This window comes from Rhizobium centroccidentale (assembly GCF_030182565.1).
Classification (GTDB): Bacteria; Pseudomonadota; Alphaproteobacteria; order Rhizobiales; family Rhizobiaceae; genus Rhizobium.
Map to the genome: position 1 here is coordinate 1 of NZ_JAQJCG010000027.1, position 54,651 is coordinate 54,651.

Annotated in this window: 58 protein-coding genes (1 of these 58 only partly in view); 30 read left to right on the forward strand and 28 right to left on the reverse strand. The window is 60.6% G+C overall.

Annotation, left to right across the window (positions count from 1 at the left end; translation table 11 throughout):
* Nucleotides 1-233 precede the first annotated feature (233 nt).
* Nucleotides 234-1,448 (reverse strand): ubiquinone biosynthesis hydroxylase, encoded by a 1,215-nt coding sequence (locus PH562_RS26350; protein ID WP_483315385.1) that lies wholly within the window; start codon nucleotides 1,446-1,448, stop codon nucleotides 234-236.
* Nucleotides 1,449-1,531: 83 nt separating this feature from the next.
* Between PH562_RS26350 and tesB the strand changes: the two genes are divergently transcribed.
* The 6 genes from tesB to PH562_RS26380 all read left to right on the forward strand — a co-directional run bounded on the left by tesB (nucleotide 1,532) and on the right by PH562_RS26380 (nucleotide 9,121).
* On the forward strand, nucleotides 1,532-2,416 hold the full coding sequence (tesB, locus tag PH562_RS26355; RefSeq protein ID WP_285176664.1) for an acyl-CoA thioesterase II: 885 nt from the start codon (nucleotides 1,532-1,534) through the stop codon (nucleotides 2,414-2,416).
* Nucleotides 2,417-2,629: 213 nt separating this feature from the next.
* Complete coding sequence (locus tag PH562_RS26360) at nucleotides 2,630-2,980, forward strand: P-II family nitrogen regulator (RefSeq protein ID WP_015341499.1); 351 nt, start codon at nucleotides 2,630-2,632, stop codon at nucleotides 2,978-2,980.
* A 27-nt stretch (nucleotides 2,981-3,007) separates the two neighbouring features.
* The gene (locus PH562_RS26365) at nucleotides 3,008-4,375 is read left to right on the forward strand and encodes an ammonium transporter (RefSeq protein WP_095433034.1); all 1,368 of its coding nucleotides are present in this window, start codon (nucleotides 3,008-3,010) and stop codon (nucleotides 4,373-4,375) included.
* A gap of 274 nt (nucleotides 4,376-4,649) precedes the next feature.
* Nucleotides 4,650-7,319 (forward strand): FtsK/SpoIIIE family DNA translocase, encoded by a 2,670-nt coding sequence (locus PH562_RS26370; RefSeq protein WP_285176665.1) that lies wholly within the window; start codon nucleotides 4,650-4,652, stop codon nucleotides 7,317-7,319.
* Nucleotides 7,320-7,455: 136 nt separating this feature from the next.
* Nucleotides 7,456-8,124, forward strand: a complete 669-nt coding sequence (locus PH562_RS26375) for an outer-membrane lipoprotein carrier protein LolA (RefSeq protein WP_285176666.1) — start codon at nucleotides 7,456-7,458, stop codon at nucleotides 8,122-8,124.
* A gap of 193 nt (nucleotides 8,125-8,317) precedes the next feature.
* On the forward strand, nucleotides 8,318-9,121 hold the full coding sequence (locus PH562_RS26380; RefSeq protein ID WP_285176669.1) for an exodeoxyribonuclease III: 804 nt from the start codon (nucleotides 8,318-8,320) through the stop codon (nucleotides 9,119-9,121).
* A 107-nt stretch (nucleotides 9,122-9,228) separates the two neighbouring features.
* Here the strand turns inward: PH562_RS26380 and PH562_RS26385 are convergent, their stop codons facing one another.
* Together PH562_RS26385 and PH562_RS26390 are read right to left on the reverse strand one after the other, a co-directional pair.
* On the reverse strand, nucleotides 9,229-9,684 hold the full coding sequence (locus PH562_RS26385; protein WP_167078096.1) for a cyclic nucleotide-binding domain-containing protein: 456 nt from the start codon (nucleotides 9,682-9,684) through the stop codon (nucleotides 9,229-9,231).
* Between the two features lie 7 nt (nucleotides 9,685-9,691).
* A complete protein-coding gene (locus PH562_RS26390) occupies nucleotides 9,692-10,375 on the reverse strand; it encodes a response regulator transcription factor (protein ID WP_004125729.1) in 684 nt (227 codons plus the stop codon).
* Nucleotides 10,376-10,522: 147 nt separating this feature from the next.
* On the opposite strand from PH562_RS26390, the gene PH562_RS26395 reads away from it, so the two are divergent.
* The gene (locus tag PH562_RS26395) at nucleotides 10,523-11,071 is read left to right on the forward strand and encodes a L,D-transpeptidase family protein (RefSeq protein ID WP_285176670.1); all 549 of its coding nucleotides are present in this window, start codon (nucleotides 10,523-10,525) and stop codon (nucleotides 11,069-11,071) included.
* A gap of 145 nt (nucleotides 11,072-11,216) precedes the next feature.
* Entirely contained in the window at nucleotides 11,217-12,047 is an 831-nt protein-coding gene (locus tag PH562_RS26400) for an aldo/keto reductase (protein WP_113407868.1), read from the forward strand.
* Between the two features lie 62 nt (nucleotides 12,048-12,109).
* Here the strand turns inward: PH562_RS26400 and PH562_RS26405 are convergent, their stop codons facing one another.
* On the reverse strand, nucleotides 12,110-13,555 hold the full coding sequence (locus tag PH562_RS26405) for an MFS transporter (protein ID WP_285176672.1): 1,446 nt from the start codon (nucleotides 13,553-13,555) through the stop codon (nucleotides 12,110-12,112).
* A 138-nt stretch (nucleotides 13,556-13,693) separates the two neighbouring features.
* On the opposite strand from PH562_RS26405, the gene PH562_RS26410 reads away from it, so the two are divergent.
* On the forward strand, nucleotides 13,694-14,620 hold the full coding sequence (locus tag PH562_RS26410) for a LysR family transcriptional regulator (RefSeq protein ID WP_285176673.1): 927 nt from the start codon (nucleotides 13,694-13,696) through the stop codon (nucleotides 14,618-14,620).
* On the opposite strand, the gene PH562_RS26415 is transcribed toward PH562_RS26410, so the two are convergent.
* Nucleotides 14,597-15,085 (reverse strand): MarR family winged helix-turn-helix transcriptional regulator, encoded by a 489-nt coding sequence (locus PH562_RS26415; RefSeq protein WP_285176674.1) that lies wholly within the window; start codon nucleotides 15,083-15,085, stop codon nucleotides 14,597-14,599. The genes PH562_RS26410 and PH562_RS26415 overlap by 24 nt on opposite strands.
* Nucleotides 15,086-15,168: 83 nt before the next feature.
* Between PH562_RS26415 and PH562_RS26420 the strand changes: the two genes are divergently transcribed.
* Both PH562_RS26420 and PH562_RS26425 read left to right on the forward strand, forming a co-directional pair.
* A complete protein-coding gene (locus tag PH562_RS26420) occupies nucleotides 15,169-16,065 on the forward strand; it encodes an EamA family transporter (RefSeq protein ID WP_113231463.1) in 897 nt (298 codons plus the stop codon).
* Between the two features lie 169 nt (nucleotides 16,066-16,234).
* Complete coding sequence (locus tag PH562_RS26425) at nucleotides 16,235-16,867, forward strand: hypothetical protein (RefSeq protein ID WP_162738147.1); 633 nt, start codon at nucleotides 16,235-16,237, stop codon at nucleotides 16,865-16,867.
* Between the two features lie 137 nt (nucleotides 16,868-17,004).
* Here PH562_RS26425 and leuC read toward each other — a convergent pair whose 3' ends face one another.
* The 10 genes from leuC to ffh all read right to left on the reverse strand — a co-directional run bounded on the left by leuC (nucleotide 17,005) and on the right by ffh (nucleotide 25,244).
* Nucleotides 17,005-18,414, reverse strand: coding sequence for a 3-isopropylmalate dehydratase large subunit (gene leuC / locus PH562_RS26430; protein ID WP_113231465.1), 1,410 nt, complete (start codon nucleotides 18,412-18,414; stop codon nucleotides 17,005-17,007).
* Between the two features lie 69 nt (nucleotides 18,415-18,483).
* Complete coding sequence (locus PH562_RS26435) at nucleotides 18,484-18,606, reverse strand: hypothetical protein (RefSeq protein ID WP_280117190.1); 123 nt, start codon at nucleotides 18,604-18,606, stop codon at nucleotides 18,484-18,486.
* Nucleotides 18,607-18,681: 75 nt separating this feature from the next.
* Complete coding sequence (locus PH562_RS26440) at nucleotides 18,682-19,560, reverse strand: amino acid ABC transporter permease (protein WP_113231466.1); 879 nt, start codon at nucleotides 19,558-19,560, stop codon at nucleotides 18,682-18,684.
* A 34-nt stretch (nucleotides 19,561-19,594) separates the two neighbouring features.
* Nucleotides 19,595-20,392, reverse strand: coding sequence for a transporter substrate-binding domain-containing protein (locus PH562_RS26445; RefSeq protein ID WP_285176678.1), 798 nt, complete (start codon nucleotides 20,390-20,392; stop codon nucleotides 19,595-19,597).
* Nucleotides 20,393-20,601: 209 nt separating this feature from the next.
* Nucleotides 20,602-21,138, reverse strand: coding sequence for a 50S ribosomal protein L19 (gene rplS, locus PH562_RS26450; RefSeq protein ID WP_069614778.1), 537 nt, complete (start codon nucleotides 21,136-21,138; stop codon nucleotides 20,602-20,604).
* A gap of 270 nt (nucleotides 21,139-21,408) precedes the next feature.
* Complete coding sequence (gene trmD, locus PH562_RS26455; protein WP_113231467.1) at nucleotides 21,409-22,101, reverse strand: tRNA (guanosine(37)-N1)-methyltransferase TrmD; 693 nt, start codon at nucleotides 22,099-22,101, stop codon at nucleotides 21,409-21,411.
* Between the two features lie 40 nt (nucleotides 22,102-22,141).
* Entirely contained in the window at nucleotides 22,142-22,735 is a 594-nt protein-coding gene (gene rimM, locus PH562_RS26460; protein ID WP_113231661.1) for a ribosome maturation factor RimM, read from the reverse strand.
* A gap of 121 nt (nucleotides 22,736-22,856) precedes the next feature.
* Nucleotides 22,857-23,216, reverse strand: coding sequence for a 30S ribosomal protein S16 (rpsP, locus tag PH562_RS26465; protein ID WP_113231468.1), 360 nt, complete (start codon nucleotides 23,214-23,216; stop codon nucleotides 22,857-22,859).
* Between the two features lie 126 nt (nucleotides 23,217-23,342).
* Entirely contained in the window at nucleotides 23,343-23,645 is a 303-nt protein-coding gene (locus tag PH562_RS26470) for a chorismate mutase (RefSeq protein ID WP_092717298.1), read from the reverse strand.
* A gap of 18 nt (nucleotides 23,646-23,663) precedes the next feature.
* A complete protein-coding gene (gene ffh / locus PH562_RS26475; protein WP_285176681.1) occupies nucleotides 23,664-25,244 on the reverse strand; it encodes a signal recognition particle protein in 1,581 nt (526 codons plus the stop codon).
* Between the two features lie 374 nt (nucleotides 25,245-25,618).
* Between ffh and PH562_RS26480 the strand changes: the two genes are divergently transcribed.
* Both PH562_RS26480 and PH562_RS26485 read left to right on the forward strand, forming a co-directional pair.
* Nucleotides 25,619-26,608, forward strand: coding sequence for a hypothetical protein (locus PH562_RS26480; RefSeq protein ID WP_285176682.1), 990 nt, complete (start codon nucleotides 25,619-25,621; stop codon nucleotides 26,606-26,608).
* A complete protein-coding gene (locus PH562_RS26485) occupies nucleotides 26,605-27,621 on the forward strand; it encodes an MBL fold metallo-hydrolase (RefSeq protein WP_285176683.1) in 1,017 nt (338 codons plus the stop codon). Before PH562_RS26480 ends, PH562_RS26485 begins: the two co-directional genes overlap by 4 nt.
* 64 nt (nucleotides 27,622-27,685) lie before the next feature.
* On the opposite strand, the gene PH562_RS26490 is transcribed toward PH562_RS26485, so the two are convergent.
* Nucleotides 27,686-28,129 carry an SRPBCC family protein gene (locus tag PH562_RS26490; RefSeq protein ID WP_285176684.1) on the reverse strand — a complete coding sequence of 148 codons (444 nt, stop codon included), beginning with the start codon at nucleotides 28,127-28,129 and terminating at the stop codon, nucleotides 27,686-27,688.
* 449 nt (nucleotides 28,130-28,578) lie between these two features.
* Here PH562_RS26490 and dapF point away from each other — a divergent pair, with 449 nt between their 5' ends.
* Genes dapF through PH562_RS26515 form a run of 5 tightly spaced genes read left to right on the forward strand, consistent with a single transcriptional unit; the run spans nucleotide 28,579 to nucleotide 33,636 of the window.
* Entirely contained in the window at nucleotides 28,579-29,484 is a 906-nt protein-coding gene (dapF, locus tag PH562_RS26495) for a diaminopimelate epimerase (protein WP_285176685.1), read from the forward strand.
* Nucleotides 29,481-30,755, forward strand: a complete 1,275-nt coding sequence (gene mtaB, locus PH562_RS26500; RefSeq protein WP_285176686.1) for a tRNA (N(6)-L-threonylcarbamoyladenosine(37)-C(2))-methylthiotransferase MtaB — start codon at nucleotides 29,481-29,483, stop codon at nucleotides 30,753-30,755. The genes dapF and mtaB overlap by 4 nt, the downstream gene beginning before the upstream one ends.
* Before the next feature lie 18 nt (nucleotides 30,756-30,773).
* Nucleotides 30,774-32,321 (forward strand): signal recognition particle-docking protein FtsY, encoded by a 1,548-nt coding sequence (gene ftsY, locus PH562_RS26505; protein ID WP_285176687.1) that lies wholly within the window; start codon nucleotides 30,774-30,776, stop codon nucleotides 32,319-32,321.
* Entirely contained in the window at nucleotides 32,318-33,049 is a 732-nt protein-coding gene (locus PH562_RS26510) for a septation protein A (protein WP_285176688.1), read from the forward strand. The genes ftsY and PH562_RS26510 overlap by 4 nt, the downstream gene beginning before the upstream one ends.
* Nucleotides 33,046-33,636: a DUF2585 domain-containing protein gene (locus PH562_RS26515; protein WP_285176689.1), complete on the forward strand. Its 591-nt coding sequence runs from the start codon at nucleotides 33,046-33,048 to the stop codon at nucleotides 33,634-33,636. Before PH562_RS26510 ends, PH562_RS26515 begins: the two co-directional genes overlap by 4 nt.
* A 166-nt stretch (nucleotides 33,637-33,802) precedes the next feature.
* Here PH562_RS26515 and PH562_RS26520 read toward each other — a convergent pair whose 3' ends face one another.
* The 5 genes from PH562_RS26520 to ccmA all read right to left on the reverse strand — a co-directional run bounded on the left by PH562_RS26520 (nucleotide 33,803) and on the right by ccmA (nucleotide 37,165).
* The gene (locus tag PH562_RS26520; protein WP_285176690.1) at nucleotides 33,803-34,414 is read right to left on the reverse strand and encodes a DsbE family thiol:disulfide interchange protein; all 612 of its coding nucleotides are present in this window, start codon (nucleotides 34,412-34,414) and stop codon (nucleotides 33,803-33,805) included.
* Nucleotides 34,411-34,584: a heme exporter protein CcmD gene (gene ccmD, locus PH562_RS26525; protein ID WP_113231480.1), complete on the reverse strand. Its 174-nt coding sequence runs from the start codon at nucleotides 34,582-34,584 to the stop codon at nucleotides 34,411-34,413. Before ccmD ends, PH562_RS26520 begins: the two co-directional genes overlap by 4 nt.
* 3 nt (nucleotides 34,585-34,587) lie before the next feature.
* Complete coding sequence (locus PH562_RS26530; RefSeq protein ID WP_285176691.1) at nucleotides 34,588-35,346, reverse strand: heme ABC transporter permease; 759 nt, start codon at nucleotides 35,344-35,346, stop codon at nucleotides 34,588-34,590.
* 180 nt (nucleotides 35,347-35,526) lie between these two features.
* Nucleotides 35,527-36,186: a heme exporter protein CcmB gene (gene ccmB, locus PH562_RS26535; protein ID WP_285176692.1), complete on the reverse strand. Its 660-nt coding sequence runs from the start codon at nucleotides 36,184-36,186 to the stop codon at nucleotides 35,527-35,529.
* Nucleotides 36,187-36,517: 331 nt separating this feature from the next.
* Nucleotides 36,518-37,165, reverse strand: coding sequence for a heme ABC exporter ATP-binding protein CcmA (gene ccmA / locus PH562_RS26540; protein ID WP_285176752.1), 648 nt, complete (start codon nucleotides 37,163-37,165; stop codon nucleotides 36,518-36,520).
* Between the two features lie 263 nt (nucleotides 37,166-37,428).
* Between ccmA and acnA the strand changes: the two genes are divergently transcribed.
* From acnA to PH562_RS26555, 3 genes are all read left to right on the forward strand, one after another.
* The gene (gene acnA, locus PH562_RS26545; RefSeq protein WP_285176693.1) at nucleotides 37,429-40,119 is read left to right on the forward strand and encodes an aconitate hydratase AcnA; all 2,691 of its coding nucleotides are present in this window, start codon (nucleotides 37,429-37,431) and stop codon (nucleotides 40,117-40,119) included.
* 255 nt (nucleotides 40,120-40,374) lie between these two features.
* Complete coding sequence (locus PH562_RS26550; RefSeq protein ID WP_113231485.1) at nucleotides 40,375-41,118, forward strand: DUF1223 domain-containing protein; 744 nt, start codon at nucleotides 40,375-40,377, stop codon at nucleotides 41,116-41,118.
* A gap of 374 nt (nucleotides 41,119-41,492) precedes the next feature.
* Complete coding sequence (locus PH562_RS26555; RefSeq protein WP_113231486.1) at nucleotides 41,493-41,894, forward strand: DUF2794 domain-containing protein; 402 nt, start codon at nucleotides 41,493-41,495, stop codon at nucleotides 41,892-41,894.
* A gap of 387 nt (nucleotides 41,895-42,281) precedes the next feature.
* On the opposite strand, the gene PH562_RS26560 is transcribed toward PH562_RS26555, so the two are convergent.
* The 4 genes from PH562_RS26560 to PH562_RS26575 form a co-directional block, all read right to left on the reverse strand.
* The gene (locus PH562_RS26560) at nucleotides 42,282-42,839 is read right to left on the reverse strand and encodes a GNAT family N-acetyltransferase (protein WP_285176694.1); all 558 of its coding nucleotides are present in this window, start codon (nucleotides 42,837-42,839) and stop codon (nucleotides 42,282-42,284) included.
* Nucleotides 42,840-42,957: 118 nt separating this feature from the next.
* Nucleotides 42,958-43,698, reverse strand: coding sequence for a Bax inhibitor-1/YccA family protein (locus PH562_RS26565; RefSeq protein WP_075853634.1), 741 nt, complete (start codon nucleotides 43,696-43,698; stop codon nucleotides 42,958-42,960).
* Nucleotides 43,699-43,891: 193 nt separating this feature from the next.
* The gene (locus PH562_RS26570) at nucleotides 43,892-46,441 is read right to left on the reverse strand and encodes an ABC transporter permease (RefSeq protein WP_285176695.1); all 2,550 of its coding nucleotides are present in this window, start codon (nucleotides 46,439-46,441) and stop codon (nucleotides 43,892-43,894) included.
* Nucleotides 46,438-47,148: an ABC transporter ATP-binding protein gene (locus tag PH562_RS26575; protein ID WP_113231489.1), complete on the reverse strand. Its 711-nt coding sequence runs from the start codon at nucleotides 47,146-47,148 to the stop codon at nucleotides 46,438-46,440. The genes PH562_RS26570 and PH562_RS26575 overlap by 4 nt, the downstream gene beginning before the upstream one ends.
* Nucleotides 47,149-47,230: 82 nt before the next feature.
* Between PH562_RS26575 and PH562_RS26580 the strand changes: the two genes are divergently transcribed.
* Both PH562_RS26580 and thpR read left to right on the forward strand, forming a co-directional pair.
* Nucleotides 47,231-47,881, forward strand: a complete 651-nt coding sequence (locus PH562_RS26580) for an arylesterase (protein ID WP_285176696.1) — start codon at nucleotides 47,231-47,233, stop codon at nucleotides 47,879-47,881.
* Nucleotides 47,882-47,949: 68 nt separating this feature from the next.
* The gene (gene thpR, locus PH562_RS26585; RefSeq protein ID WP_113231491.1) at nucleotides 47,950-48,546 is read left to right on the forward strand and encodes an RNA 2',3'-cyclic phosphodiesterase; all 597 of its coding nucleotides are present in this window, start codon (nucleotides 47,950-47,952) and stop codon (nucleotides 48,544-48,546) included.
* Here the strand turns inward: thpR and PH562_RS26590 are convergent.
* The gene (locus PH562_RS26590) at nucleotides 48,477-48,959 is read right to left on the reverse strand and encodes a low molecular weight protein-tyrosine-phosphatase (protein ID WP_285176697.1); all 483 of its coding nucleotides are present in this window, start codon (nucleotides 48,957-48,959) and stop codon (nucleotides 48,477-48,479) included. The genes thpR and PH562_RS26590 overlap by 70 nt on opposite strands.
* 90 nt (nucleotides 48,960-49,049) lie before the next feature.
* On the opposite strand from PH562_RS26590, the gene PH562_RS26595 reads away from it, so the two are divergent.
* From PH562_RS26595 to PH562_RS26615, 5 genes are all read left to right on the forward strand, one after another.
* Nucleotides 49,050-49,355 (forward strand): 4a-hydroxytetrahydrobiopterin dehydratase, encoded by a 306-nt coding sequence (locus tag PH562_RS26595; RefSeq protein ID WP_285176698.1) that lies wholly within the window; start codon nucleotides 49,050-49,052, stop codon nucleotides 49,353-49,355.
* Between the two features lie 66 nt (nucleotides 49,356-49,421).
* Nucleotides 49,422-49,811 (forward strand): YkvA family protein, encoded by a 390-nt coding sequence (locus PH562_RS26600; RefSeq protein ID WP_113231494.1) that lies wholly within the window; start codon nucleotides 49,422-49,424, stop codon nucleotides 49,809-49,811.
* 332 nt (nucleotides 49,812-50,143) lie between these two features.
* The gene (locus PH562_RS26605; RefSeq protein ID WP_095432995.1) at nucleotides 50,144-50,692 is read left to right on the forward strand and encodes an invasion associated locus B family protein; all 549 of its coding nucleotides are present in this window, start codon (nucleotides 50,144-50,146) and stop codon (nucleotides 50,690-50,692) included.
* A 285-nt stretch (nucleotides 50,693-50,977) separates the two neighbouring features.
* Nucleotides 50,978-52,213 carry a dual-specificity RNA methyltransferase RlmN gene (rlmN, locus tag PH562_RS26610; protein ID WP_285176699.1) on the forward strand — a complete coding sequence of 412 codons (1,236 nt, stop codon included), beginning with the start codon at nucleotides 50,978-50,980 and terminating at the stop codon, nucleotides 52,211-52,213.
* 5 nt (nucleotides 52,214-52,218) lie between these two features.
* Entirely contained in the window at nucleotides 52,219-52,635 is a 417-nt protein-coding gene (locus tag PH562_RS26615; protein ID WP_113231495.1) for a hypothetical protein, read from the forward strand.
* Here the strand turns inward: PH562_RS26615 and PH562_RS26620 are convergent.
* Nucleotides 52,619-53,260: a LysE family translocator gene (locus PH562_RS26620; RefSeq protein WP_285176700.1), complete on the reverse strand. Its 642-nt coding sequence runs from the start codon at nucleotides 53,258-53,260 to the stop codon at nucleotides 52,619-52,621. The genes PH562_RS26615 and PH562_RS26620 overlap by 17 nt on opposite strands.
* Nucleotides 53,261-53,429: 169 nt before the next feature.
* Nucleotides 53,430-54,284 (reverse strand): SDR family NAD(P)-dependent oxidoreductase, encoded by an 855-nt coding sequence (locus tag PH562_RS26625; RefSeq protein WP_285176701.1) that lies wholly within the window; start codon nucleotides 54,282-54,284, stop codon nucleotides 53,430-53,432.
* Between the two features lie 85 nt (nucleotides 54,285-54,369).
* Between PH562_RS26625 and PH562_RS26630 the strand changes: the two genes are divergently transcribed.
* Entirely contained in the window at nucleotides 54,370-54,615 is a 246-nt protein-coding gene (locus PH562_RS26630) for a type II toxin-antitoxin system ParD family antitoxin (RefSeq protein ID WP_083258193.1), read from the forward strand.
* Nucleotides 54,572-54,651, forward strand: the 5' end (the start) of a protein-coding gene (locus tag PH562_RS26635) for a type II toxin-antitoxin system RelE/ParE family toxin (RefSeq protein ID WP_285176702.1). It continues 250 nt past the right edge of the window; the window shows 80 of its 330 coding nt (coding positions 1-80); it begins with the start codon at nucleotides 54,572-54,574; its stop codon lies beyond the right edge, outside the window. Before PH562_RS26630 ends, PH562_RS26635 begins: the two co-directional genes overlap by 44 nt.

Here is a 54,651-nt window from a genome sequence, read left to right on the forward strand (position 1 = left end):
GTGTTCCAAGCCGCGTATGCCGACGCCTGCGATACGCTTCCCATCCGAGGAAATACAGCAAATTCAAGCAGAAAGCCTACCCGCGCACAGGTCTCCTAAGGCTTTTAAGCGATGGTGGGCGCTCCCTCCGGGCCGACCAAGCAATTGGCGTCTCACTCACGAACTCAGCTTAGCTGATGTCCGCTTCTGCCATATTCGAACTAAAGTTGACTGCCTGCTTCCGCCCCGTCTCCTCAAATCGCCTCACCAGCCAGCAGCCGCGGATTGTCCTTCGCGGTCGTGCCCGCGGCCTGGCCGATGAAGAAGGATTTGAGGCTGGGCAGGCGGTCGACGATCCCCAGTCCGAAGTCGCGGGCGATGCGCAGCGGTGTGTTGTCGTTGGAAAACAGCCGGTTCAGCACGTCGGTCGTCACCCCCATGCGGAAGGTGTCGAAGCGGCGCCAGGTCTGGTAGCGTTCGAGGGTATTGATCGAGCCGATGTCGAGGCCGAGGCGGTCGGCTTCGACGATGGTTTCGGCAAGAGCTGCCACATCCTTGAAGCCGAGATTGAGGCCCTGGCCGGAGATCGGATGGATGCCATGGGCGGCATCGCCGGCCAGCGCAAATCGCGGCGCGACGAAAGCGCGAGCAAGCGTGAGGCCGAGCGGGAAAGCCCGGCGTTCCCCGACGGTGGTGAGCGCGCCGAGCTTGTGGCCGAAGCGGCGCTCCAGTTCCTCTTCGAACAAGAGATCGTCGGAAGCGACGAGCCGTTCGGCGTCGGAGGTGCGTTCCGTCCAGACGAGCGAGGAGCGGTTGTTCTTCAAGGGCAGAATGGCGAAGGGGCCGGAGGGCAGGAAATGCTCCTCGGCACAGCCGCCATGCGGCCGCTCGTGCTCGACGGTAACGACGATGCCGGACTGGCCGTAATCCCAATTGACCGTCTTGATGCCGGCCATGTCGCGCAGTTTGGAGCGCACACCGTCGCAGGCGACCAGAAGCCGCGTTTCGAGCGTGCTGCCGTCCGAAAGAGTGAGGGTCGTCTTGTTGTCGTCGGTCGTGAATCCGGTGGCGCTGAGACCGTGCTTGATCGGGATGCCCAAGCGTTCGCAGGCGCCACGCAGGGCGCCGACCATGGTGAGGTTCGGCACCATGTGGGCGAAGGGCTGACCCTCGGCGACTTCGCCGTCGAAGGTGAGGAAGACCGGGCGGACGGGATCGCCGGTGCGCGAATCCGTGACGACCATGCGGGTGATCGGCTCGGCCTCCGGCGCGATCTCGTTCCAGACACCGAGGACTTCAAGCATCTTCGAAGCGGCGGCGATAATCGCCGATGCGCGCATATCCTTCTTCCAGGCGGATTCCGGTGCGGCTTCGACGATCATGACATCGAGGTGGGGGGCTGCCTGCTTGACTGCGACCGCTGCGGCAAGGCCCACATATCCGCCACCCACTACCAGCATGTCCAACATAGCGCTTCCCTGTGTCTTACTGTCACGTCCTGCTCTATATAGAGCATCCTGTTCACGGTTCCTACCATGGGAGTTCAAGCAAAATGTCGCGAGAGACCGAGAAGCTCACCCCGATGGAAACCGTACTGGCGACACTGGATCTCGAAACGATCGAGATGAACCTGTTTCGCGGCAACAGCCCGCAGGTCGGCTGGCAGCGCGTCTTCGGCGGGCAGGTCGTCGGCCAGGCGCTGATGGCGGCGCAGCGAACGGTGGATGGCGATCGCTTCGCGCATTCGCTGCACGCCTATTTCATGCTGCCCGGGGATCCCTCGGTTCCGATCCTCTATCAGGTCGATCGGCTGCGTGACGGCTCCAGCTTCAATACGCGGCGCGTGCTGGCCATCCAGCATGGCAAGGCGATCTTTGCGCTGACCGCATCCTTCCAGATCGACGAGCCCGGCTTCGATCATCAAGGCGATATGCCTGACGTGCCGATGCCGGAGGATCTGATGGACGAAGAGCAGGTCAAGCAGCGCTATCTCGCCCATGCGCCGGAGAATGTCCGCCGCTACTGGGAGCGCAAGCGGGCGATCGAAATCAGGCCGGTGTCGATCGAAAGCTATTTCTCGCGCGCACAGCCGAGTCAGCGCCAGAATATCTGGGTTCGGGTGACGGGACCGGTGCCGGATGACCGGCTCTATCAGAACGCTGTGCTTGCCTATCTCTCCGACATGACGCTGCTCGATGTTTCCCTGAATGCGCATGGCACATCGGTTCTGGACCCGAGCGTCCAGGTGGCGAGCCTCGACCATGCCATGTGGTTCCATCGTCCCTTCAAGCTCGACGACTGGCTGCTCTACAGCCAGGAGAGCCCCAGCGCCTCTGGCGCCCGCGGATTTACCCGCGGCAGCCTGTTTACGCGATCTGGTGTCCTGATTGCGTCGGTGGCGCAGGAGGGGCTGATTCGTAAAAAGGCAAATGATTAAATAAAGTGCAATTTTATAAAATTGCACTTTATTTGTGCGGCTCTCGCGGCGAGAAATGCCACTTTATTGGGTCTGTGCAATAAATCTGTTTTATTTCAACACGTTATAAATGTGTCACGAATCTGGCACGTCCTTTGAATGTGTATAGCCAGTCGCTGCAGAAACACTCGTCGGCGGCAAGGAGAGTCGGCTCCGCGCCGAGGCTAACAAAGGATGGGAAACCAGATGAAAATTGTGATGGCCATTATCAAGCCGTTCAAGCTCGATGAGGTCCGTGAGGCCCTCACGGCTGTCGGCATCCAGGGCCTGACTGTGACCGAAGTGAAGGGCTACGGGCGCCAGAAGGGGCATACCGAGATCTATCGCGGCACCGAATATGCCGTCAGCTTCCTGCCGAAGCTGAAGATCGAGGTCGCAGTCGCATCCGAAACCGTCGACAAGGCAGTCGAGGCCATCGCATCGGCCGCCAAGACCGGCCAGATCGGCGACGGCAAGATCTTTGTCTATTCCATTGACCATGCCGTGCGCATCCGTACGGGCGAAACCGATTCAGAAGCGCTGTAAGACACGGCGGACCAGGGAGTTATTTGCATGTCATTTTCCAAGCTTTCCTCCGCCTTGACACGGGTGGGCGCGCTTTCTGCGGCCTTGCTTGCGCCGGCGATCGCCTTTGCGCAGGAGACCGCTCCGGCTGCAGCCGCTGCGACCGCCGCCGCGCCGGTTCCGGACAAGGGCGATACTGCCTTCATGTTCATCTCCACCATTCTCGTGCTGTTCATGCTCGTGCCGGGTCTTGCACTGTTCTATGGCGGCCTCGTCCGCGCCAAGAACATGCTCTCGGTTCTGATGCAGTGCACGATGATCGGCGCCGTCGTGATGATCCTCTGGGTTCTCTACGGCTATTCCTTCGCCTTCGGCGGCGGTTCGAGCCCTTACTGGGGCGGTACGGCCAAGATGTTCCTCTCGGGCGTTTCGACCTCGACCACGGCTGCAACCTTCTCCAAGGGCGTCGTCATCCCTGAATTCATCTTCATGCTGTTCCAGATGACCTTCGCTGCCATCACGCCGGCGCTCATCATCGGCGCCTTCGCCGAGCGCATCAAGTTCGGCGCAGCCGTGCTCTTCTGCGCGCTGTGGGCGACCTTCGTCTACTTCCCGATCGCCCACATGGTCTGGGATTCCAACGGCATGCTCTTCAAGATGGGCGCACTCGACTTCGCCGGCGGCACCGTCGTTCACATCAATGCCGGTATTGCAGGCATCGTCGGCGCCATTCTCGTCGGCAAGCGCGTCGGCTTCGGCAAGGACATGATGGCTCCGCACTCCATGACGCTCACCATGGTCGGCGCATCGATGCTCTGGGTCGGCTGGTTCGGCTTCAATGCCGGCTCCAACCTCGAAGCTTCCGGCGGCGCGATGCTCGCAACCGTCAACACCTTCGTCGCAACGGCAGCCGCCATCATCTCCTGGTCGCTGGTCGAAACCTTCACCCGCGGCAAGGCCTCCATGCTCGGCGGCGCTTCGGGCATGGTTGCCGGCCTCGTCGCCATCACGCCTGCAGCCGGTATCGCCGGTCCGATGGGCGCGATCGTCATGGGTCTCATCGTCTCGCCGCTCTGCTACTTCTTCGTCTCGGTCGTGAAGAACAAGTTCGGCTACGACGATACGGCTGACGTCTTCGGCGTACACTGCATCGGCGGCATCTTCGGCGCCATCGCAACCGGCATCTTCGCCAGCGCCTCGCTCGGCGGCGTCGGCTATGCCGATGGCGTCACGATGAGCAGCCAGGTCGTCGTCCAGCTGACCGCCGTCGTCACGACAATCCTGTGGTGCGGTATCGGCTCTGCGATCCTCTACAAGGTCGTCGACGTCATCATCGGTCTGCGCGTCGCTCCGGAAGCCGAACGCGAAGGCCTCGACCTCGCCTCGCACGGCGAAGCCGCCTACCACAATTCCTGATCGGAGCTTGCGAAACCGGAGCAAACTCTCCGGTTTTGCTCAACATCCCGTCGCGTCCTATTTCATCGCAAATAGGCGCCCTTGGCCCGGACCTCGGTTCGGGCCCTTTTCGTTTGTGCACAGCCATTTTTCTTCAGACGACAGGCGATTCATGAGGTCGGCGTGCATGGTTAACATGCCATTAACCCTCCTCTGATTAGGTATGGCTAACCTGCCGGCGAGTGGGGCATAGACCGATTCGTTTGCGCTTTGGACAGGAACGGGGCTGGATATCATGGGCAGAAGCAATTCGGCGGCGTTGAGCGGTCGCCCCGACCGTTTATCGCTATCGAGCGTGGTTTGGCGTCAGGTCAAGGGCCTGACAGGTTTCGCGATATTGTTCCTGCTGGCGCTTGCGGTTGCAGCGCTGGCGACCTGGAACGTCATGGACCCCAGCTACTCCTACGCAACTGCCAATGCGCCGACCAACCTACTCGGCTTTCCCGGCGCCGCTTTTGCCGACATCATGATGCAGTCGCTCGGCCTCACCTCGGTCCTGGCGATGCTGCCCGTCGTCGCCTGGGCCTTTGCTTTGATCACCAACCGCAAGCTTCATCGAGTACCCTCGCGCCTCGGCGCCTGGTTCGGCGGCTGCATCGTCGCGGCCGGCTCCATCGCCTGCTTTCCCGCGCCGCCCACCTGGCCGATCCCCAACGGCATCGGCGGCGTCGTCGGCGATCTTCTTCTGCGTCTTCCAGCCCTCTTCATTGGCACCTATCCGAGCGGTGTCGCCGCCATCATCATCGGTTCGGTTCTCGCCGTTCCGGCCATTTGGCTCATGCTCTTCGCCTCCGGCGTCATCGGCGAAAATCTCGTGGAAGACGAGGAGGATGAGGACGACTATGAGGAAACCCGCAGCCGCGCCCGTCGGGTGGGCGACGTGGACGAGGATGACGACCGCGGCAGCTTCCTCGGCAATTTCATGGCCTTCGGCGCCCTCATGCATGCCTGGTACAACACGCAGGCCCGCCTTCGCCGGCTGTTCGGCATGGGGCCGCGCAAGCGCCGCGACCATGCCTTCGACGCACCTTACGATTTCAACGACGACGAATTCGGTACGCTGAACGAGCCGGTGCGCGCCAAGGCACCCATAGCTCGGGGCGACCGTCTGGAGCCGTCCATGGATGGTCCGGCGCGCCGCGTCGTTTCCGCGCCGTCGATCAGTCTCGGTGACGATGAGGATGAGGATGAAGATGCGCTCTATGATCGCGATCCACGGCGCCCTGCCGATATTCTGCCAGACGATGAGGATGAAGATTGGCCGTTAGCCCCGGCTGCATCCAAGGGAGCCGCCGCTGGCCATCGCGTCACTCCAGCCGCTCCGCGCCCGAAGCCTGGAGCACGGGCAGAGCGGGAGGCGCAGACTTCCTTCATTCGTCCCTATGGCTTCCAGCTTCCCGCCGTCCATCTGCTTGCCGAGCCGAAGGCCGTCGCCCGCGATGCGACGCTCTCGGCCGACGCGCTGGAACAGAATGCCCGCATGCTCGAAGGCGTGCTGGAGGATTTCGGCGTCAAGGGCGAAATCATCCATGTCCGGCCCGGACCGGTCGTCACGCTTTACGAGTTGGAGCCGGCGCCCGGCATCAAGTCGTCCCGCGTCATCGGCCTTGCCGATGACATTGCACGTTCGATGAGCGCGATTGCTGCGCGCGTCGCCGTCGTGCCCGGCCGCAACGCCATCGGCATCGAGCTGCCGAACTCGACGCGCGAAACGGTCTATCTGCGCGAACTCATCGCCAGCCGCGATTTCGAGACCTCCAAGGCGAAGCTTGCCATGTCGCTCGGCAAGACGATCGGCGGCGAGCCTGTCATTGCCGATCTCGCCAAGATGCCGCATCTGCTCGTGGCCGGTACGACCGGTTCGGGTAAATCCGTCGCCATCAACACCATGATCCTGTCGCTGCTCTATCGCATGACGCCGGAACAGTGCCGCCTGATCATGATCGATCCGAAGATGCTCGAACTCTCCGTCTATGACGGCATTCCGCATCTTCTGTCGCCCGTCGTCACGGATCCGAAGAAGGCCGTCGTTGCGCTCAAATGGACCGTCCGCGAGATGGAAGAGCGCTATAAGAAGATGTCGAAGATCGGCGTGCGCAACATCGACGGCTTCAACAGCCGCGTCGAGCAGGCCGTCGCCAAGGGCGAGGCGATCAGCCGGACCGTGCAGACCGGCTTCGATCGGCAGACCGGCGAGGCGATCTATGAGACGGAAGAATTCGACCTGAAGCCCATGCCCTATATCGTCGTCATCATCGACGAAATGGCCGACCTGATGATGGTCGCCGGCAAGGATATCGAAGGTGCGGTGCAGCGCCTGGCTCAGATGGCGCGTGCCGCCGGCATCCATGTCATCATGGCGACGCAGCGTCCGTCCGTCGATGTCATCACCGGCACGATCAAGGCAAACTTCCCGACCCGCATCTCCTTCCAGGTGACGTCGAAGATCGACAGCCGGACGATCCTCGGCGAGCAGGGCGCGGAACAATTGCTCGGCATGGGTGACATGCTCTACATGGCCGGCGGCGGGCGCATCCAGCGCGTTCATGGCCCCTTCGTCTCTGATGGCGAAGTGGAGGATATCGTCGCTTATCTGAAGACGCAGGGCGCGCCGCAATATCTCGATGCCATTACCGCCGATGATGACGAGGATGATGATGGTCACGGTCCGGTGGGTACCTCCAATCTTTCCGATTCGGAGGATCCCTACGATCAGGCGGTTGCGATCGTGCTGCGCGACGGCAAGGCCTCGACCTCCTATATCCAGCGCCGTCTCGGCATCGGCTACAACCGTGCCGCGTCGCTGATCGAGCGCATGGAGCAGGAGGGACTGATCGGTCCGGCCAACCACGCCGGCAAGCGCGAAATTCTCGTTCCGACCGAAGCCGACATTCTGGATCGTTGAGGCGATCCGTCTTCCGGTATTGCGTATCCAGCCTATGTTCAGCGAAATTTGATCACGGTCCACAACCTGCCCTGGGCCGTTGCGCCATGAAGACGCCGATTTTGCGCGCCATGGACGAAGCATGAAGGAGAATTCGATGACAAAGTTTGATGCGCAGCCGTCCAGCCGACTTTCCCTGAGCCGCCGGCATTTCCTTGGCGCCGTGGTTGCGGTCGGTGCGGCAGGCGTTCTACCGGTTTCGGCTTTCGCACAGGCTCAAGCACCGGCGCAAGCCGCCGCAGCTACCCTCAATCCCGGCATCGCCCAGGCCATTGCCGACCACTTCTCGTCCATCAAGTCGATGAAGGGTGGCTTCCTGCAGATTGGGCCGCGCGGCGATCAGATGAGCGGCGCCTTCTTCATCCAGCGGCCCGGCAAGATGCGTTTCAACTATGATCCGCCGTCGCGCATGCGCGTGATCTGCGATGGCAACAACGTGCAGGTCATCAACGACCAGACGCAGACGCGAAACATGTATCAGCTGTCGAAGACGCCGCTCAGCCTGCTGCTGGCTAACAAGATCGACCTCTCAGCCGACATGGTGCGCAATGTCGATTCGCAGCCGGATCTGACCAAGATCACGCTCGGCAACCGCACCGTCTTCGGCGATTCCACCATCACGATGATTTTCGATTCGAAAAGCTACGACCTGCGCCAATGGACCGTCATCGATCCGCAGGGCAAGACGACCGACGTCATCATCAACAATGTGAAGACCAACGTCGCCTTCGACGACAGTGTTTTCCGCATCGATTACACGCGCTGAACCTCGTCCCAGCCCTTGTAGCGGAGAAGCGCCGATTGGCGCTTTTCTTTCCATTACAGGCGGTCTAAAGCCTTAGCCTGACTGGAGCGTTTCAAGGAATCGCTGAGCCGCTCCATCTGTCTGTTTTGATGCAATTCCGGACGCGAAATCGCTGCGCACTTTTCCTGGATTTGCTCTAAGGGAAGGTTTGGGCATGGGATTTTCGATTGCGACCTGGAATATCAATTCAGTGCGGCTACGTATGCCGATTGTCGAGCAATTCGTCATGCATGCCCGGCCGGATATTCTCTGCCTCCAGGAAACCAAGGTTCCGAACGAGCTCTTTCCTCATGCGCCGCTCCGCGCGCTTGGTTATGAGCATATCATCATTCATGGCCAGAAGGGTTATCATGGCGTCGCCATCGCCTCGCGTTTCCCGCTGACCGAGGACCATCGCCAGGATTATTGCAATGTCGGCGACAGCAGACATATCTCGGCCATTTTCGAGCGCGGCGGTCGCCGTATTCGCCTGCATAACTTCTATGTGCCGGCCGGCGGCGACGAGCCAGATCGCACGATCAATCCGAAATTCGGCCACAAGCTCGATTTCATCGAGGAGATGAAGAAGCTGCATGCCAATGCCGAGCAGAACACCTCCGCGATCCTCGTCGGCGATCTCAATATCGCGCCGCTGGAGCACGATGTCTGGTCGCACAAACAGCTCCTGAAGATCGTCAGCCATACGCCTGTCGAGACCGAAGGGCTGCTCGAGGTGATGAAGCGCGGTGCCTGGCTCGACCTGATGCGCCAGCAGGTGCCGGCAAGCGAGAAGCTCTATACGTGGTGGAGCTATCGCGCCAAGGATTGGGAGGCCGCAGACCGAGGCCGCCGCCTTGATCACATCTGGTCATCCTCCGATCTCGGCCCGCATCTGCAGCGCATCGAGATCCTGAAAGCGGCGCGCGGCTGGGATCGTCCCTCCGACCACGTGCCGGTCATAGCGCATTTCAATCTCTGAAGCGGGAGTGAGCGTTTGCGCTTTCTTTGAAACGCGAAAACGCTCTATCCTTTTGTATTCACGCAATTCCGGACGGAAAGCCGCCTCGCACTTTTCCTGGAACTGCTTCAGGAAAAGCGGCCGAGCATTGCGGCTGCTTGCCTGGCCAGCGCGGCGAAGTTTTCGCGGATACGGTTCTGGATCAGCAGGCCGGCGTCTGGATATTCTTCGATCAAGCGGTGAAAGAGCGCGCGCGTGATGCGGATCACGTCGGACTCTTCGGCGGCGACAGCCGTATATTTGCGCTCTACCAACGTCACCATCGCCAGTTCCGAAAGCATGGTGCCTGCCTGGACCACCGCTTCCACCTGCTTCTGGCCGTCAGTATCGATGGTGCTGAGTTCGAAACTGCCGCGCGTGATGACATAGGCGCATTCGGCGGGTGATTTTTCCCGGAACAGCGTCTGGCCTTCGTTCACGTGGCGGCGATCGGCACCGAAGGCGATCAACCGGAGCGGCTCGTCGCCCATGCCGTGAAACAGCGGCAGTTGCGACAGCAGTCGAATATCGTCGTTCAGCGCCATCGATCGCCTACGGAATAATCTTGTAGCCGCCGTTTTCCGTGACCAGGATTTCGGCGTTGGAGGGATCGCGCTCGATCTTCTGGCGAAGGCGGTAGACGTGGGTCTCGAGCGTATGGGTGGTCACGCCGGAATTGTAGCCCCAAACCTCTTCGAGAAGGATATCGCGGGTTACGACCTTCTGGTCGGCGCGATAGAGATAACGGATGATAGCGGCTTCCTTTTCTGTGAGCCGGATCTTCTGCCCGTCTTCGGTCGTCAGCAGCTTCTGGCTCGGCTTGAAAAGATAGCGTCCCACTGTGAAGGTCGCATCCTCGCTCTGTTCGTGCTGGCGCAATTGCGCGCGGATGCGAGCGAGCAGGACGGCGAAGCGGAAGGGCTTTGTCACATAATCGTTGGCGCCGGCTTCAAGGCCCAGAATGGTGTCGGAATCCGTGTCATGGCCTGTCAGCATGATGATCGGCGGCTTGAAGCCGTTCTTGCGCAGCAGCTTCACGGCTTCGCGGCCGTCCATATCGGGCAGGCCGACATCCATGATCAGGAGATCGACGGGCACGGTGCGCGCCGTCTGCACGCCCTTTCCGGCAGTGACTTCCTGCAGGACGTTGAATTCCTCGTAAAGCGATAATTGCTCGACCAACATCTCACGCAGGTCGTTGTCATCATCCACCAGGAGAATGGTGCGTGCCGTCATGCCGTTCGGGTCCTTGTTCTCATTCTCCTAAGTCCTACGCCAAATTGCACTTTTAGCAAGTCGCGAGGCGGCTTAGGCTTGGTCGTTTGGTTGAAACTGCTATGATTTCAAATGAAATCACGCGCAAAGCAAAAACATGTGAGGAAAATGCAAAAGACAAGGGAGGGAGCGGGGCGGGCCGCATCGACGATCGTCGTGCGTCCTCAGCCAGGTAAGAAAACGCGGGCGCTGGTGCAGGTCGGGGGCATGACGGTACCGGCGGCGATCGGCCGATCCGGACGCAGCATATTGAAGCGCGAAGGAGACTGCGCGACACCCATCGCGGATATGAAGTTGCTTTACGGCTTCACGCGGGGCGATCGGGTCCGTTTTCTGCGGACGGCCTTGCCGATGCGGCATATCCGGGAGAATATGCTGTGGTGCGACCAACCTGATGATCCCAACTATAATAGACTGGTGAAGGCTCCTTTCAGGCCGAGCCATGAGGAATTGCGGCGAGGCGACGGCCTCTACGACGTCTGCCTGGTGCTCGACTGGAATGTGAGCTCTCGCAGGCGCAACCGCGGCTCGGCGATCTTCTTTCACCTGATCAGGCCGGGATACGAGCCGACGGCCGGGTGTGTTGCCGTGAGCCTGCGCGACATGAAGCGCATTCTGCCATCGCTGCGAAGAGGTACGACCGTCCGGGTTGTCTGAAAGGACGCCCGGGGTTAACATCCCGATATTCTCCACTATATGGGATTTCGACCGGTGCGCCTTTGCGGACCAGACCGCCCGCTTTTCTTTTAGAATTTAAATCACGCCTTCACTCCACCCGCTTCTCATCCTTTGGAGACTTATCGTGACCACGCAACCGACAATTACGTTCAATGACGGCAATTCCATTCCGCAGGTCGGCCTCGGCGTCTGGCAGACACCGGAGAATGTCGCGCCGATGGCCGTCAGCACGGCTTTGAAAGCCGGCTATCGCCATATCGATACCGCAGCCATCTATGCCAACGAAGATGGCGTTGGCGAAGGCGTGCGGCAGTCCGGCGTTGCCCGCAAGGATATCTATCTCACAACCAAGCTCTGGAACGAGGCGCAGGGCTTCGATTCCACACTGAAGGCGTTCGATGAAAGCCTGAAAAGGCTCGGCACCGACTATATCGACCTCTACCTGATCCACTGGCCGTCGCCGCACCGCAACCGTTATCTCGACACTTGGAAGGCTTTCGTGCGCCTGAAGGAAGAAGGCCGCGCCCGTTCGATCGGCGTTTCCAATTTTGCCGCCGCGCATCTCGAACGTATCATCGGCGAGACCGGCGTGACGCCTGTGCTGAACCAGATCGAGCTGCATCCCACCTTCCAGCAGAAGGAACTGCGTGCGGTTCACGACAAGCTCGGCATCAAGACCGAATCCTGGAGCCCGCTCGGCCAGGGCAAGCTCCTCACCAATACAGTCATCGGCAAGATCGCCGCCAAGCATGGCCGCACCCCGGCGCAGATCATCATCCGCTGGCACATCGACAACGGCCTGATCGTCATCCCGAAATCGGTGACGCCGAGCCGCATCGAGGAAAACCTCAACGTCTTCGACTTCAAGCTCGAAGGCGACGATCTGGCCGAGATGACCAAGCTCGATTCGGCCAGTGGCCGCATCGGGCCGGACCCGCTGACGGCGAGTTTCTGATTTCAGAAATTGAACTCTGGAAGGCCGGAAGCATTTGCATCCGGCCTTTTTCTATAAGCCGATTATAGCGCCTCCTCTGAAAGAGGTGCGCGCTTCGCATAAGCAGAGCCGGCAAGTGCTATAGCCAAAGTCCCAACGATCAGCAGAGCGGCCACCGCAAAGGTGGTCTGCATTCCGCTCGCCACCGCTTCCGGATGCGCCGCCGTGATGTCGGCGGCGCCGGAGGCGAATGTGAAGATCGCACCCATGACGGCGGCGCCTGTGATCAGGCCGAGATTTCGCGACAGGCTCAACATACCGGAAATCACGCCACGCTGCTCCGCGTTTATGTCCTTCATGATGGTGGTATTGTTGGATGCCTGAAAGAGCGCATAGTTTGCGGTCACGATAACGAGCGGGCCGATATAGCCGGCGGCTCCGAATCTGCCTTGCAGCATCACTATCAGGAAGAGGCCGACAATCATGCCCGCAAGACCCGTCGTGGTCACGCGCTGGGCGCCGAAGCGATCGACGATGCGGCCGGCCGGCACGCCCGTTAGCGCTGACACCAGCGGGCCGGAGGACATGATGGCGCCGACATGGGCGGCGTCGAAGCCGAGAGCACGGGAGAGATAGAAGGGTCCGACCACCAGCGTTGCCATGATGACGGTGGAAACAAGAGTGCTCATGGCAAGGCCTGCACTTAGCGATGCATCACGGAACATCGAAAGGCGCAACAACGGCGCCTCCACCTTCGTTTCAGTGACCGCAAAGAGAACGATGCCGAAAGCTGCCGTCAACAGCAGACCGATATTCACCGCACCGAATCTGCCGTGCCCAAGGGTCATGGCCAGCGCATAGGCAGCGAGTGTCAGGGACAACAGCAGGGTGCCGATCGTATCCAGCCGGGCCTTGCTCGCCTTCCGATCCTGACGATCCGTCGGCAGGAAGCGGGCGGCGAGCAGGAAATTCGCGATCCCGAGCGGTACATTGACGAGGAAGATGGTCTCCCAGCCGAAGCTGGCGATCAAGATGCCACCAAGCGATGGGCCGAGCGTGGTGCCGATCGCGGACATGGTGCCGAGCAAGCCCATGGCGCTGCCCGTCCGCTCTTTCGGCACGGTTTCGCCGACCATCGCCATCGTCAGCGCCATCATCATGGCGGCGCCGAGACCTTGCAAACCTCTGGCGGCGAGCAATAGCCAGAGTGTCGGCGCAATGCCGCAAAAAAGCGAGGCGAGGGTGAAAAGGCTTATGCCGATCAGTAGCAGGCGCCGCCGGCCGAAAATGTCGCCCAGCCGCCCGACGCTGACGATCAGTGTGGTGATGGCGAGCAGATAGGCAAGCACGATCCACTGTACCTGCTGGAAAGAGGCGCCGAATGCCTGGGCGAGCGTCGGCAGCCCGACATTGGCAATGCTGGTATCGAGCGAAGGCATCAGCATGGAGAGCGATAGGCTGACAAGGGCCCAGCGGGTCGAGGATGCTGATTTTGTGTGGCGGGGATCTTCGATGATTGGTTGCAACATGAGCTCCATTTCTGGTGGCCGTCTATAAAGTCTCGGCAGAAAGGTAGCTCTCGACGTGATATGGCGGAACGCGCAGCATTTGCACTTCATTCGTGCGTTTGACGCTATATATTACATAAACCGTGCTATGCTCGCGGCATGTCCACGCCCGATCTCAACCTGCTCGTCACTCTCAATGTCCTGCTTGCCGAAGGCAGCGTCGCGCGCGCCGCCCGGCGATTGCTATTGAGCCCGTCCGCCATGAGTAGGCAGCTGGCGCGCCTGCGCGAGACGACGGGCGATCCGTTGTTGGTCAGGGCCGGGCGAGGGCTGGTGCCGACGCCGCGGGCGCTGGAGCTACGCGAGCGCGTCGATCATCTCGTTCAGGAGGCGGAAGCGGCTTTGCGGCCCGCCGAAAGCCTCGATCTGAAGCAGCTTGCTCGAATTTTCACGCTGCGCACCCGTGAAGGTTTCGTGGAGAATTTCGGGGCCGAACTAATCACGCGCATTGCCGAGCAGGCGCCTGGCGTTCGGCTCTATTTCACGCAGAAGCTGGACAAGGACAGCACGCCTTTGCGCGATGGGACGATCGATTTCGAAACCGGTGTTGTCGGCGACGATACCGGTCCGGAGCTCAGAACGCAGGCACTGTTCCGCGATCGCTTCATCGGCGTGGTCCGAAGCGGACACCCGTTGAGTGAAGGAGAGGCGACCCCGGAACGTTACGCGGCCGGGCAACATATTCTGGTATCACGGCGCGGCGTTCAGAAAGGGCAGATCGACGAGGCGCTGGAAGAGTTGGGCCTGAAGCGTCAGATCGCAACGATTGTCGGCAGCTTTTCGGCTGCGCTGGCCTTGGCGCGCGCCTCCGACCTGATCGTCAGCGTACCGGAGCGCTATACGGGCAATCTGCGTGTCGGCATGCACAGTTTCGTGCTGCCGGTGCCGACATCGGACGTCATGATCTCGCTGCTCTGGCATCCACGGATGGATGCGGATCCGGCGCATCGCTGGCTCCGCGGCTGTATTCACGACGTCTGCGCCGGATCGCGTTCGGGGCGATCAACCAGATTCGAAGTCGGCTAAATAATTGCGCAGCAGGCGGTCAAGAGCCGTTCGTTCGCCTTCAGAAAGGGTGGCGATCAGGCGTTTCTGCGTTTCGACATGTGCTGTCACTGCCGCATCGATCAGCTCGAAGCCTTTCGGCGTCAGGGATATCAGGAAGCTGCGGCCATCATCCGGGTTCTGGCTGCGAGCGACGAGGCCGGCCCTTTCCAGCTGATCGATACGATTGGTCATCGTCCCCGACGAGACCATCATCGTCTCCATCAGGTCGCTGGGGGAGAGGGTATAGGGCTCGCCCGAGCGGCGCAGGGTCGCCAGCATGTCGAAGTTCGCCGAGTTCAGGCCGAAGCGGCCGAAGGTCTTCTCCATCTCGCGCGAGAGATGGAGCGCGAGATTGCGCAGGCGCCCGAACAGGCCCATGGCCGTGGTGTCGAGGTCAGGTCGTTCACGGCGCCACTGGGCGAGAATTTTGTCGATGCGATCCATGGCGGAACTTCGCCATGAATTTATCTTGACGTCAAGGTATTTCGGATTATCTTGAGGTCAAGATAAATTTCGAGGCCAAGGCCATGAACCGCAATTTCGACCTGTTGCTCACCGCCATCGCGCCGGCGATCTGGGGCAGCACCTACCTGGTAACGACGCAGCTTCTGCCCGCCGGCTATCCCCTCACGGTCGCGATGCTGCGCGCACTGCCCGCCGGGTTGCTGCTGCTCCTGATCGTACGGCGGCTGCCGCATGGGGGCTGGTGGCTGAAGTCGCTGGTGCTCGGGGCGCTGCATTTCTCCGTCTTCTGGTGGCTGCTATTCATCTCGGCCTACCGCTTGCCCGGCGGCGTGGCGGCGACCGTGGGTGCCGTCCAGCCGCTGATCGTCATTGTGCTGGCGCGGTTGCTGCTGGGATCGCCGATCCGCAGCCTTTCGATTGTTGCTGCGATTGCCGGCATCGGCGGTGTCGCGCTGCTGATCCTGACGCCGAATGCGACGCTCGATCCGATCGGCATTATCGCAGGCATTGGCGGCGCCTTCTCCATGGCCGCGGGAACCGTGCTCAGCCGCCGTTGGCGGCCCGATGTCTCGCCGCTGACCTTTACGGCATGGCAACTGACGGCAGGCGGCGTGCTTTTGCTGCCGGTGGCGCTGCTGCTTGAGCCGCCGCTGCCGCATCTGACCGGCGCTAACATTCTCGGCTTCGCCTATCTCGGGCTGATCGGTGCTGCCCTTACCTATATTCTCTGGTTCCGGGGCCTGTCGCGGCTCGAGCCCTCCGTGGTCTCGCCGCTCGGCTTTCTCAGTCCGACGACTGCGGTGATCCTGGGTTGGGCGGTGCTCGGCCAGCAGCTGAACTCGATGCAGATGTTCGGCATTGTGATCGTCCTCGGCAGCGTCTGGCTTAGCCAGAGGGTGCAGCAGGGCTTGGCGGCTCAAACTCTCGCACAATCCCTAAGTAAGGGCACTCCATCATGAATGCGATGCGGAATTCAGGTGGATACTAGTCGCGGATTCCTTGTGATATATATCTCAGGTTGTCTATCATGCAGACGCTGATTTCACGACTTGAGTAAGTTTAGTTGCAAAGCCGTCGCTCCATTTAGGATTTTGCGAATATCCGCTGCTAAGAGATATGAAGGGTATCATGGCAAATACCGATATGATCGAGATCTTGCGAACATCAATGCACCCTTATTGGAACCCATCGGAAGCCGGTGGAATATATCTTCTCGGTGTCGTTAATGACGATGAAGCCAACGGCGCTATCCTCTTAAAACTTCTTGCTCTCCACCCGGACATAGCCACCGACCACCCTGATAAATGGGAGGTATTGGCGGAAAGATTGGCCGAGGCAGCTCGGCGTTTCTTCGAAACCTATGAGCTTGGTCCAGGGTCGTATAAAATCGACAATTATCATGCTGCTGTCGCTGAAAATGGAGAACTTCAGCTCAATGAATGGGGAGACGCAAGCATCAAGGTGCCGACCGAAGCCAGCTTCATTTTCACTGTTACAGAAGAACATCTGTCGCTCATTAAGAGCATGAATATCCGAGCCCATTACGGCTACGTCGAGCTTATGGATTGCAAACGCCCGTACGGTGATATGTCTTACTTCTATTCCGATATGGCCGATGCTTTGGGGGACTCTGTTCAGTGCGACGAAGAGGGGAAGCCAGCGTTCTCATCGGAATCGGAGAAACAGTATCAAGCGTTGCATGGTGAAATGCTGTTTGCGGTGCAGGCTTTTTGGGATCATGCTTCCCTCAAACGCCGCTAAAATCCGAACTTAGTGCGATAAAAATGCTCTTGTAATTTTTGTCGTAGAAACTCGAAGTTTCGCGACAGACAAGATATTCCGCAATTGAGTTAGGGCGGCCATCGAGCCGCCCTTTGTCATTCATGTCTTCGAGTAGATCACTTCCATTCGCGGATATCGACGAAGTGGCCGGCGATCGCGGCGGCGGCAGCCATGGCCGGTGAAACCAGATGCGTGCGGCCCTTGAAGCCTTGGCGGCCTTCGAAGTTGCGGTTCGAAGTCGAAGCGCAGCGTTCGCCCGGCTTCAGGCGGTCGTCGTTCATGGCGAGGCACATGGAACAGCCAGGCTCGCGCCAGTCGAAGCCGGCAGCCTTGAAGATCTTGTCGAGACCTTCGGCCTCAGCCTGCTCCTTCACCAGGCCGGAGCCCGGAACGATCATGGCGTTGACCGTGGAAGCAACCGTCTTGCCTTCGACGACCCTGGCGACTGCGCGCAGGTCTTCGATACGGCCGTTGGTGCAGGAGCCGATGAAGACGCGATCGACGTTGATCTCGGTTATCGGCGTGCCCGGCTTCAGGCCCATATAGTCGAGCGCACGCCATTTGGAGGTACGCTTGGTCTCGTCCTGGATCTCGTCGGGGTTCGGGACGATGCCCTGAACGGAGATGACGTCTTCCGGGGAGGAGCCCCAGGAGACGATCGGCGGCAGGCTTGCGGCATCGAGCTTGACGATGCGGTCGTAATGCGCGCCTTCGTCAGACTTCAGCGTCTTCCAGTAGGCGATCGCCTGTTCCAGCGCTTCGCCCTTCGGCGCGCGCGGCTTGCCCTTGATGTATTCGAAGGTCGTTTCATCCGGAGCGATCAGGCCGGCGCGGGCGCCGCCTTCGATCGACATGTTGCAGATGGTCATGCGGCCTTCCATCGACAGGGAGCGAATGGCTTCGCCGGCATATTCGATGACGTAGCCGGTGCCGCCAGCGGTGCCGATTTCGCCGATGATGGCGAGGATGATGTCCTTGGCGGTGACACCAGGCGGCAGCTGGCCGTCGACCTGCACCAGCATGTTCTTGGCCTTCTTCTGGATCAGCGTCTGCGTGGCGAGCACATGCTCGACTTCGGAGGTGCCGATGCCATGGGCGAGCGAGCCGAAGGCGCCGTGGGTCGAGGTGTGGCTGTCGCCGCAGACGATGGTCATGCCGGGCAGGGTGAAGCCCTGCTCGGGGCCGATGATGTGAACGATGCCCTGGCGCTTGTCGTTTTCGGAGTAGTATTCCACACCGAATTCGGCGGCATTCTTGGCGAGCTGCTCGACCTGAATGCGGCTTTCCTCGTTCTTGATGCCAAGGTGGCGATCGGGCGAGGTCGGCACGTTGTGGTCGACGACAGCCAGCGTCTTCTGCGGCGCGTGAACCTTGCGGCCGGACATGCGCAGACCTTCGAAGGCCTGCGGCGACGTCACCTCGTGAACGAGATGACGGTCGATATAGAGAAGACAGGTTCCGTCTTCTTGAGCGTCGACCAGATGGTCGTCCCAGATTTTATCATACAGTGTGCGTGGAGCGCTCATGGCTACAGATCCATATTGGCATTATCGAAAAGGGGGTTGACGGATCAGGACCGCCGGCCTCGGGTGTGATCAGCGAAGTCGGCTGTTGAGCGCGCCCGAAATCATCGCAAAGAAACGTGCCGGCAGGCGCTTATGGTCCTGCAGCACGAAAGCCGTGACGTATCGTCCGTCTTTGCTCATGATCTTACTCATGGCCATGCTCATATCAATTTTCAAAACCTTCGGCAATGGCGACGATAGGCTGTATCGGTACTGTCGCCTTTGGCATCATACTTGCGCGCCGGGCGGCTGGCTCGCCGCTAGCCGAGGGAAGGCGGAGCGGTCGCTGCCGGAGCGGCGGCGCATCCAGGCTTCGAGTTGCCTGAGCAGCAGCGACAGGCCGATCGTCAGCAGCAGATAGATGAAGGCGAGGATTGACAGCGTTTCGAAGTAGCGGAAATTGGCCGAGTAATAGAGCTTGGCGAGCTGGCTGATATCGGCGACGCCGAGCACGGACACGAGCGAACTGTCCTTCACCATGGCGATGAAATCGTTCGACAGCGGCGGCAGGATGACGCGGATGGCCTGAGGGAAGACGACGAGGCGGAAGCGCTGGAAGCGGGTGAGGCCCAGCGCCTTTGCCGCTTCAATCTGGCCCTGGTCGACCGCCTGGATGCCGGCGCGGAAGATTTCGGCGATGAAGGACGAATAAGCGATGGTCAGCGCGATGATCGTGCGCCAGATGAAGGGCACATCGCGGGTGACAATCGGGTTTGTCCAGCCAATGGAGACCAACGGCGAGATGACGACGTTATAGACGGCGACAAAGGCCGGGGTGCCGACGAAGGCAATATAGGCGAGCAACACCAGAATAGGAATGCCGCGCACGATCTCGATATAGAAGCGCGCGACTTGCCTAAGCACGAGAAAATCGGACAGGCCGAGCAGCGCTAGCCCGAGGCCGAGCAGCATGGCCAGCGTAAAGGCCACCAGCGTCACGAAGACTGTGACGCCGATGCCATTCAGCAGAAGAGAGAAAATCTGGGCATAGAGGCCGTTCGCCGCAATTGCGAAGGAAGCGATGACGCCGAGGATAGCGAGGGCGACCAGCCACCAGGGAAAGTCATCCTTGCCGCGGTGCGCGCCCGGGCCTGCCAAAGGCGCCATCAGAGCGGGCTTCCAATATATCGATCTTCAGAACTCATTGGCCCATCTTGTAGTCGAGGAACCACTTCTTGTTCAGTGCGTCGAGCGTGCCATCGGCCTTGAGGCTGGCGATCGCGGCATTGATCGGGGCGACGAGATCGGAACCCTTCTGGAAGATGAAGCCGAAATCCTCGGTGCCGAGCGGACCGCCGACGAGCTTCAGGCCGCCATTGGAGGCATCGACATAGCCCTTGCCGGCCGTGCCATCGGTCAGCACCATGTCGACGTCACCGGTCTTCAGGGCCTGTACGGTGGCGCCGAAGGTTTCGAAGGTCTTGATGCGCGGGTTCTGCTCGTTGCCGTCGAGGACTTCATAGACGGCGGTGTAGAAGGGCGTCGTGCCCGGCTGCGCGCCGATCAGCGCCTCCTTGACAGCAGCGAAGCTCTTGGCATCCGTGAAGCGCTTCTCGTCGCCGCGCACGAGCATGAACTGCTGCGAGCGCATATAGGGATCAGAGAAATCGACCTTCTGCTTGCGGTCTTCCTTAATGGTGATGCCGGTCATGCCGATGTTGTACTGGCCTTCGGAAACAGCCTGGATCATCGCGTCCCAGCTGGTGTTCTGGTACTCGACCTTGAAGTTCAGACGCTTGGCGATCTCGTTCATCGCGTCATATTCCCAGCCGATCGCCCTGTTCGTCTTCGGGTCGATGAACTGCAGCGGCGGATAGGCATTCTCGGTGACGACGACGACGGTTTTGCCATTCAGGTTCGGCAGGTCGGCGGCGAAGGCAGCGAAAGGTGCAAGCACGAGGGCGCCAAGGCCCAGAAGGAACGAACGACGGAATGCCATGAAAATCTCCCCGATTAGCGTGGCGGGAAAGTGTCATATTTGGAAAGTGCATGGCAAGGCCGTTGCCGTGGCTGCGATCATAAAAATAGAAAAGCAACTCTAAGCGGGTGGCTGACGATGAAAATTTCTTTCCGATGGGCGTGAGCCGGACAGCAAAAAGGCGACCCGAGGGCCGCCTTCAAGCTTTGCGATCCCAAGTGGATCGAAACTTATTCTGCTGCCGGCTCGGCTGCAGCAGCAGCTTCGGCAGCTGCCTTTGCTTCGGCGGCTTCCGCTGCTGCCTTCTCGGCTGCGAGAGCCTGAGCGGCTGCAACCTTCTCGGCTTCGATGCGTGCCTTCTCATCGGCCAGAGCCTGACGCTCGGCATCGTTGAGCTTGCGGGCGCGGGTGCCGGTGTTTTCGACGATACGGGCAGCCTTACCGCGCAGGTCGCGCAGGTAGTAGAGCTTGGCGCGACGGACCTTACCGCGGCGAACGACTTCGACGCTTTCGATCATCGGCGAGTAAACCGGGAATACGCGCTCGACACCTTCGCCGTAGGAGATCTTGCGAACCGTGAAGTTTTCCTGCAGGCCGCCGCCGGAGCGAGCGATGCAAACGCCTTCATAGGCCTGAACGCGGGTACGGTTGCCTTCCGTGACCTTCACGTTGACGCGAACAGTGTCGCCAGCGGAAAATTCGGGGAGCGTGCGCTTGGCTTCGATCTTGGCAGCCTGTTCGGCTTCCAACTGCTGAATGATGTTCATGTTATCAACCTCGTTGTTGGTTCAACAGCCAGAGCGCTCATCATTCTATCTTTGGTCGGACCCTGAGATCACGCCTCGGATATATGCCCGTTCAGGCAGGAGCGGATACGTCTGCTCTTCTTTGCTGGTTGATGGGAATTTTCCCATGCCGGGCGCGCACATACCCTATTGTCATGCGTTTGTCACCCCTTGGCAGGGAATTAAGTGGCGATTGTTGCCGGTTTTGCGGGCATAGCCGAACCGATCTCGCTCATCCAGGCGGTGCTGCCGCTATTTCTTCCGCAATTCGTCCAACAAATCCGGCCGGCGCTCTCGCGTGAGCTCTTCAGCCTTTTCCCTTTGCCATTTGGCGATCGCCGCGTGGTTGCCCGAGGTGAGTATGGCGGGAATCTCGCGGCCCTCCCAGATCTGCGGACGGGTATAGTGCGGATGTTCCAACAGGCCGCCTTCAAAACTTTCGTGCAGGCCGGAGAGGTCATTGCCCATGACGCCGGGCAGGATGCGGACGATGGCGTCGAGCAGGATGAGGGCGGCCGGCTCGCCGCCCGAGAGGATATAGTCGCCGATCGAAACTTCCTCGAGGTCGCGACCGTCGATAACCCGTTGGTCGACGCCTTCGAAGCGGCCACAAACGATGATGACGCCTTCGCCGTTTGCAAGCTCGCGCACGCGCTTCTGCGTCAGCGGCTTGCCGCGCGGGCTCATCAGCAGGCGGGGGCGGCTGTCGTTCTCGCTGGCATGATCGATGGCGCGGGCAAGCACATCAGGCTTCAGCACCATGCCGGCTCCGCCGCCGGCCGGCGTGTCGTCGACGGTGCGGTGCTTGTCGGTCGCGAAATCGCGGATCTGTACCGTATCCAGCGACCACTGCCCGCGTTCCATCGCCTTGCCGGCAAGCGAGGTACCGAGATGGCCGGGGAACATCTCGGGATAAAGCGTCAATATGGTCGCCCGGAAACTCATGGCGCAATCACTTCCTAATGAGGGCACTTCCCAATGAGGATCACTTCTTCTTCGGCTTGCCCTGCGGCTTCTCGGGTTTTTCCGGCATTTCCGGTTTGCCGATCAGATCGTCAGGGCCGTCGATCAGGCCAGCGGCCAACGGGTCGATCAGGATCTTGCCGCCCTCGAGGTCGATTTCGAGCACCGCAGCCTCGGAAAAGGGGATAAGAACAGGGCGCTTGCCCGGCCCCTTCAGCTCCAGCAGGTCGCCGGCGCCGAAATCATAGACGCCGCTGACCGTGCCGTAGCCGGTGCCCTGGTCGTCGACGGCCTCCAGGCCTTCGAGATCGGCATAGAAGAATTCGTCATCGTCGAGTTCGTCATCAGGCAGGTTGTCGCGCTCGATATAGAGTTCCAGCCCGTTCAACGCTTCGGCGGCGTTGCGGTCGTTGACGCCGCGGAAGCGCACGATCACGACGTTCTTGGCCTCGCGGATTTCCAGCACCTCGAAGCTGCGGCCGTCCATGCTATGCAGGTGGCCGTAGTCGCCGAGCGCGGTCGGATCCGATGTATAGGCGCGGGCGCGCACCTCGCCTCTCAGGCCCTGCGCTGCGCCGATCGTTGCCATCAATACCGGATTTTGCAGTTTCGTCATGGTCTCTTCGCCGATTGCCGGGATCAATTGCGTTCTCTCATAGGCTGAACGCCAGCCGATGGGAACAAAAAACGGGCGGCATGTCGCCATGCCACCCGTTTTCAATCAATGCGAGGTCCGATTACTCGGAAGCAGCAGCGGCGTCAGCAGCCTTCTGTGCCTTTTCGGCAGCGCGTTCCTGAGCGCGCTTGCCCGGCTTTGCCTTTTCCGGGTTGTTCTTGGCTTCGCGCGTTGCGATGCCGGCTTCGGCGAGGAAGCGCAGAACGCGGTCGGTCGGCTGTGCGCCGTGGTCGAGCCAATGCTTGATGCGCTCGGCCTTGAGTTCAACGCGCTTGGCGTCGTCCTTGGCAAGCATGGGGTTCCAGGAGCCGAGCGTTTCCAGGAAACGGCCGTCGCGCGGCGAGCGAGCGTCGGCTACGACAACGTGGTAGTACGGGCGCTTCTTGGAGCCACCGCGGGCGAGACGAATTTTCAGTGCCATGTTAATTCTCCTTAGGCTTTTCGTGACCGCTTCGTTGTGCGGTATGGTTACGTCGCGCTGCTTTTTTCTTGCCGCGTGATCCCTGTCGAAAACGTTCTGCGTCCTTCGGGATCATGCGACCAGGGGTTACCCTTTGAAATCCGCAGCGATCTGTTCATGATGCCGGATGACTTCCTTGATGACGAAGTTCAGGAACTTCTCGGCGAAATCCGGGTCCAGATTGGCGTCCTTTGCCAGGCGGCGCAGGCGCTCGATCTGAAATTCTTCGCGCGCCGGGTCGGCCGGCGGCAGGTCGTATTTGGCCTTCAGCACGCCGACCTCTTTGGTGCAGCGGAAGCGCTCGGCCAGCATATGCACCAGTGCGGCATCGATATTGTCGATCGACTGGCGGTAGTTGCCCAGTTGGGCTTTGACGTCTGGATCAATCATGGGGGTCAACGATCCTTTTCACTTCTTCTTCGGCAAACCGGGAAGCCCCGGGAAACCACCGCCGAGGCCTGGCAATTTGGCGCCGCCAAGACCAGGCAAACCACCACCGCCGCCTAGGCCTGGCAAACTACCCGGCAAGCCACCGGGACGGCCGAGGCCGGCGGCTTCGGCCTGCTTCTGCAGAGCTTCGAGCTGCTTGGGGTCCATGTTCGACAGGTCGGGCATGCCGCCCATACCTCCGCCGAGGCCCATCTTGCCGGCAAGGCCGCCCATCAGCTGCTTCATCATGCCGCCTTTGCCCTTGCCGCCCATCATCTTCATCATGTCCGCCATCTGGCGGTGCATCTTCAGAAGCTTGTTGATGTCGGAGGCGTCGGTGCCGGAGCCGGCGGCGATGCGCTTCTTGCGGGAATGCTTCAAGAGGTCCGGATTGGCGCGCTCGGCCTTGGTCATCGAGGAGATGATGGCGAGCTGGCGCTTGAACAGGCGGTCGTCGAGGCCGGCGGCAGCCATCTTGTCCTTCATGCCCGACATGCCAGGCATCAGGCCCATGATGCCGCCCATGCCGCCCATCTTCTGCATCTGGCCGAGCTGATCGGCGAGATCGTTAAGGTCGAACTTGCCCTTGGCCATCTTGGCGGCCATGGCGGCCGCCTTCTCGGCGTCGATATTCTCGGCGGCTTTTTCGACGAGCGAAACGATGTCGCCCATGCCGAGGATGCGGTCGGCGATACGGCGGGGATGGAATTCTTCCAGCTCGCCCATCTTTTCGCCGACGCCGATCAGCTTGATCGGCTTGCCTGTCACGGCGCGCATCGAAAGGGCCGCACCGCCGCGGCCGTCGCCGTCCATACGGGTCAGTACGAGGCCGGTGATCCCGACGCGCTCGTCGAAATTGCGGGCAAGGTTGACGGCGTCCTGACCGGTCAAGCTATCGGCAACCAGCAGAATTTCGTGCGGATTGGACTTCTTCTTGATATCCGCCATCTCGACCATGAGCGGCTCGTCGATATGCGTACGGCCGGCGGTGTCGAGGATGACGATGTCATGGCCGCCGAGCTTGGCGGCCTGCACGGCGCGAGCGGCAATGTCGGTCGGCGACTGGCCTGATATGATCGGCAGCGTGTCGACGCCGGTCTGCACGCCGAGCTGGCGCAGCTGCTCCTGCGCCGCCGGACGGCGCGTATCGAGCGAGGCCATCAGGACCTTCTTGCGGTCGCGGCTCGTCATGCGGCTGGCGATCTTCGCCGTCGTGGTGGTCTTGCCCGAGCCCTGCAGACCGACCATCATGACGACGACCGGGGCAGGCGCATTGAGGTCGATGCCCACACCTTCGCCGCCGAGCATCTCGATCAGCTCGTCATGAACGATCTTGACGACCATCTGGCCGGGCTTGATCGACTTCAGGATTTCGGCGCCAACGGCCTTTTCGCGGACACGATCGGTAAAGGAGCGAACGACATCCAGCGCCACATCGGCTTCGAGCAGCGCGCGGCGAACCTCGCGCAGCGCTGCGGAAACATCGGCTTCCGAGAGCGCACCGCGGCCTGTCAGTCCATTCAGAATGGAACCAAGACGGTCCTGGAGGTTTTCAAACATCGGTTCTTCCTTATCGATCGCTTGGGATTTGGATTTGCGCCTGTGCGCGGTTCCTCGCCCGAAAACGTCGTGCTTTTCCATGACGAAAACAAGACGCAAAGCCAAAAAGCACCCGAGGGCGCATCGCGCTGTCGGGTGTTGACCTCCGGGATCTCTTTATACCTTTTTGGGTCCCGGTCGGTGGCTCGGAGGCTTGTGCTCGTCGCAGATTGCGGGCGATAAACAGGAAAAGGCCGGCAAAGTCAACCCAATGCGGCCGAAATGCCTGAAATGCACGAATGAGATCGCCATATCGATGTCGATTTGACCGTATCACCGTTTTCAAATTGTTGTATCGATCCCAGCCGTCAAGTGATTCCCCGAGACCGTTTCGAATGAATGATGCAGCCCTGACGGATCTTCTTGCCGCGTGTCGCGCTTACGCCGGCGGCCGGGTCGACACCCGTTTCAACGCGGCGGCGCAAGCCTTCTATGCCAGCGCCAAGGCCCAGCCGAAGATCGCGGCGCGGGCGGCGCGAGAGCTCAGCCGCCTGCCGCCACCTGGAGCCGCCGTTCTTGCCAATATGCTCGGCACCATCGTCGAAAAGGGCGGGTCGGTCGAGCGCAGCGGTCCGGCCGTCTGGGAGCTGTATCAGGCGTGGCTGCCGCAGATCCATCGTGGCTTTGCCGGCCGCAAGGAGCTGAGCCCGCGGCAAAGGCAGCTGCTCGACGCGTTCCAGCTGCTCGGCCAATCGGCGGTTTCGCATCTTTCCGGCATGCCGCAGGAGCGTGCACTCGCTGCTGGCAACAAGGCACTGATGGCGCAGCTTGCGGAATTGCAGGATTACACGCCGGGGGCGGCTTGGGTTCGCCAAGTGCTTCTGAGCCGCAGCGATGAACTGCTGGTGCTGCACCTGCCGAGCCGCCAGGGCTTTCGTCTGCGCTATGAGAATATCGTCAATTGCTTTCATCTGTTCACGCTGGTCCAGGCGGCTTTCGGCGAGCGGCTTGCTGGCGGCCGTGCGCCAAACCGGCTCATTGTCGACATGGCGCGCTGCGTGACCGTGGCCGAAGAGGGCAATGACGAGCCGTGGTGGCGCTATCGGACGGTGCGGCCGGATGAGTCGGGTCTTGTCGATGTTTCCGGCGAGGCCTCCGTCGAGACGATTTCCCGTGTCGATGACCGTCAGATCATCCTGCTTTCACCTCCGGTCGAAGGCGCGGCGTTGTGGGATACGAGTTTCTTCACGCCGCAGCTTTTCGCCATGCCGGCGAATGTCGTGCTGGAGGAGACGCTGACAGCGCAGGAGGTGGCGGAATGGCTCGCCAGGATCGATTTGCTGGCCGATGAGGCGACAGACGCGCAAGGGGTGGATAAGCCATGACAAGCTCCTCAGGCTCTGCCAAGAAAAATCCCTATTATCAGGGGCCAGTCTCCGATCATTTCGACGGCCAGCGTTTCTTCAATCCAGGTGGCGTTGAGCCGGGCGGTGCGTTCGATCTTTTGCGCTGGCAGTTGGGTGGTGGCCGGGTGCGCTGGCCCAATCCCGTTATCAGCGCCTTTCCGGCGGCAAAGCCCGACCGGCATGTTTTCGGCGAGCAGATGCGCGTGACCATGGTTGGGCATGCGTCGATGCTCCTACAGATTGCCGGATTGAATATCTTGACCGATCCCGTCTGGTCGGAGCGGGTCAGCCCCTTCCGCTCCGTCGGGCCGAAGCGGGTGGTGCCGCCCGGCATCCGCTTCGAGGATCTGCCCCATATCGACCTCGTGCTTGTCACGCATAATCATTACGACCACCTCGATCTCGTGACCCTTGCCCGCCTGCAGCAGGCGCATCGGCCAAAGATCGTCACGCCGCTCGGCAACGATACGATCATCCGCCGCGCCGTTCCCGATGCCGACATCACCGTGGTCGACTGGGGCGATCGCGTGGAGGTCAGAGGCGGAGTGACGATCGATGCCGAGCCCTGTCACCATTGGTCGGCGCGCGGCATGGGCGACCGGCGCATGGCGCTCTGGGCGGCATTCGTGCTCACGACGTCAGCGGGCAAGATCTATCATGTCGGCGATACCGGCTTTCACGATGGCATCAACTATGAAGCGGTCGCCCGCAAACATGGCGGCTTTCGCCTCGCGATCCTGCCCTTCGGCGCCTACGAGCCGCGCTGGTTTATGAAAGGCCAGCACCAGAATCCGGAAGAGGCGGTGAAGGGTATGAAGCTCTGCAACGCGGCCTATGTCGCGGGGCATCACTTCGCGACCTTCCAGCTGACGGACGAGGGCATCGATGCGCCCGTTCAGGCGCTGGATGCCGCGCTGAAGGCAGAAGGCATCGAGCCGGATCGATTTCGCCCGCTCAGGGCAGGCGAGATTTTCGATGTGCCTGTCGCGTGAGGGGCGCCAAATATCCCTTCTCCCCGAGGGAGAAGGGTAGCGCGGAGGTCTTGGGTATTGAGCCTTACTGCTTGATCTCAGGCTCCACCAGTTTCGCCAGATTGATCAGCGATTCCTGCCAGCCGAGATAACAGGCTTCCGGCGGGATGACATCGGGAATGCCGGCCTGGGTGATGTTGACCTCGGTTCCCACCAGCACCTTTTTCAACGTCACCGTCACTTCCATTTGGCCGGGCAGGTTGGGGTCGTCGAACCTGTCTGTGTAACGCACCAGTTCGCCGGGAACGAGCTCGATATATTCACCGCCGAAAGCGTGGACTTCACTGGTCGTAAAATTGCGGAACGACATCTTGAACGTGCCGCCGACTTTTCCTTCGAAGTGATGCACGCTGCAGGCAAAACCGTTCGGCGGCAACCACTTGGCCAGCGCATCCGCTTCGATGAATGCGCGATAGACCTTTTCCGGGCTGGTGGCCAGGACGCGGTGCAGGCGTATGGTATTCGGCATGGTCATAATCCCTATGGTTTGACGGAGTGGACGAGCCTAGGACGTGGCAATGTTTGACAATCCGACACGGCGAATGATTTTTTCTGAAAATAAATGGCGTCAAGGCTTCTCGGTGGGTTTTTTGCTGTGGCGAAATCAAAGATCTAAATAGAAAGGCGAGCCACCCCGCCTCGTGGTTCGAGACGGCCCTTTGGGCCTCCTCACCATGAGGCTGATCTTCTGGGCTGCCTCGCATTCCTAAAATTTACTTCCCATTAGACATTATGGGCGTGCCGTGAGGCAACTCCGCCTCATCCTGAGGTGCGGAGCTCGAAGAGCGAAGCCTCGAAGGATCGGGGCGGCCCTGATCACTCCGGTAAAACTTGAAAATTGCCGTCCTTCACGTTCCACTGGTAATTCCCCCGCAATTCCGCCATATACAGCTCGAAAACACGGACGGACATGGCATCATGAGCAATACGGTCGAATTCGCGAGGATGAACGGGCTTGGCAACAAGATCCTGGTCGTCGATATGCGCGGCCGCAAGGATGTGGTGACGGCGGCGGCGGCGATCGCGCTCAATGCCGATCCGGTGACCCAGTTCGATCAGATCATGGCGATCCACGATCCGAAGGTTGGGGGCACCGACGCCTGGATCGATATTCTGAACTGCGACGGCACGAAGGCGCAGGCCTGCGGCAATGGCACGCGCTGCGTCGTGCAGGCGCTGGCGGCGGAAACCGGCAAAAAGGTGTTCACCTTCCAGACCGTGGCCGGCATACTCAATGCCAGGGAGCACGAGGACGGCACGATTTCGGTCGATATGGGCACGCCCGTCTTCGCCTGGGACAAGATCCCGCTTGCCGAGGAATTTGCCGATACCAGCCGCATCGAGCTGCAGATCGGGCCGATCGACAATCCCGTCCTGCATTCGCCCTCGGTTGCCTCAATGGGCAATCCGCATGCGATCTTCTGGGTGGACAAGGACCCGATGTCCTTCGATCTCGATCGTTTCGGCCCGCTGCTCGAAAACCATCCGATGTTTCCCGAGCGCGCCAACATCACACTGGCGCGGGTGCTTTCGCCGACGCTTGTGCGCACCCGCACCTGGGAGCGCGGCGCTGGCCTCACGCTTGCCTGCGGCTCGGCCGCCTGTGCCGCCGCCGTAAGCGCCGCGCGCACCGGTCGCACCGGCCGCAAGGTGACGATCGAGGTCGCCTCCGCCCCTGCACCGGGCAAGCTCACCATCGAATGGCTAGACAGTAACGACCATGTCGTGATGACGGGTCCTGCCGAATGGGAATGGTCCGGCACCGTCGATCCGGTCACAGGCAGCTTCTCGCGCGATCCGGAGCAGGGGGCTCAGGCGCGGTGAGCGGGGTCGAGGTCATTACCTTCGGCTGCCGTCTCAATACCTATGAATCCGAAGTGATGAGGTCGCAAGCGGAAGCCGCCGGGCTCAACAATGCCATTCTGGTCAATACCTGCGCCGTGACGGGCGAGGCCGTGCGCCAGGCGCGGCAGGCGATCCGCCGCGCGCGCCGCGACAATCCGCATGCCCGCATCATTGTCACGGGCTGCGCCGCTCAGACCGAGAAACAGACCTTTGCCGAAATGACTGAGGTGGATGCCGTGCTCGGCAACGAGGAAAAGCTGAAAAGCGCTTCCTATCGCTCCCTGCCGGATTTCGGCGTTTCGGCCGAAGAGAAGCTGCGCGTCAACGACATCATGAGCGTGCGGGCGACCGCCCCGCAGATGATCCGCCATATCGATGGCCATGTGCGCGCTTTCATTCAGGTGCAAAACGGCTGCGATCACCGCTGCACCTTCTGCATCATCCCCTATGGCCGCGGCAATTCTCGCTCGGTGCCGATGGGCGCAGTCGTCGATCAGGCACGCAATCTTGTCGAGAGCGGCTATCGCGAGATCGTGCTGACCGGCGTCGATGCCATGAGTTATGGCGCCGATCTGCCGGGAACGCCGACGCTCGGCCTGCTAGCCAAGACGCTGCTGAAGCAGATCCCGGAGATCCGAAGGCTGCGTCTTTCTTCGATCGACAGCATCGAGGCCGATCAGCATCTGATGGATCTCATCGCCGACGAGCCGCGCTTCATGCCGCATCTGCATCTGTCGCTGCAGCATGGCGACGACATGATCCTCAAGCGCATGAAGCGGCGGCACTCGCGGGCTGACGCCGTGCGTTTCATCGAGGATGTGCGCCGCCTGCGCCCCGAGACGAGCTTCGGCGCCGATATGATCGCCGGTTTTCCCACCGAGACGGAAGAGATGTTCGCCAATGCCGTCGGCCTGGCGGAAGAGGCCGGCATCGCGCATCTGCACGTCTTTCCTTACAGCCCACGCCCCGGCACGCCGGCCGCCCGTATGCCGCAGCTCGATCGCGGCCTGATCAAGGATCGCGCCGCCCGCCTGCGCGAGGCCGGACAGAGATTGCACCAGATCCATCTGGACAAGATGGTCGGCACGCGGCAATGGCTGCTTGTGGAGAATGGCGGTCTGGCGCATACGGAAAACTTCACGCTTGTCGCCGCCCCCGGCCTTCGGCCGCGCGACCTTGTGCAGGTCGCAATCACCGGCCACAATGGCAAGCACCTCGACATGCAACTTCTGGCCGCCGACGCGGCCTAATGTTTCAACGGACACTTCATGGCGCTCGGTTTCATCAAAAAAGTCTTCACCTTCGGCCGCGAGAAGCCGGCCGAGGAGCAGGCGCCTGTGGAGGATTTGGCTGGGGTTGAGGCGCCTGTCGTTGAGCAGGAGGCATCGCCTGCTGTAGATGTTTCGCCGGCTTCCGAACCTGCCGAGCCTGCGTCGCCCCCCTCTGTCCCTTTGGGACATCTCCCCCACGAGGGGGGAGATCGTTTGGAGAGTGACGCGCCGGCTGAGCAAGAGCAACAGGCTGAAGAGCCTGCTGATGTTTCCAGCGCGAACGAGATCGAGGCCGCCGAGGCTGGCCGTTCCCTCGTATCCGAGTCGGAGGAGCAGCATGAAGACCTCCAGGCAATCGAACGGGAGCAGCCTGCCGATCCTGAAGCCAATGTAGTTTCGGAAGAGCGCCCCATCGAACCGATCTCCCCCCCTGTGGGGGAGACGTCCGACAGGACAGAGGGGGGTGAGGAAGCCTCAGCAAGCACGGAACTATCGTCGAAAGAGTCGGAATCTTCGTCGGAAAGCACCGAAACTCCGTCTGCCCCTACCCTCCCCAAGGGCTTCTCCACCGCCGCCTTGGCCTCGGAGCCCATCCCCGAAGCGCCAAAACAGAAACTCTCTTGGTTCCAGCGCCTGCGCGCCGGGCTTGCGCGCACCTCGTCGCAGCTGAGCGGTCAGATCGCGGCGCTCTTTACCAAGCGCAAACTCGACGATCAGACGCTGCAGGATCTGGAGGATTTGCTGATCCAGGCCGATCTCGGCGTCGAGACGGCGATGCGCGTAACCGATACGCTGGCCTCCGAGCGCTACGGCAAGGATGTGACGGGCGAAGATGTCGGCCGCATCATGGCGCAGGAAATCGCCAAGGTGCTGAAGCCGGTCGCCAAACCCTTGCAGCTCGACCTCAGCCACAAGCCGCATGTGATCCTCGTCGTCGGCGTCAACGGCACCGGCAAGACGACGACCATCGGCAAGCTGGCGGCGAAGCTCTCCGGTGCAGGGCTGAAGGTCACGCTGGCTGCCGGCGATACTTTCCGTGCGGCTGCCATCGAACAATTGAAGATCTGGGCGGAGCGTACGAAATCGGACTTCATCGGGACCAAGCTCGGCGCGGATGCTGCCGGCCTTGCCTTCGATGCCTTTCAGCAGGCCAAGGCCAACAAGAGCGACGTATTGATCATCGACACGGCCGGCCGGCTGCAGAACAAGGCGGAGCTGATGGCGGAGCTCGAAAAGATCGTGCGCGTGCTCGGCAAGCTCGATCCGGATGCGCCGCATACCGTGCTGCAGACGCTCGATGCGACCACCGGCCAGAATGCGTTGAACCAGGTGGAAATCTTCCGCAACGTTGCCGGCGTCAACGGGCTGATCATGACGAAGCTCGACGGCACGGCGCGCGGCGGCATCCTTGTCGCCATTTCGGCCAAGCATAAGCTGCCGGTCTATTTCATCGGCGTTGGCGAGGGTGTAGACGATCTTGAGCCGTTCGAGGCCGAGGATTTTGCCCATGCCATTGCCGGTACGGGGGCTGTAAACAGCCAATGAATGACAAGAACAAATTCGATGACAAACGTGACGACAGGGAAAGTGCCGCAATGACGACCAGCGACAGCGATCTCACCCCAAGTGCTGCTGACAAACACCACCCCATGCTGAAGCTGGTGCTGGAACTCGGGCCTTTGCTGGTGTTCTTCTTCGGCAATCTGCGCGGCGACTGGCTGGTGCAGCATTTCCCGCAGCTGGCAGCACTCGGCGGCCCGCTCTTCGTCGCCACCGGCCTGTTCATGGCCGCGACGGTGATCTCGCTCATCGTTTCGAAGGTGATGCTCGGCCACCTGCCGCTGATGCCCTTCGTCTCCGGCATTGTGGTGCTGATTTTTGGTGCGCTCGGCATCTACCTGCAGAACGAAACCTTCATCAAGATGAAGCCGACCATCGTCAATGCGCTGTTTGGCATCGTGCTGCTCGGCGGTCTTGCCTTCGGCAAATCGTTGCTCGGCTATGTGTTCAACGCCGCCTTTCAGCTGGATGCCGAGGGCTGGCGCAAACTGACGCTGCGCTGGGGTATCTTCTTCTTCGTTCTCGCCGTGCTCAACGAAGTCGTCTGGCGCGGCTCGAACTGGCTTTATCTTCCGGACACCAAGGCTGCGGATAATCTCTGGGTGAACTTCAAGGTCTGGGGAACGATGCCGATTACCATCCTCTTCACGCTGTCGCAGATGCCGCTGATCATGAAGCACACGGTCGAGCCGCCGGTGGAAAACGGCAAATGAGCGAAGCCATCGACGCCCAAAGCCGCTATCGGCAGCAGAGCTTCTGGTTCATCGCCTGCGCCGTCGTTCTGCTGGTACAGATCGTCACCGAATACATGATGGGCCGTGTGCCGATTTGCACCTGCGGCTACGTGAAGCTGTTCGAGCCGGTGGTGAAATCCAGCGGCAATTCGCAGCACATCGCCGACTGGTACACCCCGTCGCACATCATCCATGGCTTTCTCTTCTTCGGGCTCACGCATCTGATCATGCGCGGCAAGCCGCTGTCGATGCGGCTCTTCGTTGCCATGCTGATCGAATCCGGCTGGGAGATCCTGGAAAATTCCCCGATCATCATCAACCGCTACCGCGCGGCGACGATCTCGCTCGATTATGTCGGCGACAGCATCCTCAACTCATCGATGGATGCCGTGTTCATGGTGGTGGGTTTCCTGTTTGCCTGGCGCGCGCCGGTACTGGTGACGGTCGCCATCGCCATCTTCTTCGAGCTGCTCACCGGCTATTTGATCCGCGACAATCTCACGCTCAACGTGCTGATGCTGGTCTGGCCGGTCGAGGCGGTGAAGACGTGGCAGGGCGGGATTTAATCTTTTCACCCTCGCCCCATCGGGGAGAGGGTGGCGCGATAGCGCCGGGTGAGGGGGCGTTACCGGGAGAATCGGCTCCAGTTTTGCCGCTTCAGGTCCTCGTCGCTTCGCTTCTCGGTCCCCCTCATCCGCCCTTCGGGCACCTTCTCCCCGAGGGGAGAAGGAGTTAAAGAGCAGGCTTCCCTCGCGCCTTCGCTATCGCCGGATAAAGCCCTTCCTTCAGGCTGGTCGGCGTGAAGGGGCCGACCTGCTTGTAGAGGATCGTGCCGTCGGGCGAGACGAGGTAGGATTCCGGAATGCCGTAGACGCCCCAGTCGATGGCGGCCGAGCCGTTCGGGTCTATGCCGATGGCATTGTAGGGATTGCCGAGCTCGCCGAGGAAACGAAGGGCGTTCTCGCTCGTGTCCTTATAATTGATGGCCACGATGTTGAGCTGACCACTCTTGGCAAGCTCCTTCAGCACCGGATGCTCGTCTCGGCAGGGAATGCACCATGAGGCGAAGACATTGACCAGCGTCAGCTTGCCCTTGACGGCGTCATCGGTCAGCGCCGGCAGGTTGGAGCCTTCGAGAGGCGCAAGCGCGAGCTTCGGCGCCTTGGTGCCGATGAGTGCCGAGGGAATGGCCGATATGTCGGTGCCGTGCACTTCCTGGTCATACATGACCTTGCCGACTGCAAATGCGATGCAGGCAAAGACGATCAGCGGGATGAGCGCCAACAGATAGCGTGCGGTGCCGCTGGATTTCGGCTGGTCCTTGTTATCGGTATCCGCAGTCATTTCGTCTCGCTTTCGGGCGCGCGCTGCGAGCGGCGGCGGATGCCGGAGGCTTCCAATGCGGCGAGCTCACGACGGCGCAGGCGTCCGTCGATCCAGATCCAGGCGATGATCGCGAGAATCATGAAGGCGGCAAAGCCATAGGAGCCGAAGACGTAGAAGGGATGCGACATGCGCTAGTCCTCCCGGCTCGCCATGCGCGCGGCCATGCGGCGCTGGGTGGCGATGCGGCGGCGCCAGATCTCGTTGCGGATCGCCATCAGGTGCAGCGTGAAGAACAGCAGCGTGAAGGCGAGCGCCATGGTGAAAAGCGGCCAGAGGAATTCCGCGTCGACGGCCGGGCCATCCATGCGCATGATGCTTTCCGACTGATGCAGCGTGTTCCACCAGTCCACGGAAAACTTGATGATCGGGATATTGATGAAGCCGACCAGCGTCAGGATCGAGGCGACGCGGGCAGCCTTGGACGGATCGTCCATGGCGCGGTTGAGCGCGATCAGGCCGAGATACATCAGGAAGAGGATGAAGACCGAGGTCAGGCGCGCATCCCAGACCCAATAGGTGCCCCACATCGGCTTGCCCCAGAGCGAGCCCGTCACCAGCGCGATTAGTGTAAAGGCGGCTCCGAGCGGTGCGGCAGTCTTGCCGGCGACATCGGCGAGCGGATGGCGCCATACGAGCGTGCCGATCGCCGACATGCTCATGATCGTGTAGCACATCATCGACAGCCAGGCGGCCGGAACGTGGATGTACATGATGCGGACGGTGTCGCCTTGCTGGTAGTCCCCCTCAGTGGAGAAGGACAGGTAGAGACCGATCGCGAAAAGTATGGCTGTAATCGTCGCCAGCCAGGGAATGAGACGCGCCGAAAACGCCAGAAACCGCGTGGGGTTGGCGAGGTCGGAAAATCGGCTGATCGCAGTAATATCGCTCATGCGGCTTGTTTAACCCGATATGGCTTCTCCGGCAATCGACCGCATTGTCCCGAATGGACGAAACAGTATCTCTGTTAAAGCCTTTCCGCATTTCTTCGAAACGCGAAAACGCTCCATCCTTTTGTATTTACGCAATTCCGGACGGAAAACCGCTTCGCACTTTTCCTGGAATTGCTCCGATCAATCAGTCGTGTTCCGCAAGGCAAGGGCGGCGGCCACCGGGCCGAGGACGGCGAAGAACAGAGTAAGCGCGATCAGGATCAGGAACGGCGGCAGGAAGGGTTGCGGCCCCTCGACGGCGGCATAAGTCGCACTGACACCGAAGATCAGAACGGGAATGGTGAGCGGCAGCACCAGAATGGAGACCAGCAACCCGCCGCGCGGCAGCGCCACGGCAACGGCGGCACCGACCGCGCCGATGAAGGTGATCGCCGGCGAGCCGACGAGCAGGGTCAGCGCTGTCGCGGCGATCGCCGTCTTGTTCATATTCATAAAGAGGCCAAGCAGTGGCGAGGCAATGACGAGAGGCAGGCCGGTCGCGACCCAATGCGCGGCGCATTTGATGAAAACCGTCAGCACCAGCGGCGTTTCCTGCATGACGAGCAGATCGAGCGAGCCGTCATCGCGTTCGGCCTGGAACAGCCGGTCGAGGCCGAGCAGGCTGGCGAGCAGCGCGCCGATCCAGACGATGGCCGGGCCGATGCGCGAGAGAAGCTTCAGGTCAGGCCCGACGCCGAAGGGGATGACGGCGACGACGGTGAGGAAGAAAAGGATGCCGATCAGTGCTCCGCCGCCGGCGCGCACCGAAAGTCTGAGGTCGCGGAGGAGGAGGGCGGTCATGCGTGATGACTTTCAAATCGTATGAGGAGGTTGCCTTTCGCCTGGCTCAGGGCGCGAGAAGCTGCAGCTTCTCGCCACCCCCCTCTGCCCCTTCGGGGCATCTCCCCCACGAGGGGGGAGATCGGTAGCCTGCCGCTCACTCGACGCCAAACAATGTCTTTCTGCACTCGCAGATCCTGTCGAAGTTGCTTTGGGCAAGCAGCCGCCGTCGACAATCTCCCCCCTTGTGGGGGAGATGTCACGATAGTGACAGAGGGGGGTAACTCATCGCGCAGCGATGAGCTCTTCAGCAGAGACAGAGGGTGGCATCGCAGGCTCGGCAAACTCGACATCATCCCCACACCCCCTCACTTACCCCGGCAAACCCCGTCATCCGCATCTCCTGCACATTCTCCAACTCCAATGGCTGGTGCGTTGCCGCAAGAACGATGCCGCCCGTCTTCTGATGAGCCGTGATCAGATCGGCGAAGAGTCTGTCGGCGGAGCTGTCGAGCGCCGCTGTCGGTTCGTCCAGAATCCAGATAGGGCGGTAGGCGACCAGAAGTTTGGCGAAAGCGATTCGCCGCTGCTGGCCGGCGGAGAGATAGCCGAAGGGGAGGTGCGCGATGCCGGTAAGGCCGACGGCGTCAGCGGCTTCATCGACATCCAGACCGGAGCCGCCCGGCATATCGCCGAGGAAGGTTTTCCAGAAGATCAGATTTTCTGCGACTGTCAGCTCCGATTTCATGGCATTGCGGTGGCCTAGATAGTGGCTGGCCTCGCCCGCCGGCCGGCCCGATTCGCCGTCCTTTCCGGTGAATGTGACACGACCCTTTTCCGGCCTCAGAAGGCCTGCCACAACACGCAGAAGCGTCGATTTTCCCGACCCGTTGCGGCCGGTCAGAACGAGGGCATCTCCACCGGCCAAGTTGAAGGAAACATTCAAGAAAATCAGGTCTTCGCCCCGCCTTGCCGCGAGATTTTCAGCGCTTAGATGCATTCGCTCAGGCTTTCCCCGTTTTCGTTGCTGCAACGCGCAAAAAATTGTCCAAAATTGCGCTTTGTCACTCTGGCAAGTCTTTACGAAATTATCTATAAGACCTGCAACCACGCCAGCGGTCGGCGTGAATTTCATCCTTGCGCCGAACTTAAGGTATTTTGCCTTACGTGCGGACAGCGGAAATGGCCGTACCCGCATCCTGATGTGCATAAAGTGCATAGGCGTTCGCACGACTGTGTTGGCTATCAGAAACGGGGTATCTCGTGTCTAAATCTCTTGACAGTTTCAATTGTCGTTCCACGCTGACCGTGGGCGGGAAAGACTATGTCTATTTCAGCCTTCCCAAGGCTGAGACGAATGGTCTGCCCGGCGTTTCCAAGCTGCCTTATTCTATGAAGGTGCTTCTGGAAAACCTGCTGCGTTTTGAAGACGGGCAGTCGGTTACGAAGGACCATATCCTTGCCGTCGCCGAATGGCTGACCAACAAGGGCACCGTCGAGAACGAAATCGCTTATCGTCCCGCACGCGTGCTGATGCAGGACTTCACCGGCGTTCCGGCCGTCGTCGACCTTGCCGCCATGCGCGACGCCATGGTCTCCCTCGGCGGCGATCCGGAAAAGATCAACCCGCTCGTTCCCGTCGACCTCGTCATCGACCACTCCGTCATCGTCGACGAATTCGGCACGCCGCAGGCCTTTGCCAAGAACGTCGAGCTGGAATACCAGCGCAATGGCGAGCGCTACCGCTTCCTGAAGTGGGGCCAGCAGGCATTCAAGAACTTCCGCGTCGTTCCCCCCGGCACCGGCATCTGTCACCAGGTGAACCTCGAATATCTCGGCCAGACCGTCTGGACGAAGGAAGAGGACGGCGAAACGATCGCTTATCCCGACACCTGCGTCGGCACCGATTCGCACACGACCATGATCAACGGCCTCGGCGTTCTCGGCTGGGGTGTTGGCGGTATCGAAGCTGAAGCTGCCATGCTCGGCCAGCCGGTTTCCATGCTGCTGCCTGAAGTCATCGGCTTCAAGCTGACCGGCAAGCTCAAGGAAGGCGTCACCGCGACCGACCTCGTGCTCACTGTCGTTCAGATGCTGCGCAAGAAGGGCGTGGTTTCCAAGTTCGTCGAATTCTTCGGCCCCGGCCTCGACAACATGCCGCTCGCCGACCGCGCCACCATCGGCAACATGGGTCCGGAATACGGCGCGACCTGCGGCTTCTTCCCGGTCGACAAGGAAACGCTGCACTACCTCAACATGTCCGGTCGCACGAAGGACCGTATCGCGCTCGTCGAAGCCTATTCCAAGGCTCAAGGGATGTGGCGCGACAATGACGGTTCCGACCTCGTCTTCACCGACACGCTGGAACTCGACCTTAACGACGTCGTGCCGTCGATGGCCGGCCCGAAGCGTCCGGAAGGCCGTATCGCGCTGGAAAACATCGCTTCCGGCTTCGCCACCTCGCTGGAAACCGAATACAAGAAGCCCGGCCAGCTTTCCAACCGCTATGCGGTCGAAGGCACGGATTTCGATATCGGCCATGGCGACGTTGCCATTGCCGCCATCACCTCCTGCACCAACACCTCCAACCCCTCGGTGCTGATCGCGGCCGGCCTTCTCGCCCGCAACGCCGTTGCCAAGGGCCTGAAGACCAAGCCGTGGGTCAAGACATCGCTGGCACCGGGATCGCAGGTCGTCGGCGAATACCTCGCCAAGTCCGGCCTGCAGGCCGATCTCGACAAGCTCGGCTTCAACCTGGTCGGCTTCGGCTGCACCACCTGCATCGGCAATTCCGGCCCGCTGCCGGCGCCGATCTCCAAGACGATCAACGACAAGGGCCTGATCGTATCGGGCGTTCTCTCCGGCAATCGTAACTTCGAAGGTCGTATCTCCCCCGACGTCCAGGCGAACTATCTCGCTTCGCCGCCGCTCGTCGTCGCCTACGCGCTCGCCGGCTCGGTGCAGCTCGACCTGACGAAGGAACCGATCGGCGAAGATCAGAACGGCAAGCCTGTCTATCTGAAGGACATCTGGCCGACCTCGCATGAGGTTCAGGAGTTCATCCAGAAGTACGTCACCCGCGAGCTCTACGAGAGCAAGTATGCCGACGTCTTCAAGGGCGACGCCAATTGGCAGGCCGTGCAGGTGCCTCCGGGCCAGACCTATGCGTGGGACGACAACTCGACCTACGTGCAGAACCCGCCTTACTTCGTGGGCATGGGCAAAAAGGGCGCCGGCGTTTCCGACATCAAGGGCGCTCGCGTTCTCGGCCTCTTCGGCGACAAAATCACCACCGACCATATTTCTCCGGCCGGTTCGATCAAGGCTGCTTCTCCGGCCGGCTCGTACCTCCTCGGTCACGGCGTCGGCGTTGCCGATTTCAACCAGTACGGCACGCGCCGCGGCAACCACGAAGTCATGATGCGCGGTACTTTTGCCAACATCCGCATCCGCAACCACATGCTCGGCCCGAACGGCAAGGAAGGTGGCTACACCATCCATTATCCGTCCAAGGAAGAGACGTCGATCTACGATGCGGCCATGCAGTACAAGGCCGAGGGCGTTCCGCTCGTCATCTTCGCCGGCGTCGAATACGGCAACGGCTCGTCGCGCGACTGGGCTGCCAAGGGCACGAACCTGCTCGGCGTGCGCGCCGTGATCGCCCAGTCCTTCGAGCGCATCCACCGCTCGAACCTCGTCGGCATGGGCGTCATCCCCTTCGTCTTCGAGGACGGCACCACCTGGGCAAGCCTCGGCCTGAAGGGCGACGAACTGGTCACGATCGAAGGCCTGGAGCATATCAAGCCGCGCGAACGGAAGATTGCCAAGATCACCTATGGCGACGGCTCGGTGAAGGACGTTCCGATCATCTGCCGTATCGATACGCTGGATGAGGTCGTCTACGTCAACAATGGCGGCATCCTGCAGACGGTTCTGCGCGATCTCGCTGCCTGATAGGCATTCAACGCAGTTATTGGAGGCCGCCGGAAAACTCTTCCGGCGGCCTCTTGTTTTTCACGGTGATGTGTATGGCGAGCCTTCCGGTTCACCTCGGCCTCACCCCATCGTGACTTTGCGTCATCGCGCTAAACTATTATCTCTTGTTTCAGATTTTTCGGGCTTGATGTGGTCTGGCCGCCCCAAAAAGCGAGTTTTGCAGGGCCCGTGTAGGCAGACGGCGCTCGAGATTGGATGCAGAGGTAAGATAGAATGCGCCTTCGGTTTTCGGTTCCACTTCTGGCAGGCATCGCGCTCGCAAGTTCGCTGCATGCGCAGGAGGCTCCGAAGATCAAGGGCGTCGTCGAACTCTTCACTTCGCAGGGCTGCGCCTCCTGTCCTCCAGCGGATGCGGCCTTTCGCAAGCTGATCCGTCAGGGCAATGTCGTGGCACTCGCCTATCACGTCGATTATTGGAACTATCTCGGCTGGAACGACACCATGGCGTCCAAGGACAATACGGCGCGCCAATATGCCTATGCCCGTACGATGGGGCGCAGCGGAGTTTATACGCCACAGGCGATCGTCAATGGCAGGGACCATATGAACGGCGCCGATCTCGGTGGCATCAACGTCAAGCTTGACGAATTTGAGCGCCTGGGCGAGGGGCTGACGGTTCCGGTCAATGCCGCCATGAAGGGCGACGAGCTCGAGATCAAGATTGGGGCCGGGCAGGGCAAGGCCAATGTGGTTGCCGTCTATTTCGACAAGGAACAGATGGTGGCGCCGAAGGGCGGGGAAAATACCGGGCAGCAGATCGCCTATATGCACGCGGTATCCGATGTCGAAACAGTCGGTATGTGGGACGGCAAGGCCATGAGCCTCGTGCTGCCGTCGACCGTGCTGGATAAGGCCGGCCGGCGAGGCCTTGCGATTCTGCTGCAGTCGTCGACATCTTCGGGCGATCCGGCTGCCATTCTCGGGGCGACTGTTTTGACGGTCGGCTCGGACGGCTGAGCGGCTTTTCTGGAGCCCTTCATTCGGGTTGGGCCGAAAAGGCTCCATATTTGGGCTGACGGCCGAAAAGATCCCTATTTTGCGTGACGCAAAAAAGCTCCCTATTTCGGCTGGCGCCGAAAAGGGGAGGTGCCCGGCGAGGACGCATTCGGGGCTGGGGTTTAATCGATGCGCCCCGGCCGGGCCGTTTGACGCGGCGGCGCCAAACGGCCTCTATACTTCCTGTAAATTGGGCGTCGTTTTGTTTGAAATGCGGCACTGCCGCGATGCTTTGGGCCATGGGAAAGAAATTGTGAGCCGTCAGCCGTCTTGCAATTTGATGTGGCTGAGGCAAACTGTCATTCTCCTGTCATGAGATAGCCCCTGGGGGATTGATGACTGATCAGCCGGATTTGAGACACGGTGAAAGCCGTTCCGTCGATACCAATTCATCCGTCGTCGTTGATCTCAGAGAATACAAACAGAGCAAGGACCCGCTACCGGTGACCTTTCATCGGCGGGAGCTGGACGCGATTCTCTGGATCTATGGCCGCATGGTCGGCGAGGGCGAATGGCGTGATTATGCCATCGACCATTTGAAGGACAAGGCGGTTTTCTCCGTTTTCAAGCGCTCCGGCGAAATGCCGCTTTTCCGCATCGAAAAGGATCCGAAGCTTTCGGCCAAGCAGGGCGCCTTCTCCGTCGTCAATACCAACGGCATGATCCTGAAGCGCGGCCATGAGCTGAGTCAAGTTCTGAAGGTTTTCGATAAGCAGCTGAAGCTGGTGGAGAAGTAGTTCTTATCGATTGAGGCGTACGGAGAGTGCGCACCGCCTCTATCCCTTTCGGAACATCCCCCCGCAAGGGACAGGGGTATCGCATATGAACTGAAATCGCAGCTGTCCCCCTTCTCCCCAGCGGGGAGAAGGTGCCGTCAGGCGGATGAGGGGGTGCCCGCCAAGACTACGAAAATCCATGAATTCAAATCGATAGCCCCCTCATCACCCCTGCCCATAAGAGGGAGGTCGGTTACTTGCAGCCTCTTTGCCTCATGGGTACATCGAGTCTGCCGAAATCACGGCCTACTGTTTTGATAGACGAGCGGCAAACTCCCAACAATCTCCCCCTTGTGGGGGAGATGTGACGGAGGGGGTATCAGGGGTGCGACATATGCGAGATCTGCTTTAGCCACCAAACAACGTCCCTGGATAAACTGACGGATCCGGATCGGTTTCCGCACCCTCACCCAACGCCTTCTGCATCAGCATCGTATCGAGCCACCGGCCATGCTTGTAACCGGTGCCTTTCAACAGGCCGGCTTCGGCAAAGCCTGCCGCGCGGTGCACGGCGACAGAGGCGGGATGGGCGCCGCCGATGACGGCGATCATCTGGCGGAAGCCGAGCGCCTCGCAGCTTTCGACGAGCGCATCGAGCAGCCGCCGGCCGACGCCGCGACCGCGGGCTTCCGGCGCCAGATAGATCGAGTCCTCCACCATCCAACGATAGGCTGGCCGCGTGCGGAACGAGGAAGCATAAGCGTAGCCGAGGAACGCGCCGGCCTCGTCTTCGGCGACGAGATAGGGATAACCCTTGTCACGGATCGCCTCGAACCGTGCCGCCATTTCTTCCTGGCTCGGTGGCGTGATCTCATAGCTTGCCGTACCGTTCAGCACGGAATCTCTGTAAATGGCGGTGATATGGGAAAGATCGTCTGGGGTTGCGCTGCGAAGGCTGACGGACATTGTTTCTATTGCCTGATCTGCGGATTTGTGACGGCAGCTATCAAATCGCAGCGCCTGTGGCCAGGCAAACAAAAAAGGCGGCCGAAGCCGCCTTTTCGTATCTCATTTCACGCTGCGCTTAACGGCGGTTGCCCATAAACTGCAGCAGGAACATGAAGAGGTTGATGAAGTCCAGGTAGAGCGACAGGGCGCCCATGATCGCCTTGCGGCCAGCCACCGTCGCATCATCGGCGGTGTAGTACATTTCCTTGATCCGCTGCGTATCGTAGGCGGTGAGGCCTGCGAAGATCAGGACGCCGATCACGGAGATGGCGAACTGCAGGGCGGACGAAGCCAGGAAGATGTTGACGAGCGTCGCGATGATCAGGCCGAAGAGGCCCATCATCAGGAACGAGCCCATCGCCGACAGATCACGCTTCGTCGTGTAGCCGTAGAGCGACAGCGCGCCGAAGGAGGCGGCGGTCACGAAGAAGGTCTGTACGACGCTCTGGCCGGTGTAGATGATGAAGATCGACGACAGCGACAGGCCCACCAGCGCGGCGTAGACCCAGAAGGTCGTCGTCGCGGCGGCCACGCTCATGCGGTTGATCCTGAAGCTCAGGAAGAAGACCATTGCCAGCGGGGCGAGAATGACCACCCACTTCAGCGGGCTCAGATAGATCGCCTGCCCGAAGGCCGTGATCTGTCCGTTTGCGAAAGCGAGCGAGAAGGAGAGATAGGCGGCAACACCCGTGATCGCCAGACCCAGCGCCATCAGGTTATAGACCTTGAGCATGTAGGCTCGAAGGCCCTCGTCTATCATCGCACCGGATTGCGCACCGCTCTGCGCCCGGTTTTGGTAATTGCGAAAGTCAGCCATGTTTTCCTCTTTCAAGCTCCGATGTGAGTACGGTGTCGGGTCTTTCAAGGCCCAGGCGCCGCTGCGGAGCTCAGCATGCCTGCACAGAATATGAGGCTTTCAGGCCTCGTAGACAAGGGTCTAGCGATCGGCCCCATGTTAAATCGATGTAACATCGGGCTGTTTTGGCGGCTCTGCGCCGTCGGCGGAGTGGTTAGAGCTCACGCAGAACAGGGGCGGCCTTCTGGCCGAGGATGCGCCAGGTGCCGATGAGGCCAATACCGACCGTCAGCACCAGGGCGATGACGAGCGTCGATAGGGCGACATCGGGCAGGAAGGCTGAAGGCAGGTGCATGATGCGGCTGACGATATACCAGGCAGAGGCGGCGCCGGCGATCAAGGCGAAGACGGCAGTTGCCGCACCCAGGATCAGATATTCGTAGCTGAAGGCGCGGATCAGCGTCGCCCGCGTCGCGCCGAGCGTCTTGAGGATGACGGCATCATGCGTGCGTGCGCGATTGCCCGCCGCGAGCGCACCGGCCAGCACGAGCACGGATGCGATGAGCGCCACCGACGCGGCAGAGCGGATGGCGGTGGCAAGCTGTCCCACAAGCGTGTTGACGACATCGAGTGCATCCTTGACCCGTACGCTTGTTATGGTCGGATAGGTATTCGTGACTTTCCTTAGAATGGCCGCTTCCTGTTCCGAGGTGGCTGATGTGTCGGTCAGGGTCGCGAGCCAGGCATGCGGGGCGCCCCTGACGGTATTGGGCGAGAAGATCATCACGAAATTGATCGACAGCGACTGCCATTGCACCTTGCGGAAGCTGGCGATCTTGGCAGTGATGTTGCGGCCGAGCACGTTGACGGTGACTTTATCGCCGAGCTTCAAGCCGAGCGCCTTGCCTTCCTCTTCGGAGAAGGAAACCAACGGCTCGCCGCTATAATCCTTGTCCCACCATTTGCCTTCCGTGACCGAGGCGTTTTCCGGCACCGTATCGGCATAGGTGATGCCGCGATCACCGCGCAGGACCCACTGGCCTGCCGCCGGCACCTTCATCTTGGTGACATCCTCGCCATTGAAGGCGACGATGCGGCCGCGCAGCATCGGCGCTTCGACGAGCTTGCCCTTGGGGTCGATGTTGAGGACGATCTTGCGAAAGCCTTCCAGCTCCGGCCCCTGAATGTCGACAAAGAAGAAATTCGGCGCCTGTTCGCTCATGCGGCCCATGAGTTCGCGGCGCATATTGCCGTCGATCAGCGTCAGGGTCACCAACAGCGCCAGCCCAAGGCCGAGCGACAGCACGACGGAGGAGGTGAGCGCGCCGGGCCGATGAATGTTGCCGATCGCCAGGCGAAGGGCCGGCGAGCGCACGCGCGGGCTGCGGCGGGCAAGCCAGGAAAGCACGGCGGCAACGGCGCGCAGCACGACGAAGGCGGCGGCAATCGAAACGACGAAGACGATGGCGATGAAGCGATCATAGGCGGTGACGATCGCCAAGGCGGCAAGTGCTGCCATCAGTACACCGGCGGCGAGCAGATAAGGCCAACCGAAAAGGCGTCGCGCTTCGAAGCCCTGCTCGCGAAACAACGCCGTTGCCGGCACTTCGCGGGCATGGCCGAGCGGCGGAATGGTAAAGGCCAGCGTCGTCAGCAGGCCGAAAAGAGCGGCAAGCGTCAGCGCGCCGGGATAGAGCCTCGGCGCGGTCGAAATCGGCAGGAATTCCGCCATGAATTGCGATGCGATCATGGGCGCAATGGCGCCGAGGACGAGGCCAATTGCTATGCCGGCAAGCGCAATGACGGCGATCTGGATGAGATAGATCAGCATGACGACGAAGGCCGGCGCGCCCAGGCATTTGAAGGTGGCGATGGTCGTGCGCTTCGAATCGAGGAAGGCGCGGACGGCATTGGCAACGCCGACGCCGCCGACGATGAGCGCCGCCAGGCCGACCAGCGTCAGGAACTGCGAGAAGCGGGTGACGTTGTCGGCGAGCTGTGGTGCCGCGCGGTCGCTGCTGCGGATCGACCAGCCCGCTTGCGGGAAGGCGGCATTGGCGCGGTCGGTGAGATTGCGGATGCCGGCTGCGGGATTGTCCATGCGGATCTTGTAGGATTGCTCGACCAGACTGCCTGTCGTGATCAGGCCGGAGGCGATCAGGGCGTCGCGGCTGGTGAGCAGACGTGGCGCGAAGCCGAAGCCTTCGGAGACGGCGTCGGGCTCGCTTTGGATGGTGCCCGATATGCGCAGCTTCGTATTGCCCAGCAGCAGATCGCTGCCGACCTTGAGGTTCAGGCGTTCCAACAGCAGGGGCGCTACGACGGCGCCATAGGCGCCATCCTTGGCGGCAAGCAGCGTCGACAAGGGCTGATCGGGATCGGCCTGGAAGGTGCCGTAGAGCGGATAAGCGTTGTCGACGGCCTTGACCTCGACCAACGCCTGATCCGAGCCATCGGGCAGACGTGCCATGGAACGCAGCCCGGTGGAGCGGGAAATTTTGCCCAAGCTTTGGAGATAGGCGAATTCTTCCGGCGTCGCCTCGCGATTGCGCAGTTCGAAACGGGCGTCGCCTGATAGCAGCGATTGCCCCTGCGTCGAGATCGCGTCGGTGATCGAACGGGAAACGGAATTGACCGCAGCGATCGCGCCAGTGCCGAGCGCGATGCAGGCAAGGAAGATGTAGAAGCCGCCAAGGCCGCCGCGCAGTTCGCGCAGGGCAAGGCGGAAGGCGAGGGGCAGGCGCAGTCCCGCCGCCGCGCTCATGCAATGGCTGCCTGGTTGGTGCGCGTGCGCATGCTGTCGCTCTCGATTTCGCCGGAACGGACGCGGATCTGGCGCGAGCAGCGGGCGGCAAGGGCGGGATCATGGGTGACGAGCAGCATGGTCGTGCCGCGCTCGGCCTGCTGGGCGAAGAGCAGGTCGGCGATCTGCCGGCCGGTATCGGTATCGAGATTGCCCGTCGGTTCGTCGGCGATCAGGACGGCTGGCGAAGGCGCCAGCGCGCGGGCGATGGCGACACGCTGCTGTTCACCGCCGGAGAGCTGCCCGGGATAGTGCGTGAGCCTTTCGCCCAGCCCCACCGCTTCCAGCTCCCGCCTGGCGATAGCGAAGGCATCGCGGACATTCGCAAGTTCCAGCGGCACGGCGACATTTTCCAGCGCCGTCATGTTGGCGATCAGGTGGAAGGATTGGAAAACGATGCCGATGTTCCGGCCGCGGAAATCGGCGATGCGATCTTCGCTCAGGCTATGCAGCGGCGTGTCGCGGATCAAAAGTTCGCCGCTGTCGAGCTTTTCGAGGCCGGCCAGTACCATCAGCAGGGTGGACTTGCCGGAGCCGGACGGGCCGACGATGCCGACGGCCTCACCCTCCATCACAGTGAGATCGATACCCTTCAGCACATGGACGGATGCGGCGGCATTGCCGAGCGTCAAATCCGCCTTCTTCAGCTCGATGATGGTTTTTGCCAATGCGAACGCCCTATATATCGGAGAACATCAGAGATAATGGCGGGCGTGATTTGGCCCGAGCAGCGAATTTAGGGAATAGATCATGGGTTTTAAAGTTGCCGCGCTTCAATTCGCTGTCATCACTTTCGGTCTTTTGTTTGGCGCTGTTGGCGCCGCCGAGGCGCGGACTATCCAGTTGGTCGGCTTCGGCGACAGCCTGATGGCGGGCTATCAGCTGCCCCCGGGCGACGGCTTTCCCGCGAAGCTTGAGGCGGCGCTGAAGGCCAAGGGGCTCGATATTGCCGTCGCCGATGCCGGTGTTTCGGGAGATACGACATCGGGCGGCCTTTCGCGCATCGACTGGTCGGTGCCCGATGGCACGGATGGCGTCATCCTGGAGCTCGGCGCCAATGACGCGCTGCGCGGCATTCCGCCGGAGCAGACGGAAAAGAACCTCGAGACGATGATCGAACGGTTGAAGGACAGAAAGATCCCGATCCTTCTCGTCGGCATGCTGGCGCCGCCCAACATGGGGGGCGACTACGCCGATAAATTCAATCCGATCTACAAGCGGCTGGCCGACAAATATCAGCTTCCGCTCTATCCGTTCTTCCTCGATGGCGTTGCCACGCATGCGGATCTGCAGCTTGCCGACGGCATGCATCCGAGCTCCAAGGGCGTGGACGTGATGGTCGAGCATATGTTGCAGGCTGTCATCAGTTTTGTAGGGACGATTGACGCAGGTGCGAAATAGATGCTTGCACCGACTGCAAATGCGTGATTCCCTACCTATACCTGCAAGAGATTCGGGGAGTGCTCGTCATGCCGAGACTTTTTACCGCCCTCGAAATTCCGCGCAATGCGGCCATGAGCCTGTCATTGTTGCGCGGTGGTCTCCCGGGAGCCAGGTGGATCGACGTTGAAAATTATCACATCACCTTGCGCTTCATCGGCGATGTCGATGGCCGCACGGCGGATGAGATCGTCGATCGGCTGGACCGGATAGATCGACCTGAATTCCAGCTTCGGCTGGAGGGCATCGGTTCCTTCGGCTCTAAGAAACCGCATTCGGTTTGGGCCGGGGTCTCGCAGACACCGGATATGTTCGCGCTGCAAGGCGAGATCGAGCGCATTTGCCAGCGGATCGGCCTGCAGCCGGATCCGCGCAAGTTCACGCCGCACGTGACGCTCGCCAGGCTGAAGTCCTCGCGGGTCGACGATGTCGTGCACTATCTATCCGGCCGCGGCAATTTCTATACCCAGCCCTTCACGGTCGGGCGCTTCGTGCTTCTGTCCTCGCGCGAATCGGTCGGCGGCGGTCCTTATCTCACCGAAGAGATATTCCCGCTTCACGAGCCCCGCAGCACGTTCCCGACTTTGGGCAACAGCGCGCTGCAGCCGGCCAAGAGCATGGTATAGACGGCTTCGAAATTCTCTCGGTCGCCATAGTAGGGATCGGGGATATCCTTGTTGCTTCCGAGCGCTAGGGCATTGAAGAGATGCAGCTTGCCGAGGGCATCGGCGGGTGCTGTCTTGCGCAAATTCTTCAAATTGTCTTGATCCATTGCCAGGATAAGATCGAACCGGCCGAAATCTGATGGTTCGATGCGACGGGCGCGCTGGGCTGAAATATCGATTCCGTGACCGGCGGCAACCGCAACCGAACGGCGATCCGGGCGTTCTCCCTGATGCCAGCCGCCGGTACCGGCCGAATCGATGTCGAATTCACCGCCACGGCCGCCGTCGCTTGCCAGATGTCTGAATATGCCTTCGGCGAGGGGCGAGCGGCAGATATTGCCGGCGCAGACGAAAAGAACCCTGTGACGATCCATGCTATCGTTCAACCGCTGGAGCTTTTACGCAATTCCAGGAAAACCGCTACGCACTTTTCCTGGAATTGCTTTAGAGAGGAGTGACTTGCCATGAAATACGAGAAGCTCGACCGCACGGCAATCGATGAAAATCTTGCGGAGCTCTCCGGCTGGGCGCTTGCGGCCGACGGGCTTTCGATTTCGAAGACGTTCAAGTTCCGCAACTTCGTCGAAGCCTTCGGCTTCATGACGGAAGCCGCCCTTGCCGCGGAAAAATTCAACCACCATCCGGAATGGTTCAACGTCTATTCCCGCGTCGAGGTGAAGCTGACGACACACGATGCCGGCGGCCTGACCGATCATGACGTCAAGCTGGCGAAGGCGATGGAGAAGGCGGCGGGACGCCGGATCGATTGAATCGCGGCAGGCGATCACCATATGTTTACACGGCCCGGCCGACGGGCCTCGATTGAGGTAAATGGAATGGATGACATCAAGTACGGGGAAATCCTGATGCCTGGTGACGAAGAGACCCAAAAAGAGCAGGAGACATCGGTGCGCAGAAAATTCTGGCCGACCTTGCGGAAGGCAGCTCGCCATATCCCGTTCTCGCGCGACGTCGTGGCCGCCTTCTATTGCGCGCTCGACCCGCAGACGCCGACTCGCGTTCGCGGCATATTGCTGGCGGCACTCGGCTATTTTGTCATGCCCGTCGATATCATTCCCGATTTCTTTGCCGTCATCGGCTTTTCCGACGATGTCGCGGTGCTGACGCTCGCCTTCAGCATGATCAGAGGCCATATCCGCCAGGAACATTACGACGCCGCCGATCGCGCGCTGGAGAACGAGCCCGAGTCTATGAAGACCGCCTGATGCTTGTTTTGCTGAGCCGATCTGAATCCTCTCGGGTTTCCAGAGATTTATGAGACCTCCCTGATTTTAGCGAGGTCAAATTCTTGCCCGAATCTTTCTGTCTTAAATCGAACCTGCAGGGTGGTACTTCATCATCCGGGTTTTCCAATTCCTTCTGATGCGTTTCAAGCTTTGCGCGATAACTGGATTGAAATGGCACGGAGCCGGTGGCGGCAGCGCTCCGTTGACGGTTTGGTAACCTGAATAAAGTCAAAATAAGGCAGCTCACGAGCACAGGCGTGCGTCAAACGAATCGCCATGAGCTCTGGACCGCAAGAAATCGGCAGGAAACCATGTTTGTAAAAAGCTTCGCAATCGCCCTCTCGCTCGTTCTGGCCGGAACCGGCATAGCGTCCGCGCAGACCAAGAAGCAGACGCAGGCAGCGGCGCCAGCAGCGCCGGCGGCTCCGACGCGCATTCAGCAGTTCGACGCCTGGGGTGCCTATTCCTACCAGTCCGCCGGCGGTAAGGTATGCTACGTTCTTTCCGTGCCGACGGCCAAGGCGCCGCCGACGGGCATCGACCATGGCGACAATTTCTTCATCGTGTCGCAGCGTCCGGGCCAGAACATTTCCTATGAACCGCAGGCGATGATGGGCTATCCCCTCAAGGACAACTCGAAGGTCAACGTCACCATCGACAACAAGACCTTCGTGATGTTCACCAAGGACAAGGCCGCGTGGGTTGAAAACGCCGCGCAGGAGCCTGCTCTGGTCGCCGCGCTGAAATCCGGCCACTCGCTGAAGGTTTCCGCGACGTCGAAGAAGGGCACCGCCACCTCCTACACCTATTCATTGAAGGGTGTGACGGCTGCACTGAAGCAGATCGAAAACTGCAAATAAGATCGAGGGCCGAAGGATCACGCAAATGTGATCCTCCCGTTGCCGCGACCGCAATGAGCAAGGCCGGTCAAGTCGATCGGCCTTTCGTTTTTCAAGGCCAACCCTCGCTTTTGAGGGAAAGGGATGACGCGAGCGGAAATTAATGCTAAAGGCCGCGCCAACGATAGGTGTGCGGCAGACAGCTTGCCCCGCCACCGCATATCTTCAGATTTCCGTGCCTTGCCCGCATCCGCAGCTTGCGTCAGCTTTTGCGGCATCGCCGATGTGAACCGTTGGAACGATCCTATGTCCGCAACCGATGTCATAACCCCCTCCAGGCTCAAGCCGATGCCTGTGTCGCAGCCGGTCGAACTTTCGCCGAAGCCATCGCTGATCGGCATGACACGCGAAGAAATGGGTGCAGCGCTTAGGGAAAAAGGCGTTGCAGACAAGCAGATCAAGATGCGTGTCAGCCAGCTCTGGAACTGGATCTATGTGCGCGGCGTCTCCGATTTCGATGCCATGGCCAACGTGTCGAAGGACATGCGCGAAATGCTGAAGACGCATTTCACCATCGCGCGTCCCGAAATCGTCGAGGAGCAAGTCTCCAATGACGGCACCCGCAAATGGCTGCTCCGCTTCCCGCCGCGTGGCGCCGGCCGTCCCGTCGAAGTCGAAAGCGTCTATATTCCGGAAGAGGGGCGCGGCACGCTCTGCATTTCCAGCCAGGTCGGCTGTTCGCTTACCTGTTCCTTCTGTCACACGGGCACGCAGCGCCTGGTGCGCAACCTGACGGCGGAAGAGATTCTGTCGCAGCTGCTTCTGGCGCGCGATCGTCTCGGTGATTTCCCCGATCGCGAAGCGCCGCAGGGCACGATCATGCCGGCCGAGGGACGCAAGGTCAGCAATATCGTCATGATGGGCATGGGCGAGCCGCTCTATAATTTCGAGAGCGTCAAGCAGGCTCTGCTGATCGCGTCGGATGGCGATGGCCTATCCTTGTCGAAGCGGCGTATCACTCTTTCGACCTCGGGCGTCGTGCCGGAAATCTACCGCACCGGCGACGAGATCGGTGTGATGCTGGCGATCTCGCTGCATGCGGTGCGAGACGATCTGCGCGACATGCTGGTGCCGATCAATAAGAAGTATCCGCTGAAGGAGCTGATGGACGCCTGCCGCGCCTATCCCGGCCTGTCGAATGCGCGCCGCATCACCTTCGAATATGTGATGCTGAAGGGCGTCAACGACAGCCTCGAGGATGCGAAAGGCCTGATCCAGCTTCTGAAAGGTATTCCGGCCAAGATCAACCTGATCCCCTTCAACCCGTGGCCGGGCACGAACTACCAGTGTTCCGACTGGGAGCAGATCGAGAAGTTCGCTGATTTCATCAATTCGGCCGGCTATGCCTCGCCGATCCGCACGCCGCGTGGGCGTGATATTCTTGCCGCCTGCGGTCAGCTGAAGTCGGAATCCGAGCGCATGCGCAAGACGGAGCGGCTGGCATTCGAAGCGATGATGATCGCCAATCACGGCGAGGATTGAGATCGATGCTCCTTGGACTGCGCAAGCCGATACGCCTCCTGTGGGGCTATCTTGCCGCTTGCGCACTGATGGGCTTCGTGCTGGCTTGCGTCGCGGCCTATACTCTTCCGGGGAGCGGTGCACCGGAGCTCTTCGTTCTGACCATCGAGATGACCAAGGCTGCAATGATCGTCAGCATTTTGCCATCTCTCATCGTCATTCCCATCATGGAATGGCGTGGGGTTCGCCGCTGGTTTGGATACGCGATCTATGGCGCGGTCTTGTCGGCGGTGGCATCCATTCTGATTTCCGGCTCTATGGAAAAGCCGCAAACTCTTAATCTAATCACGATCGCGGTCTGCTTCGCCTTTCTCGGGGCAGCCTGCGCGACCGTTTACTGGTTAATCGCTGGCCGCCACCCAATCCTCAGCGAGCCTGAGTGAAGAAGATCTTCGCCGCGAAGATCGAGAAGACGCCGGCAAAGGCGTAGTCGAGGCCGCGCATTACGCCGCGGTTCCGCTGCAGCCAGGACGACAGACCATCGGCGGCGAGAACGACGAGCATGTTCACCGGCATACCGATGATGATGAAGAAGAAGCCGAGGAAGAGCAGCTTGTGCGTGACGGCGGGATCGCCGGCGGTGACGAACTGCGGCAGAAAGGTCATGAAGAAGATGATGACCTTCGGGTTCAGCAGATTGACCCAGAAGCCATTCGAGATATTGGCGAAGGGCGTTCCACCGACGGTATCGACCTTCTTGACCGACAGGCTGGAGCCGAAGCGGATCGCCTGGATTGCAAGCCAGAGCAGATAGGCGGCGCCGCCGGTTTTCAGCACGGTGAAGGCAACGGGCGAAGCCGTAATCAGCGCGGAGATGCCGAAGGCCACCAGGCAGGTGTGGACGACGACGCCGAGCGTGGTGCCGAGCACGACGAAAAGCGCCGCCTTCTTGCCCTGCGCCAGCGCGCGGCTGATCGACAGCGTCATGTCGGGGCCTGGCGTCATCGCCAGCAGCAGGCTCGCTGCGGAAAAGGCAAGAAGGGTCGGCAGGCTGGGTATGAAATCCATAAGGGCTGCTCCGAAAGCCGGATTAAAGCGTGTCGCGCAAAAGTGTGTAGCGGTTTTGCGAGAACGACATGCACAAAATTATGGGCCTAAAGCACAGGAAGCGAATCTGAAAGATCGCGACGTGCTTTAGGGTCCGCCCGTTCTTATCCGGCTTTCGGGGGATTGCAAATCAATCCTTCTTTTCGAGGAATGCCTTGAATTGATCGGCATAGTCGGGATGCCAGCGCGACAGCGGCGGACGGTTCTCGACGATATCGCCGGCGGCCCAGAGCATGCGGCGTTCATCGGCCGGCCGGGCCACGTCGTTATCAGGGCAAAGAATGTAGAAATCCCCGCGCCTCAGGCTTTCCATCATGAACTCGACAGTCTGTTCCGGCGTCCACGCGCCAGCAGGCTTTTCCCGTCGATCGCCTTTTGTCAAGCCTGTGAAGACGAAGCCGGGAATGAGGAGATGGGCCGAAATCTTCGCGCCTTCCGTATTGCGCAGCTCATGCTGCAGCGCCTCGGTGAAGACCTTCACGCCAGCCTTCGAGACATTGTAGGCGGGGTTGCCGGGAGGCGTGGTGATGCCCTGCTTCGAGCCGGTATTGATGATGATGCCCGGTTCACCATGTGCGATCATGCCCGGGCCGAAGACGCGCGTGCCATTGATGACGCCGAGCAGATTGACGCCGAGAATGGCATCCCAGCCGGCCTGGGCGCTGAAGATCGAGGTCTCCGGGCCGATGCCGGCATTGTTCATCAAGACATGCAAGCGGCCGAAACGCTGCAGGACTGCGCGTTCCAGCGCTTCCAGCGCGTCTTTGCTGGCGACATCGGTCTCGACGGCCATCACATGCTCTTCGCCTGCGATCGTCTTGAGTTCAGCGCTCGCCTCCGCCAGTCGGTCGCCGCCGAGATCGGCGATGACGACGCTCATGCCGAGCGAAGCGAAATGTTTTGCTGCGGCAAACCCGATGCCGGAAGCGCCACCGGTGATCACGGCAACATTGGATTTCTTGAAAATGGCTTGAATATCAGTCACGAGCGGTGCCCTCCTCAGGCATTGTTCGGTCGCCGCCGAATATGGTACTTTTGGCAATCAAGTCAAACCGCCGGAGGTCACGCCAGTGACAAAGCATGTGTCCGTAGAGATCGACGAGCAGATGGATGCGTTTATCGGCGAGCAGATCAGCCACGGCAATTACGATTCGCCGAGCGAGGTAATCGACGCCGCGCTTAAATTATTGCGCAGCCGGGCGGAAATAGAGGCGATTGCGGCGGCGATCGCCGAGGGCGAAGCCTCGGGCGAGCCGGAGGAGTTTGACTTCAATGAATTTATCGAAGGAAAGAGAAAGTTGCGCAATCAGCGATGAAGAAATTGGTCTTTTCGCCGAAAGCAGCGTCCACAT

What these genes read in the sequence shown, in the direction of transcription:
- leuC (WP_113231465.1), bottom strand. Translation starts at nt 18,414, where the DNA reads ATGAGCGCTCCACGCACACTGTATGATAAAATCTGGGACGACCATCTG.
- ccmD (WP_113231480.1), bottom strand. Translation starts at nt 34,584, where the DNA reads ATGTCGCATCCCTTCTACGTCTTCGGCTCCTATGGCTTTGCCGCCTTC.
- ffh (WP_285176681.1), bottom strand. Translation starts at nt 25,244, where the DNA reads ATGTTTGAAAACCTCCAGGACCGTCTTGGTTCCATTCTGAATGGACTG.
- ftsY (WP_285176687.1), top strand. Translation starts at nt 30,774, where the DNA reads ATGGCGCTCGGTTTCATCAAAAAAGTCTTCACCTTCGGCCGCGAGAAG.
- tesB (WP_285176664.1), top strand. Translation starts at nt 1,532, where the DNA reads ATGTCGCGAGAGACCGAGAAGCTCACCCCGATGGAAACCGTACTGGCG.
- rplS (WP_069614778.1), bottom strand. Translation starts at nt 21,138, where the DNA reads ATGAACATCATTCAGCAGTTGGAAGCCGAACAGGCTGCCAAGATCGAA.
- PH562_RS26470 (WP_092717298.1), bottom strand. Translation starts at nt 23,645, where the DNA reads ATGATTGATCCAGACGTCAAAGCCCAACTGGGCAACTACCGCCAGTCG.
- PH562_RS26580 (WP_285176696.1), top strand. Translation starts at nt 47,231, where the DNA reads ATGGGTTTTAAAGTTGCCGCGCTTCAATTCGCTGTCATCACTTTCGGT.
- ccmA (WP_285176752.1), bottom strand. Translation starts at nt 37,165, where the DNA reads ATGCATCTAAGCGCTGAAAATCTCGCGGCAAGGCGGGGCGAAGACCTG.
- PH562_RS26480 (WP_285176682.1), top strand. Translation starts at nt 25,619, where the DNA reads ATGAATGATGCAGCCCTGACGGATCTTCTTGCCGCGTGTCGCGCTTAC.
- PH562_RS26515 (WP_285176689.1), top strand. Translation starts at nt 33,046, where the DNA reads ATGAGCGAAGCCATCGACGCCCAAAGCCGCTATCGGCAGCAGAGCTTC.
- thpR (WP_113231491.1), top strand. Translation starts at nt 47,950, where the DNA reads ATGCCGAGACTTTTTACCGCCCTCGAAATTCCGCGCAATGCGGCCATG.
- PH562_RS26385 (WP_167078096.1), bottom strand. Translation starts at nt 9,684, where the DNA reads ATGGCGCTGAACGACGATATTCGACTGCTGTCGCAACTGCCGCTGTTT.
- PH562_RS26390 (WP_004125729.1), bottom strand. Translation starts at nt 10,375, where the DNA reads ATGACGGCACGCACCATTCTCCTGGTGGATGATGACAACGACCTGCGT.
- PH562_RS26555 (WP_113231486.1), top strand. Translation starts at nt 41,493, where the DNA reads ATGACTGATCAGCCGGATTTGAGACACGGTGAAAGCCGTTCCGTCGAT.
- rimM (WP_113231661.1), bottom strand. Translation starts at nt 22,735, where the DNA reads ATGACGAAACTGCAAAATCCGGTATTGATGGCAACGATCGGCGCAGCG.
- trmD (WP_113231467.1), bottom strand. Translation starts at nt 22,101, where the DNA reads ATGAGTTTCCGGGCGACCATATTGACGCTTTATCCCGAGATGTTCCCC.
- dapF (WP_285176685.1), top strand. Translation starts at nt 28,579, where the DNA reads ATGAGCAATACGGTCGAATTCGCGAGGATGAACGGGCTTGGCAACAAG.
- PH562_RS26375 (WP_285176666.1), top strand. Translation starts at nt 7,456, where the DNA reads ATGACAAAGTTTGATGCGCAGCCGTCCAGCCGACTTTCCCTGAGCCGC.
- ccmB (WP_285176692.1), bottom strand. Translation starts at nt 36,186, where the DNA reads ATGACCGCCCTCCTCCTCCGCGACCTCAGACTTTCGGTGCGCGCCGGC.
- PH562_RS26530 (WP_285176691.1), bottom strand. Translation starts at nt 35,346, where the DNA reads ATGAGCGATATTACTGCGATCAGCCGATTTTCCGACCTCGCCAACCCC.
- PH562_RS26595 (WP_285176698.1), top strand. Translation starts at nt 49,050, where the DNA reads ATGAAATACGAGAAGCTCGACCGCACGGCAATCGATGAAAATCTTGCG.
- PH562_RS26350 (WP_483315385.1), bottom strand. Translation starts at nt 1,448, where the DNA reads ATGTTGGACATGCTGGTAGTGGGTGGCGGATATGTGGGCCTTGCCGCA.
- PH562_RS26605 (WP_095432995.1), top strand. Translation starts at nt 50,144, where the DNA reads ATGTTTGTAAAAAGCTTCGCAATCGCCCTCTCGCTCGTTCTGGCCGGA.
- PH562_RS26600 (WP_113231494.1), top strand. Translation starts at nt 49,422, where the DNA reads ATGGATGACATCAAGTACGGGGAAATCCTGATGCCTGGTGACGAAGAG.
- PH562_RS26410 (WP_285176673.1), top strand. Translation starts at nt 13,694, where the DNA reads ATGTCCACGCCCGATCTCAACCTGCTCGTCACTCTCAATGTCCTGCTT.
- PH562_RS26420 (WP_113231463.1), top strand. Translation starts at nt 15,169, where the DNA reads ATGAACCGCAATTTCGACCTGTTGCTCACCGCCATCGCGCCGGCGATC.
- PH562_RS26570 (WP_285176695.1), bottom strand. Translation starts at nt 46,441, where the DNA reads ATGAGCGCGGCGGCGGGACTGCGCCTGCCCCTCGCCTTCCGCCTTGCC.
- PH562_RS26490 (WP_285176684.1), bottom strand. Translation starts at nt 28,129, where the DNA reads ATGCCGAATACCATACGCCTGCACCGCGTCCTGGCCACCAGCCCGGAA.
- PH562_RS26395 (WP_285176670.1), top strand. Translation starts at nt 10,523, where the DNA reads ATGCAAAAGACAAGGGAGGGAGCGGGGCGGGCCGCATCGACGATCGTC.
- PH562_RS26590 (WP_285176697.1), bottom strand. Translation starts at nt 48,959, where the DNA reads ATGGATCGTCACAGGGTTCTTTTCGTCTGCGCCGGCAATATCTGCCGC.
- PH562_RS26415 (WP_285176674.1), bottom strand. Translation starts at nt 15,085, where the DNA reads ATGGATCGCATCGACAAAATTCTCGCCCAGTGGCGCCGTGAACGACCT.
- PH562_RS26405 (WP_285176672.1), bottom strand. Translation starts at nt 13,555, where the DNA reads ATGTTGCAACCAATCATCGAAGATCCCCGCCACACAAAATCAGCATCC.
- PH562_RS26365 (WP_095433034.1), top strand. Translation starts at nt 3,008, where the DNA reads ATGTCATTTTCCAAGCTTTCCTCCGCCTTGACACGGGTGGGCGCGCTT.
- PH562_RS26445 (WP_285176678.1), bottom strand. Translation starts at nt 20,392, where the DNA reads ATGGCATTCCGTCGTTCGTTCCTTCTGGGCCTTGGCGCCCTCGTGCTT.
- PH562_RS26425 (WP_162738147.1), top strand. Translation starts at nt 16,235, where the DNA reads ATGGCAAATACCGATATGATCGAGATCTTGCGAACATCAATGCACCCT.
- rpsP (WP_113231468.1), bottom strand. Translation starts at nt 23,216, where the DNA reads ATGGCACTGAAAATTCGTCTCGCCCGCGGTGGCTCCAAGAAGCGCCCG.
- PH562_RS26510 (WP_285176688.1), top strand. Translation starts at nt 32,318, where the DNA reads ATGAATGACAAGAACAAATTCGATGACAAACGTGACGACAGGGAAAGT.
- PH562_RS26550 (WP_113231485.1), top strand. Translation starts at nt 40,375, where the DNA reads ATGCGCCTTCGGTTTTCGGTTCCACTTCTGGCAGGCATCGCGCTCGCA.
- rlmN (WP_285176699.1), top strand. Translation starts at nt 50,978, where the DNA reads ATGTCCGCAACCGATGTCATAACCCCCTCCAGGCTCAAGCCGATGCCT.
- PH562_RS26615 (WP_113231495.1), top strand. Translation starts at nt 52,219, where the DNA reads ATGCTCCTTGGACTGCGCAAGCCGATACGCCTCCTGTGGGGCTATCTT.
- PH562_RS26565 (WP_075853634.1), bottom strand. Translation starts at nt 43,698, where the DNA reads ATGGCTGACTTTCGCAATTACCAAAACCGGGCGCAGAGCGGTGCGCAA.
- PH562_RS26620 (WP_285176700.1), bottom strand. Translation starts at nt 53,260, where the DNA reads ATGGATTTCATACCCAGCCTGCCGACCCTTCTTGCCTTTTCCGCAGCG.
- PH562_RS26485 (WP_285176683.1), top strand. Translation starts at nt 26,605, where the DNA reads ATGACAAGCTCCTCAGGCTCTGCCAAGAAAAATCCCTATTATCAGGGG.
- PH562_RS26360 (WP_015341499.1), top strand. Translation starts at nt 2,630, where the DNA reads ATGGGAAACCAGATGAAAATTGTGATGGCCATTATCAAGCCGTTCAAG.
- PH562_RS26560 (WP_285176694.1), bottom strand. Translation starts at nt 42,839, where the DNA reads ATGTCCGTCAGCCTTCGCAGCGCAACCCCAGACGATCTTTCCCATATC.
- PH562_RS26435 (WP_280117190.1), bottom strand. Translation starts at nt 18,606, where the DNA reads ATGAGTAAGATCATGAGCAAAGACGGACGATACGTCACGGCTTTCGTG.
- PH562_RS26370 (WP_285176665.1), top strand. Translation starts at nt 4,650, where the DNA reads ATGGGCAGAAGCAATTCGGCGGCGTTGAGCGGTCGCCCCGACCGTTTA.
- PH562_RS26380 (WP_285176669.1), top strand. Translation starts at nt 8,318, where the DNA reads ATGGGATTTTCGATTGCGACCTGGAATATCAATTCAGTGCGGCTACGT.
- PH562_RS26440 (WP_113231466.1), bottom strand. Translation starts at nt 19,560, where the DNA reads ATGGCGCCTTTGGCAGGCCCGGGCGCGCACCGCGGCAAGGATGACTTT.
- PH562_RS26520 (WP_285176690.1), bottom strand. Translation starts at nt 34,414, where the DNA reads ATGACTGCGGATACCGATAACAAGGACCAGCCGAAATCCAGCGGCACC.